The organism is Bacillus sp. FSL E2-8868 (genome assembly GCF_038005505.1).
GTDB classification, from domain to species: domain Bacteria; phylum Bacillota; class Bacilli; order Bacillales; family Bacillaceae_G; genus Bacillus_A; species Bacillus_A mycoides.
Window position 1 is genome coordinate 230,687 of record NZ_JBBOTI010000004.1, and the last position, 57,671, is coordinate 288,357.

A 57,671-nucleotide genomic window follows, 5' to 3' on the forward strand; every position below is an offset into this window, starting at 1 on the left:
GGACAACAGACTCATTTGGGCGGTATGTATCGCTTCTTACATAAGAAATACCCACATCAGATACGTTCTGTAATGGCTGAATTAACAACTAAATCAACTGCTACTGGATCTTCTTTGTTTAAAATTTGCAAATTAGAAAAAGGGAAAAAGAATAAAAAGCAGTATACAACACTGTATTTATCTGTACACCCTGATTTCCTGTGTAATAAGGAAGTAGGGGAAGAATATCGCGATCCATTTACACCAAGACTTACATATAAACGTAAAGCTAAGTTCATTGAAGAATCGTTAGTTGAAATGAATATTGCAGAATTTACAAAAGATATAAACCAATTTGTAAATGTCTTAAAACATTCTTGTCATCGTCAAATTCGCCAAGTGATTCGTGGATTACGCGAAATGATTGATAGACAAGAGGGTTTCCCTAAAAATCTTGTTTATACACTAAGCAAATTATTAAAGCAGTCTTCTCAATATCGCGTATTAGATACAGCTGCTAAAACAGGTATTTATTCTCTGATTACACATAATGTGCCGAGAGAGAAACAAGAAGATGCGGTATTTAAATTTGGTACTCACTTCGCTATATATTCATTACAAAATGTTAAGAAGTTATTCTGTAAAGCGCATGACCTTCTTCATGCTACATATGCGGTTCCTGTGACTGAAGAAGCATACCATCGTAATTATATGCAGTATCAAGAAGAAACACTATTTAGGAAGTATGCTTTTGAGCAAGGCGTAAATGTTAACGCATATATTGCATTAGAAATTAAAATTCGTGAATTATTAAAATCTCATGGCCATAAAGAACATCATATTCCAAGTGATATTCGCGAACTGTTCATTGAAAAAATAGATAGATTGCCTAAGGAAAAAATCCGCGTAATTGAAGTTCCTAAAGACTTTAATTTAATCGATTTTCTTCATTCCTTAGAAGCTTATTACCGTAAAAATAGTGAAACACCATGCACGGTAGATCAGCTGCTTCCTGCAATGTAAAATTACATGCTCTCCTTTTTTGAAAAATCAAAGACGGAGGGCTATTCGTGTTGAAATTAGAAATTATATTCGTACTATCCAAACATAAAAGAGAGAGATTCTTAAATTTGAGTTAGAATACCTCTCTTTTTTTATACACTTCTATACAAAATTCCTAAAATATAATCAGTAATTCACAATTTCACTTTACTTTTTTCTGAACATTCGTTCTCTTGCTGGCATTTAATCTACTAAAAATCGTAAATATATATATTAATTCAGTGGATATCTTAATAATATTGTCCGAATGTGTACAATAAAATAGCTCAAAGCTTTATTTATAAACGTTTTATATATAAATCTACTTAAAATCAGAATGTTTTTTGTTAATAATGTTGATTTACTGAATTATGTCTATAACTTACTTCTAAATGTTAATAAAATGTGGGTTATTTTATAGCGTATGTGGAAATCATGTTATTAATTTAAGCTAGACTACCATTAATCTTATATACACTTTTACGCATCAAAATGATGCTGATTATATGTAGGTTAAGTAATTCAACTTTATGATATTTTGTATATTTAGAGCGACGTAAAACGCAATAAATACATTTCCAATAAGTATTTTTTTCGATTTTTTATGGTTCTATAACTTTGCAGACACTGTTATTACTGAGTTTGTAAGCCGTTTTTCATAAGTATAATAGTTTTATCTTTATATTCTTTTTATATAAAAGATATATATTATATTAGGTTTTAACGTACTATCCGAAAGACTTCTCCTTATTTAAGCCTGTAAAAATTAATAATCTAACAATAGGTAAGAAATAAATTTTAGTTTAACATCACAAAAGAAAACCTTAAACTTGGACATACTGATAGTATTACTCTAGAAAAGGTGTGTGATCAGTATGAAAAGGAAAATTTGTTCAAATGGAAGCATTATCAGCCTAAACTAATCTTAGATAGAAATGTACAGAAAATTGCTATTCCATGTTTTAACTAAAATTTTTACACCAGAATCATTCCAAATTGAATTATATAAATAAGGGAATGCACTTAAAATTTATTAAACTGGAACCATTGTACACGATCTTCAAAACCCCATCTTGTGTAGCGATCGATATCAGGTGGCAATCTCAAAACAATTATGTACGCATCATTTTCAGAAAGGTATAATTGTAAAACAATTGTTGAGAAATATGCGTAATTGCTTAGGTTTTTGTAGTAATAGATAATTTATTACCGCTTGTTTGTTATAATCCATATATATGTATCTGAATTTTCTAACAAGATGTGTAAAGAGGTGTGGATATATGAGTGAGTGGGTTGAAAAGATGCAAGATCAAATGAATAAGACAAATAGATCATATGATAGTTTTGCAAGAGAACTTGACATGCCTAAATCAACATTAACAGATTTTTTTCGCTATCATAAAGAAATTTCAATGCTTAGTGTATATAAAATGGCTAATACGCTCTTTAATGAGGATAGAGTAATAAATGAGAAATGTTGTATAGAAGTTTTTTCGAAATATGAAAGAAATATAAAAATTAACATGAAGAGACTGTTTGTTTTATCGTATTTAAATGGATATAATTCAATTCTAGAATATTTAATCAACATGACGAGTAAGCATAAGGATAGTTATGTTAAAAAATATTCACCATTGATAAGTTTGTTTTATGAGAGATCAAAGGGAGGAAACCCTAAAAAACATATCCTAATGGTAGAAGAAATTCGGAAGAGCATTCCAGAAAAAGAAACTTTAGATATGGAGATCATTTCTGATATTCTCTATTTGTTGTCTGTTGGGGATATTGGAGACTTTGGAATGTTTGATACTTATAGAAACCGTATTTATCAGAACATTTCTGTACATAAAAACCAAGATTTAAAATGGCTATATAAATATTGGATAGATGACATATGGAGTTATTCCTTGTTAAGAAGGTTAAGAATTGATGAATTTAATGAGTATAATAGCCAGCTAAGGTCATATGGTTATTTGAAATATTTTCCTGTTATGGAGGCTACAATCGATTTACGTAAAGGAGAAAGTTTAATATTTACAGATTATAAGCAATCATATAAACATTCTTTAAGAGCAATGAATATATTTAAGAACCAGAGTGTTATAAAATATAAAATAGCATTAAACAATATTAATTTTTTAAAACTTGTAAATAAAGAAGCAGTTGAAACCATTGACTTAGATACACTCCATCCAGCAGAGTTAGCACTATATTTTATAATAAATAACGAGAAAAAGAGAGCAATTGATATCTTATTAGAAATTTTAGATGAAAATAAAAAGCTTAGTCCTATTCAATATTGTTACTTAGGACAAGCAAAGATGGATTTAAAAATGATTGCTGATTCCAAACAAATGTTTATTGAAAATGGCGATTACTTCTTTGCTCAATATGCAGCACGAGTATATTGTGAATATAAAGAAATGTTAGAATATGGAGGCGTGAAATGAAAAAAATAGCCATATTATGTATAACAACATTTATATTGTTTGCTGGAATTAGTTTATTAGACAATGAAGAGAAGGATATGTCATTGTCTAATAAAATTCAGTATCTTGTATCTGATCCTGGTGGCATGGGTTGAATCTTAAAAATATAAAAGTAACAAAAGACATCGTATAACGATGTCTTTTGTTACTTTATAAAGAGTTTTTTAAAAGGTTGAGCCGGATTTTAACGAACAAAGAAAAAATATAAAGGTGATGATTTAATGGATAAATGGGAAAATTTAATTATAGAAATCCTCTTAACTGTAGATGGAGATCTAGATGTTTTTAGTGATTTAATTGATATATATGAAGATGGAGTGTTATAAAAAGTTTTTATTTTTTATTTTGTGATTCCATCTCAATTTCTATTTGTAAAAGGTGTGCAATTCTTAAGATTTCTTTTTCTATTCGTGGCTTATGTTCTTCTGGAATATTTCTATATTTTTCAATTAGTATTTTAGCCATACGTTCTATAGGATCAGTACCAAAATCACTTTTCTCAAAAATCTCAGTATCGCTCATTGGATGGTGCAATAGTTGTGACTCACTCACATTGAAAAATTTAGCAATTGCCGGAATACGCTCGATTTTAGGAGTTTTTTCTCCACTTTCCCAACTAGAGACTGTACTGTATGGGGTGTTGATTGCATCAGCAAATTCTTTTCGACTGAGACCCTTTATTGCTCTTAGTTTTTTTATGTTTTTTCCAAATATATTATTCTCCACTTGTATTAGCCTCCTTCATCTATCTGTATAATTTTTATCACTTTAGTATCTTTTTGGTGAAATTTTTATCACTTCAGTGTAATAAATACCACTTTAGTGTTGATATTCTACTTCAAGGAGAATAGAATGTATCTAAGGGGGGGAGAAATTGTCAGCATTACGTAATGTTAGAGAAGCAAGAGGACTCACAATTCAAGAAGTTTCGCAGGCTTCTAAAATTCCAGTTAAAACGCTATATAACATTGAAACTGGAAAGAAAGGAATAATTGAGAAACGAGCCAGGATTCTTGCTGATTTATTTAATGAACCGATAGAAAAGATCTTTTTATCTACGTATTATCGAGCAAAATTAGAATGAAATATTTTTTGCAATACACAATTATACTCTTATATTGTAAATGAACAATGAGGAAAAGCTATAATTTTATTGTTATTTTTTAAGTTTTTAAATCAGAAAATTCTGATTTAAAAAGATCTTTGAAAACTGCATATCATTTGAGGGAGCTGTTAGTATGTTGAAACGATCGTATCAAACGTTACTCATTGGCATGAGTATGCTTCTAATTGTCTTGAATTTTGTATTTCCGCTGTGCTGAAGTCATTAATCGTGAGAAATACGAAATGAATTGGAGTTTTAGTCCCATGTAAGGAAAAGACCTACGGACAGAACTATTGAAGAATGCAAATGGACAAATTGCGTATTGTTTAACTTATGGGAAATTAAGTCCCAACGGTAATGACCTTCCAGAGATGGGGCGCACAGATGATATTGTGTACCGAGTTCTTCTAAATGGATATCCGCAAAAGAGTCCAGAAGAATTAGGGGTTTCTGACTGGAAAGAGGCGCATTATGCGACACAGCTTAGTGTTTGGGCAGCGTTAGGTCAAATTGACATTAACGAAGTTCAGCATCGAAATGGGAATGTTGCAAAAGCCAGGAAACACAAGACCTGTACATGAATGTAACACCAACAGACAATCAAGAAGCAAAGTTAAACGGTGAGTACTTTGAAACGACAGTGTATCAAATTGAAAGTAACGCTAAGAATGGTGTGTTTACAGTTCAACTAGCTAATGCACCAAATGGAACGAAAGTTGTTTCAACAAAAGGTGAAGCAAACAACAATTCAATTTAGGAGAACAATTCCGTATTTTGATACCGAAATCCTCTCAAACAGGTAACTTTTCCTTAAAAGTAACATCTAATCTTTCTAATTTGCAGGCAGTAGCTTATCAAGGAACTGATAAAGTCCAAAATGCGACAGTCCTTTTAAAAAAAATGAGGAAAAAGTGAGTGCCGATCTACAGGTAAACTGGAAATCCCTTGGAGGATTGAAAGTTGTAAAAGTGGGAGAACAAAAAGAATTGCTACAAGGTGCAGTATTTGAAGTCATGAACAGTGCAAATGAAAAAGTAGGCACAATGACTACAAATGAGCAAGGTTCAGCAAGCCTTTCTGATTTAGAAATCGGAACTTATACTCTTAAAGAGATGAAATCACCTACTGGCTATGTACTGAATGGGCAGCCACAACAGATTGAAGTTAAAACAGGCGAGGTTACAACAATTACAGTGCAAAATACTCAGGTAAAAGGAAACATCGAAATTAAGAAATTAAGTGACAGCGGAAAAACACTTCCAAAAGTAGAGTTCACAGTGTATACAGCAGAGGGAAAAGAAATCACAAAAACAACTACAAACGAGCAAGGGATCGCACAAGTGAAGGATATTCCGTATGGAAAGTATTATTTTGTTGAGACAAAAGGGGTAGAAGGATACCTTCTTAATCAAACAAAATATCCATTTGAGATTAAAGAACAAGGAAAAACGCTAACATTCACAGTCGAAAATAAAGAAGTAAAAGGAAACGTGCAACTTCTAAAAGTAGATGGAGAGAATCCAGATAAAAAATTAGAAGGTGCGGTGTTCATTCTTCAAGATAGTAAAGGGAAGAAAATTAGTGAACACAAAAGTGATAAAAACGGTTTGATTGAAGTAAAAGACTTACCATTTGGAGCATACTCATTTATTGAGAAGCAAGCACCAACTGGTTATGTTTTAACGAAAGAATCTATTCCTTTTAGTATCTCGGAACAAGGAAAGACAATCATGCTAACAGCGAAAAATAAGCAAATCACAGGAGAGTTGGAGATTAGCAAGGTAGATATTGCGGATGGCAACAATAAGCTTCCAAATGCTGAATTTACCATCTTTAACGAAAAAGGTGAAGAAGTTCTAAAAGGAAAAACGGATCAAAACGGCATAGCGAAATTTAAGCTTCCATATGGAAAGTACACATATAAAGAAACATTCGCACCAGAAGGATATTTACTAAATGAAGAAATATTCTCTTTTGAAATTAAAGAAGATGGTCAAATCATTAAACATACGGTGAAGGATCAGAAGAAACCGACACCACCAACACCAGAGAAACCACAACAGATTGTTATGAAACCACAACTAGAACAAACACCAAAGAAAATCGAAACTTATCTTCCAACAACAGGCGGTAAAGCCGAAAATCCATACATAAGATGGATGGGTCTTGTATGTGTCGCACTTGGCTTAATTGGAGCCGTATTTGTAGTAAGAAACCGTAAGAAAGTTCAATAAAGAAAGGACTAAGAGTATATGACAAAATACCAATCTCATTTTAGTAAAACAGATGAAAATCCGCTTGGTTTTGCTATTGGATTTCGTAATGCATGTATACTCGTAATTCCCATTTGGACAGTTGTTTTTTGGATAGGGAGCAAGATATAAGAAACCGAGAGGGAGATGAAATGAGATGTCAGGAGTCTACATCGGTAACACAAAGAAAAAACCTGTATTCAATAGTTTTCCAGAACAATTACCATATAAAAATGAAGTGATTGTAGGAAAAGCCGGAGGAGGAAAGATGCATAGAAAGGGTGCTTGGTTGTCTGAAGAATTGATGCAAGCAGTTTCAATCGCTCAAACTGTAATGAAACCATTAAAGCAACATGATTATTGGATAGAACCCGCTACAAAATTATTGGCAGGAAGTATTTTGTATCTGGATCAACGACATAAAAACCTATATTACCTAGATGTGAAAAAAGTAATTGAGTTCATGGAAAAAATATATGAGAGTGAAGCTAATTTGGTAGAAGTATTGGGTTCGCTTGAAAATGAGCATCCAGCATATCATATATTTCATGAGCTTGGTCTTTATTCAAAAGAAACAAGGGATGCGATAACTATTACATTGTTATACATTCTTGAAAAACATCAGCGTGAAAAGCAAGGGGAACAAAAAGAGTATTTTTGGTTTCAGTAGTAGTCATAAGAGGAAAATGAAATAGGAAGGAGTGCAACGCATGTTAGGCGTAGCTAAGAAGTATACAAAGGTGATTAGAGCGTTGAAAGAACTGAATGAATGGGATAAGGTTGCAGGTGTGATAAAGGCTCGTTTTGGAGCTTATAAAACGGTCATAGAAGGTGTGAAAGAAAACGCCAACGATTTTATTTTCATTTTTGATCCAAAAGGTATCTTTTATGAAGATACCCATCACGAAAAACGAAAACAGGGGTATCACATACTCAAACATGATTTACTGACTGGTTATGAAACGCTTCAAATGGATATAAAGCAAAAAGCGGTTGTGTATATCAGTGTAGAAACGGAAACAAGTACGTATCAAGATAGAGGAGAAGCATTATCAAGTTTTCTTCTGTATCTAACAGAATGCAAGAATATAAGACCGATTCACCTGGTATTTCATCAATATGATTTGTACCCGATCCCTCATATGGAGCAGTTTTTGAAAGAAAGCGCAACATACCACATTCAGCATTCAATCGTAGTTGAATCTCAATCCGCATTACAACACATATACGGAAAAGAAGCAGCGCAACGCATCATAACCTCGTATAACACAACAATCCTAGCATGATATGAAGCACTCGTTCACTATTTCATCCTATCTAGATGGCTAGAAAACTATACAAGGGAGAAGCGCTTTTCTCCCTTCTTTATCAAAAATAGGAGGCGTTCATATGAGAAAAGAACAAAGGCTCACATTCTATGATATTGCCGCATCACAAGCTCATAGTGTCAAAACTTTTGATGGAAAAACATACGAACTGAAAGGCACCATCGCAATTGAAAATAACACAGGAAGCATTGAAAATGTAGCTCAAATTTATTATCAAGTGCGTTCTGTCAGAGACGAACATCAAAACTTGATCGCAAAAAGGAAACATAAACAAGCGGAATTAGTAGCCGTAAGACAAAAGTGTAAATAAAAAAAGCGATTTTGAAGTGTGCTGAGAACATAGCACAAAGTAATTTGCTCTTTGACAATTTAGATATATATTGCGTATATCTTCCTTTCAGTAATGATGTAGAAGGATGATATACGGCTTTCAATATATATGCGTGCCTCCCTTGAAACGGTCACTAGAGGGGTTAGGTATACGATTATCGTTAGAAGAGTGCGTACGTAAAACTCATATCTGTGACCATTGGAAATGCATTGTATCAAAAATCTGTTTGCGCTAGTGATCGTGAGGAATATCCCATTTTGACATTCTGAAGAAGCGATGAACCATACAAACAGTAGATACATAAGGTTCTACGTTCACGCCAAAATACGTAGTGCGGTATTGGGCCTATAGAAGCTAGGTCGGGGTTAGTTTCTATACGCATACCAATACAGGGTTCGTCATTCCAGCCATAAATGATATTTCCATTTTCTATCCCACTTTCCTTTAAATGTTATAAAATAAAGACAGATGTTGAAGTTTAAACGTGTCTCATCACACTTCAAAATCGCTTATAAAAATATGACATAGGGAGGAACATGTATGAGTCGTAAAGGGTGGATCATTTCCGCTGTAGTTGGACTGTTAATTGCAATTGGTATTGGTTCAACATTTGTCTTTAGTTCGGGAAAAGGGGAAGTAATGGAACTTAATCCGTTAGAAATGAAGAAGTTCATGAGTGAGGATGGCACAGGTTTTGTTATGTTAAATTCCACTAAGAAAAAGAGAGAGGATTGGCTTCATGCTGTAAAAAAAATAGCGCAGCAAGAAAAGGTTCAGATACAAGAATTAGATGAAAAGCGTGAAGATGTACCAGGTTCAAGCAACCCTTATGATTGGGGCTTATCGCAAAAAAGAGATTCACTTGCATATTATGAAAAAGGAAAACTAAAAAAAGATATTAAAATTCCACAAATTAAACCATCAGAACTTGAAAATGAACTTAGTTTTTTTGTTAAAAATTGCAAAGAGCAATATCAGAAGTAATCACATAATCATTGAAAGGTGGTGATATAGTGGCGATTACACAAAGGGAATTAAAAAAAGAAAAAGATATGGTAGCAAACTTATTAAGAGCCAATGGTGAGGATTATAACCATTGGCTTCATTTACATCATCAGAAATACATTGAAGAAAATCAAGATTTAGTAATGAAAGCTTTACAAGCTTATAAAGCAACATCAACAGAAGTAAAAGAAGACAGCAAACCGAATGAAACAAGTCAGCTTAGTAACGTATAAGCATCTAAAAATGAAAAGGGAGTGAATGTATATGTCAATGTTGGAAACAGTAGCTCAAATGTTAGTGTTAGGTGATGCGATGGACGGTCTAATTAATACGGGTAATTCATTTATTACATGGATGCAAAGAGGAGCACAGGTTAGTACAGCAATTGTATTTTGCTGGGGCGCTTATCTCTTAATTTGGGGTGGTGAACGAGGAAGACATAAATGTGTTTGGTGGTTTATTGGTGGGGCAGCCGGACTCGTTATCGTAATGGGGTGCATGTACTTATCAGAGAGCGTAACGAGTAATGTTAAATTTGGTCAAATATTATTTCCATTTCTTTGGATGAAGTAGTCAATAAATATAAATAAGGCAATGAGGAAGCTATGCAAAGGGTATGGCTTTTTTTGTTGCCTTTTTTCATGGGATTTAAAGTAAATGTGAGAAAGGAGAAGCCATGTTTGTCATTTTTAAGAGTAGTAATGGAACAGAAATTGAGTCGGGTAAGCAATATTCGTTTCATGAAGCTTATATCTTAACTAAGCGATTAGAACGAGTTTATAGAGAGGCAGGGCGGCAAGAACATATTGATTTTGATTTGTTAGATGGTCATGCTAATGAAATTTATAACGGTACGTTATCACTTGGTTCGAGATATGCAAATCAAATTTTTGATCACATTTCTAAAAAAATGAATGTGATGCAATTAGATCCGGAACAAGAGGAGCAAAAAAAGGAGCTGTTAGAAACGTTAGAAAGGGAAATCAATGATTCTCCTTTTCATGAAGAATATGAATATCAAGAAGAATTACCAGTAAGAAAGGAAGAACCTTCTTATAGTCCATCGGATGAAATAGAACCACAAGTAAAGCCTGGAAAGGAAAATAGAAAAGGATTCAAGATTATTGCGAGTGTCATAGGAAGCGTGGTGTTAATTGGAGCTGGTGCCATATTTGCCTTTAAGTTATTCTCTTCCGAACCAGTTTCGAGTGCAAATGCTGGTTCGGAACAATATGTAGTAAAAGGATTACAACAGGCAGCCATTCAACAGTATGGAGAAGCTGTTAAATACTTCGATAAGGTCAATTACACAGAATTAGATAAAGATAGTCAGAAGGCAGTTTTATTTACTTATTTATTAAACGGAAAGGCAAATAAAGCATTACAATATGAGCCGAAATTTGCAGAAAGTGTGGTTGCTTATTTTATTGGGATAGACAACATGAATAAAATCAATGAAATTGATGTCAAAAATGATGTAATCGACTTTGAAAAGGCGGCGCTTAATAAGAAATATGAGGAGGTTATCAAACTTAAGGGGAAAGTCAATATGGACGGTAGACGTGAAAAACTCATTGTTGAAGCTTTTGTACATCTGAAAAAATATGAAGATTGTTATTCTTTTGCCAAAACGCAAGGAAATAAAAACGTAATGAAAGAGGTCAAAGAATTAGAGAAACGAGATATTCAACAATCTACGATAAGTGAAGAGGAAAAGAAAGCTAAGATTGAAAAAATTGATAAAGATCTACAGAACATCTAAGGGGGAGAGAATAACATGCCTTTAAATTATGAGAATCTGTACAAAAAAATGGGAATTGTTTTTCTTGGTGGTTCATTGATATTGAGTACGACAGGGTGCAGTTGGTTTGGAAGTAAGGAATCATCAAAAAGTAAATCAGCTATTACAAAAAAGATAGATAAAAATAAGCCGGAGGAAAAGAAAGAAAATCTGAACAAACAAGATTTCGAAGCAATTACAGAGAATGCAATTCAAAGTAAGGATAATGAAGTTGCTTATGTACTCGAAGAGCTGGATAAATCAAAAATTAACTTTAAAGAAAAATCTATTGTAAGTAATCTTCAAAATGGGGATGACACCACTTCTCGTGTTCTAGCACTCTTTGATAAAGAAACGACAGATAAATCAATTCAAGATACAGCAAAAGATAATGTGATTGCAGCTATTACGGATAATAAGCCACAAGTCACCGTAAACGGAGATCATTTTGCATTTGGCGATCAAAATATTGATTCTCAAGTAGCGAGTATAGGGGATATTCTTCCAACAGAGAAGAAACCAGACGCAATTGTGAACCCACCAATTACACCGGAAGGTGAGAATGGTAATACGGAAAATACAGGGACAGAAAAACCCAAACCACCTATAGAGCCACCAACAGAACCGGAGAAACCAACAAATACAGAGAAGCCAACAGAACCGGAGAAACCAACAAATCCAGAGAAGCCAACAGAACCGGAGAAACCAACAAATCCAGAGAAGCCAACAGAACCGGAGAAACCAACAAATCCAGAGAAGCCAACAGAACCGGAGAAACCAACAAATCCAGAGAAACCAACAGAACCGGAGAAACCAACAGATCCAGGTAAACCAACAGAACCGGAAAAACCAACAGATCCAGGTAAACCAACAGAACCGGAAAAACCAACAGATCCAGGTAAACCAACAGAACCGGAAAAACCAACAGAACCGGAAAAACCAACAGATCCAGGTAAACCAACAGAACCGGAAAAACCAACAGAACCGGAAAAACCAACAGAACCGGAAAAGCCAACAGATCCAGAGAAACCAACAGATCCAGAGAAACCAACAGATCCAGAGAAACCAACAGATCCAGAGAAGCCAACAGATCCAGAGAAGCCGACAGATCCAGAGAAGCCAACAGATCCAGAGAAGCCGACAGAACCGGAAAAGCCAACAGATCCAGAGAAACCAACAGATCCAGAGAAACCAACAGATCCAGAGAAACCAACAGATCCAGAGAAGCCAACAGATCCAGAGAAACCAACAGATCCAGAGAAACCAACAGATCCAGAGAAGCCGACAGAACCGGAAAAGCCAACAGATCCAGAGAAGCCGACAGAACCGGAAAAGCCAACAAATCCAGAGAAGCCAACAGAACCGGAAAAGCCAACAAATCCAGAGAAGCCAACAGAACCGGGAAAACCAACAGAACCAGAGAAACCAACGAATCAAGAAAAGCCAGTTCTGAAACAAAATGAAAAGATGGTAGCGAGTAAATAAAGAAAAAACCAACTGATATTGTCAAAAAGGTACTCATAAAAAGAGTACCTTTTTAATTTGATGAAAGGGGTCATATAGATGTTTGTTAATAGTGCAAATTTAATACAAATTTCAAGTCTAGATAAAAGTCTAATGGTGGTAGGTCGAGTGGGAACAGGGAAAACGAGGGAATTGAAGAAAATGGCTTTAAGTTTATCAAAAGTTTTAGTGTTAGATCCATTGAAGGAATACGAAGAATTAGAGAAGCAAACAGAGGGGCATGTGACTTTACAATATTTAGATTGTGAATCAAATGAGGGATATAGGAATTTTAAAATTACAGAAGATGTGATAAATATAGCTAAACAATTTGAATATGTAATTGTAGATGAAACCAATTATTTATGTCAGGAAGATTTTATATACTTTCTTCAACAAATGAAGGATTTCGATATAAAAGTAATAGCGAGTTTTCAACAAATGCCAACAGATGCTCAAATTACTAAGAAATTTCGATACATCATATCTTTAGATGTAACGAATGATTTTGACAAGATAACAGAGTATGAAAAATATAATTATGATTCGGGTTTTGGTTTTAAGAAGTAAAGAAAAAATTAACTAGTTGTTTAATTTCTATTTAGGGAGGAATATAGAGGTGGAAAAATGGATATCACATGGGGCTAAGGTAAGTTGGGGAATTTATATATTATTAGCAGCAATAGGTATTGGTCATATGATTTGGGGAATCAATGCTTTTGGTGATGCGTGGACAAAAAAGCATACGGTAATAGCGTTCATAGTTTTTGGTACATTTTATATCTTAATACTGATGCTTGAAATAGGAATTATGAATAAGAAATTGACTAAAAAAGCATTATTATTGGAAGTACCATTGTTGATTGTAATTACAATTGGTTTACTTGACATAATGATGCTTTTAGAAGAGCATCCCATACGAGGACTTACGTTTTTAGTAGCACTTTTGATGTCCACACCGTTTGTATTTATCTTTCTTCGAATGGGATACAAACAATGGGAATTTTATAACGAATTAGAGGTTTTATTAGAGAAAGGAGAGCAAAAATGACAGAACTACTTACACAATTGATGATCATAATTGGAATGATGGTTCTTGTTTTTATTGTGTATACAGTCTCTTTACAACAAGTTACACAAGATATTGTACGTGAACTACTAAATCAGAAAGAAATAGAAAGAAATAGAAAGAAAAAGTGTGGAAAATAATAAAAAAGATACCATTCAAATGAAAAGTTAGAGTGAACTGAGGTGATTTTCTGATATGTATAATGAAAAGATATCAATCAAATATAAATTAGCTGAAAAAGAAGTACTCATTCCATTGAGTGCTTTTTTGTTTGTTGGAATGTTTTTAATCGCTAATTTTTTACTTAACTTATCTTTAGAGCTGATAGAAACAACATTTAGTGATTTATTGCACCCCAAACCATTTCATATGGAGATAGGATTTCTTTTTCAAATGCCGATTGCAGAGCATCCAATTTACTACATGCTTGTTTTCCTTGTAGTGATTGGAACCATTGCAAGAACGGTGTACAAATTGAAATCTTCCTTTAAAAACTTAAATAATCATCAGAAAGGATCTAGTCGTTTTACAACAGTTGAAGAGTTGAAAAAGCAATACCGAGCTGTACCAGAACGAGAGGAATCATTTAAAGGTGGCGGTGGTGTTGTTATATCTCGATTAGGTGACAAGGTATTTATTGATGATAGCCCGGTAAACAATTTAATCATTGGTACAACACGGTCTGGTAAAGGGGAAACTTATGTATTTCCTACAATTGATGTCTATTCTAGAGCGGAACATAAACCATCCTTAATTTTTAACGATCCAAAAGGTGAGCTCTTCAGTGCATCGAAAGAAACACTGGAAGAACGAGGCTATCACATTGAAGTTTTGAATTTGTTAAACCCACTCGATTCTATGAGCTACAACTTGTTGCAGCTCGTCAAAGATGCCTATAAAGATGGGGATTATTCAACGGCACAGGCATTATGCAAAACACTCTCACACACTTTGTATTACAACCCAACTGTAAAAGATCCTTTTTGGCAACAGTGCGCTATGAGTTTGTGTAACGCCATGATTTTAGCAGTCACAGATAAATGTATTGCGGAAGGTACAGAAGAAAAAATCACAATGTATGCAGTTGCAAATATGTTATCAGAACTTGGTTCGAAAGAGGTAATCGTAGATCCGGAAGCAGATCCACAAAATGCATTAGATTTATACTTTGAAGGCTTACCAGCGGATAGTGTTGCGAAAATGCAATATGCAACCTCAAACTTCTCGAAAGGAACGACACGAGGCGGAATTTTCACCCAAACAATGAACGGACTTTCTATTTTTACATTTGATGAAATCGCTAAAATGACAGCGAAAAATAGTGTGGATTTAAAACGTGTAGGTTTTGGAAAAACGATAAAAGGAAAAGTCACACCTAGAAAACGAGTAGAAATTGTATTTCCAGATGGTTCAAAGGAGTCTATTAAAGCAGATATTAAAGGGCGTTTTGCATTAGATTTTAAGAAAGTAATAAAAATTGGCGATACCATTCAATGTAATGAAAAGGGAAATAAGAAAAAGAAAACATCTATTTCCATTACGAAAATAGATGAAAAGACGGGTCATACAGAATTTGAAGTAATAGAAGAAAATGAAGATATACAAGTAATAACAGTAGATTATTTCGATAAACCAATTGCTATTTTTATGATTACACCTGATTATGATACTTCAAATCATGTCATTGCTTCTATTTTTGTAAGACAGCTCTACTTCATATTAGCTAAGGGTGCATCCCTTGCTAGGGATAATGAGTGTCATCGTGAAGTAGTTTTTTTACTTGATGAATTTGGCAACATGCCGAGTATAGAGGGAATGGCAACGTTAGCAACGGTTTGTTTGGGAAGGAATATCCGTTTTAATCTTATCATTCAAGCATATTCACAACTGAAAAATAAATATGGTGAGGATGCAGATACCATTGATGGAAACTGTGGGAACACCATCTACATTCTAACAAACGATCAAGAAACAGCCGAAAAAGTGTCCAAAAAACTGGGGAATAAAACAATTAACCTACCTTCCCGAAGTGGAAAAGGTCTTTCTACTGATAAAAATAAAACGGAAGGTCTAGATCAACGACCATTGTTAACACCGAATGAACTAATGAGTTTTAAAGAAGGGGAAAGTGCCGTTATTCGTGTGATAAAACGTCAAGATAATGAGCGGAAACGAATTAGACCACGACCAATTTATAATACAGAAGAAACAGCCTTAAAATATAGATGGGAATATCTCGGAGTAGAATTTGATACAGGTAAGTCCATTTTAGACATAGATATTGACTCCCTACATGATGATGTAGAACCTAAAGAACTCATTGTTGATTTTCTTGGAGAAAGAAAGGAAGAACAAAGTGAGAAAGAAACATCAGAACAAGAACAAGAAGTTTTTTCACCAGTAGAGACACCGCAGCCAGTAGAAGAACCAACAATGATGGGAATTGATGAAGATATTTCGGAAGAGGCATTTCAGCAGGTAGATAGCCCGTTTGATTCCCTCTCCATTGAAAATTGGAAAGAAAAAACGGTTAATGAATTTTTCGAATCTGATTTAGCGGTTTTGAAACTGGTTGATAAGTTCTTTTTAGCACAGTTAGGGAAATCAATAGATGAGGTTGGAAATCAAGAAATGGGCGAGTTTTACAGTGAATTTCAAATGTTAGCTCACAATGACCACATCGACAAAAGTGTTTATCAAGCAGTCGAAAACAAGATTAATCGAATCTTACGTGATTTAGAAGAAAAAGAACAAGTGACGAGTTAGAAAAGCACTCAAATGATTGAGTGCTTTTTTGAATCCAAACTAAAGGAGGAAGAGGGAATGTGCGTACCGACAATAACGGATAAAATGCAAATGATTTTAGATAGTTACTCGCCGTTTGTAACAGAAGAGAATGAGGTCATTCTTGGTCTAGAAGATGCGGTTCTTTTCCTTTCAGTAGATCGGGAACAAAAAGGGAAATTGATTATTCGTATCGACAGACTAAATGAAAGGGTGAATTGGACAGCAAAGGAAGTATTAGGGCAGTAGCAAGCATGAGAGGAGGGTAAATAGTGAAAGATGAAGAGATTTTAAAAACTATAGAAGCGTTCTCGGATTATCTTCAAGTAGGAGACATCGTTAATTATGTATTCCGTTGGATAGGATGGTTTCTAATTGTAGGCTTATCTTTAGTTGTAGATGCTTTAGAAGGTGTGACCGATGCCATACTGGGGATTAAAGGATTCTTTAATTCACCAGAAATACAAAATTTTGTTGATATGTTATATCCATTGTTTGTCGTTCTTTTAGCCATATCGTTTTTATATATTGGCTACATGTTCATTATGAACAAACAAATGAACCGTTCTCAAATTATCATCAATATTTTTGTAACACTGAGTGTACTTTGTTTATTAAGTACTGGTATGACAAAGGTTGATAAGTTCACCGATGATGCCATAGCAGTTGTAAAATCAGAACAAAAAGGTTCTTTAAGTGATGAAATTATTAAGAAGAACATAACAGATATAGCAGTAATAGATGAAAATAAATGGAAAAAGAAAGAAGACATGAATCCAAAAAATCATATTCCAGAAAAAAACATTAGACAGATTGATATTACAGAAAAGATTGATTCGGATTTTGAGTTTGCAAAAGATAAAAAGTTAACAGATGATGGACAGGAAATCTTAAAAAATAAAAGAGTAATGGATGGGTTAGGAGTTGCATCTTTAGCAGAATTGAAAGATGGTTGGTTTGATTTCTTCCCCGAAAAGTATTATCGCTGGCATTGGAATTTTTGGAATATATTCTTTACCTTACTGATAACAGGTGCAACGTTGTTATTGGTAAGTATTAAGTTAGCTAGATTATTTTATGAATTGGCATTTAACTATTTGTTAGCGAACATATTAGCACCAGCCGATGTTGCGAATGGTCAAAAGTTAAAAGCTGTATTATCCAATATCCTCAATATATTTATAGCAACAATTATGATATTCCTATCATTAAAGCTATATATAATGGGAACGGCGTTTCTCCATGACAAATTAAATGGTGTACCGTATCTGATTGCATTAGCCGCATTTAGTATGGCAGTTCTAGATGGCCCGGCAGTCGTAGAAAGGCTATTTGGAATAGATATTGGATTAAAGAGCAGTTGGGGCATGTTAGCAGGTGGTTTCGCACTGGGGAAAGGAATTGGCGCTCTTGCAAATTCAAAACCAATGAAGGGTCTAGGAAATATGATTGGAAAAGGAGCGAAAGGTGCAGCGGAAGGAACTGGTGTTGCGGCAGCTAAAACAGCAAGTGCGGCAGCAATGGCAACAGGTGGCATGGCTGGTCTTATAAGTGGCTTGAAAAAAGGGAATGAGTCCGAAAATAAAGAGTCCTTGCAAGATCAAATGAAAAAAGCAGATCAGAAAAAAGCAAATGGAAATGATTTAGCAAATAAAGAAAAAGAAAAAGGTAACTTAAATAAGGAAGAAGATAAAAAGAATGGTGGTACGCCATCTATTCAAGAAGATATGAAAAAAGAAGGGAATGAAAACCCTGGGGTAGCAAATGGGCAAGAATCGGGAACAACAAGCCTTCAAGATGAAATGAAAGAATCTGGAAAAGAAAATGGAGCGAGTGAAGGAAATCAAACAGCAGGAGGAGTAAGACGAGGAGCAAGTGAAGGAAGCCAAACACCAGGAACAGTAAGACAAGGGGCGAGTGAAGGAAATCAAACACCAGGAACAGTAAGACAAGGAACAAGTGAAGGAAGTCAAACACCAGGAACAGTAAGGCAAGGAGCAAGTGAAGGAAGTCAAACACCAGGAACAGTAAGACAAGGAGCAAGTGAAGGAAATCAAACACCAGGAACAGTAAGACAAGGAGCAAGTGAAGGAAATCAAACACCAGGTTCAGTAAGGCAAGGAGCAAATGAAGGAAGTCAAACACCAGGAACAGTAAGACAAGGAACAAATGAAGGAAGTCAAACACCAGGAACAGTAAGACAAGGAACAAGTGAAGGAAGTCAAACACCAGGAACAGTAAGACAAGGAACAAGTGAAGGAAGTCAAACACCAGGAACAGTAAGACAAGGAACAAGTGAAGGAAGCCCGGCACCAATGGAAACATCAAGACCAGTACCAAGTGGAAGTAGCCCGGCACCAGTAGAAGCATCAAGACCAGTACCAAGTGGAAGTAGCCCGGCACCAGTAGAAGCATCAAGACCAGTACCAAGTGGAAGTAGCCCGGCACCGATGGAAACATCAAGACCAGTACCAAGTGGAGGAAGCCCGGTACCAGTGGAAACACCAAGACCAGTACCAAGTGGAGGAAGCCCGGCATCAGCCGACATCGTAACGGTGACACATAGTAGCCCGATTATTCCTTATGAAAGTGATAAAGAAGTGGCAGCAAGTAGAAGTCAAGAAACACGGACATTAGGACAATATACAACCGATAAAGTTAAACATACGACATCATCCATGAAACAAAAAGTAAAAGGAGTGCAAGAACGAATTAATAATACTGAAACGGTACAAAATACAAAACGTTTTTATCAAATGGGTCAAAATACGGGTAAAAGTTGGAGAGATATCGTGAACAAAAATAAAAATAATACGGATAAAAAATAAGCGTAATCGTACGCTTATTTTTTATTGTCGAAAAGGAGGGAATCCCGATGAGAAGCTATCGGATTCCGAAGGAAATCAGTACAGAATTACGGATTAATAAAGTGCTTTATTTAATAGATTTCTTTTTATTAATTGGTTTATTAGTTGTAACGATGATTCTTAGGAACTTCGTACATGATTCTTTTCAATTACCATTTCTTATTTTCATGGCAGCTATTGCAATTATCATGATATGGCGACCAAGTACGAATCCTCAAAAACGAATGTATGAAGTGTTGATTATTACATTGCTAAGAAGAAAAGGCGCATATTGTGCCATTGATAACGATCAATAAGGGAGGGATCACATATGGCGTTATTCAGTGAAAAAGATGTAGAGAAAGAAAAGCCGAAACAAATAGAAAGACCGAAAAAAAAGGCATTTCTTTTTAACGAAAAAAATGTAAAGGAATCAATTTCTGAACCAAAAGAAATTGTTAAGGTAGTGCCCAACGAAAAGAAAGAGGAAGAAAAACCAAAAGTAGAAACAAAAGTAAAAAAACAGAAAAAGGAAAAGCCGAAGAAAGATGTTTTGAAAAAGAAAAACCCAAAACTTTTAGGCTTTTTCTCTAGAAAAAAGAAAGAAGTATCACCAAAGGTAAAGAAAAATATTGCGGAAATTATGCAAATCGTAGACATGACGGAGGATGGAATATTTGAGCTAAAAAATGAGGGGTTTTTAGAAATTCTTCAAGTCGAAGGTGACGATATGTTCTCTAAGAATAGCGACGAACAAGCATTTGTTATTTTCTCACATGCTTATTTTTATCAAGCCTACAAACAGTCAATTAAACTTGTTTTTTTAAACTTCCCATGTCAAACAACCGAACAACAACGATATATAGAGAAGAAAATTAAAGAATGTACCAGTCCTTTGTATGAACGAATTTTAAATCAGAAGTTAAAAGAACTTCAGTTTTTAGAATGGGGAAGAACAAATCGGGAAGCCTTCTTATTTATTTACGGAGAAACGGAATTGATCGTAAAAGAACGTGTGGATGCAGCAAAACGATATATCAAGCGCTCTACCGAACTATTAGAGGTGGATGAAGAGAAGAAGTTAGAGCTTATGTTTAAATTGTTTAATCAAAACGCAAAATTGGGAACGAAAAATATATGGTAGTGAGGGGGAAACAATATGTTTGCGTTCAAAAGTAAAAAGTCGAAAAAAGAAAAACAAGAAGAACTAAAAAAGAAAAAAGGTTACAACCCTTATTTAGTAGCTAGAGTTCAGCCACAAGGGGGAATCAGTTTTAAAGAAAGTTATGTGCAAACAGGTGATGGATTTGCTACTTGTATTCATATCTATGATTATCCAACAGAGGTAAATGATTTCTGGCTAGAGCAAATTATGAATATGCCAAATGTGATCACAACATTAGATGTAATGAGTGATGATCGAAAAGAAGTCGTTGAATCGATTAATAAATCCATGAGTGAACAAAGTGTAAGGCATGATACAGCAAAGGATAATATAGATCGGATTGATGCAAAAAATGAATTTTTAGAGCTGGAAGCTCTCTATACGGATTTGAAACAAGGTGAGGTCATGAAACGTATTCATATCCGTATCTATGTTTCCGCTAGAACTTTAGATGAGCTAGAAAAACAAGTAAAAGAAATCATGGAAACATTAGAGTCTTATAACTTTCGAGGAGCTGTCTTTTTAAATGAACAAGAGTATGAATGGGATGCACTTGTAACGAGCTTTGATACACAAAAAAATTATGTGAACCGAAGAAAAGGAAAAGAAATTCCGGCAGTCAGTTTGGCTGGTGGATGTCCATTTCACTATTCTTATTTGAACGATCCATACGGTACGTATTATGGGACAACGAAAACAAAAGGAAATGTTATTTTTGATATTTTTCATAAAGACAAACAAAGAAAGAGTTATAACGGTGTAATGGTTGGAAAGCCTGGTGCTGGAAAATCAACCTTACTGAAAAAGAAAGCTGTGGATTATGCAAGTAAAGGACATTTTATCCGTATTTTTGATATTGTAGGTGAATTTGAGGAAACAGTACGTGACTTGAATGGGAAAACAATTGCATTAGACGGATCACAAGGTCAAATTAACCCACTTCAAGTATATAAGACAGCAGAAAGTGAGGAAGTTAGTTTCATTCAGCATTTATCCAAAGTGACAACTTTTTATCGTTTTATTGCGCCAGAAGCAAAAGATGATGAAATTAAAGAGTATGAAAATTTACTTCGAAAATTATATATTCGTATGGGATTATGGAATGATAAAAAGGGAGCAACAAATGAAATTACAACAAGAAAACCGAAAGAATATCCGATTTTCTCTGACTTTTTAATGTTTGTTCGCAAAGAATTATATCATGATGTAGAAAGTAAAAAACACCATGAAAATTTAGGAGACAGTAGAATCCATCGCTTAGAATTAATTGAATTAAATCTTATGAACCTAGTAGAAGTGTATGCGCAATTATTCGATGGACATTCTACAATTGAAGATTTCAAGAAAGAACAAGTTGTATCTTTTTCCTTACGGAATATATCCAGTTCTAAACCAGAAGTATTTCAAGCGCAAATCTTTAATGTGTTAAATCTCCTTTGGGATGAAATGATTTCAAATGGTGCTCCTCAATTAAGAGCCTTTAACAAAAAGCAAATTGCTTTTGAAGATGTTGTACGATACTTCATTATTATCGATGAGGCACATCATATAATTAACACTCGAAAAGAAAGTGCTCACGCCTTGCAATTTTTAATTAAATTTAGTCGAGAAGATCGAAAATATTTTGCAGGTCTTTTATATGCAAGTCATACAATTCGAGATTTTGTACCGGAAGGATCTTCACAAGAAATGATTGATGAAATTAAAAAGCTCTTTGAACTTACACAGTACAAATTTATTATGCAGCAAGATAATAACAGTTTAGATATGTTACGAAAAGTATTTGCAGGACAGTTAAGTGAAAGTGAAATTGCAGCGATTCCGCATTTGCCAACAGGGGATGTCATCTTAAGTATTGGGGCTGTAAAAAACATTCACTTCCATGTAGAAGTAACGGACGAAGAATTGATGTTATTCGGAGGAGGTGCTTAATACCATGCATCTAGTTTTAAAGATTATACCAAAGAAATGGCTCATCACTTTAGCACTAATTGTGATGGGTCTTTTTTCTTTTCTCTTACTTGGAGTTATGAGTATTTTTATTGCGGCAATGGGCGGAGAGAGTGGAACAGACACGGGTGATATTACGTATACAGGTGAAGGGCAAGTCATGAACGTTTCGCCCGAAGTTTTGAAATGGGAACCTACGATTCGGAAGCATGCAAAAGCCTTTGGCGTGGAACCGTTTGTCGCTTTAATGCTTGCTCAAATGATGCAAGAGAGCGGAGGACGTGGTAGTGATCCGATGCAATCATCAGAGGGTGCATTTAATACGAAATATTGTAAATCACCAAACTGTATTACTGATCCCGATTACAGCATATGGGCTGGCGTACAGGAGTTTAAACATGCGATAGAAAGAGCTGGTGTAACGAGTCCTGGTGACATGGATCATATCAAAACAGCCCTCCAAGCGTACAACTTCGGAACAGGATTTTTTGATTTTGTTGGTGCAAATGGTGGTAAATATACGAAAGAAATAGCAATCAAATTTTCACAACAACAGTATCAAAAAGTAAAACATACTGGCATGTATCATTGCCTTAGACCAGAAGCTGTACCGTATCAAGCGTGTTATGGCGATATCCTGTACGTCGATGCGGTTTTGAAATATTATCAACCGGGGTCTGTCGTTTCTGGTGGTGGAGGAAATCCAGGAAGTGGAGGAAGTAGCGGTTCAAAAGTTGCCGATGTAGGTCGTCAATGGATAGGGCGTTCTACATATGTATTTGGTGGTGGACGTAACACAAATGACATTGCAAGAGGGATTTTTGATTGTAGTAGTTTTGTACGCTGGGCATTCGAACAAGTAGGGATGTATACCAGTCCAATAGGAGCTGTAAGTACGGAAACATTAAATAAAATCGGTACAAAAGTATCAGCAAATGATATGAAACCGGGTGATGTTATTTTCTTTGATACCTATAAACATGACGGGCATGTTGGCATTGTAATTGATAAAAACACATTCATTGGATGCCAAACAAATAAAGGTGTTTCCATTGAAGATTTAAATAATCCGTATTGGCAAAAAGTCTTTTCTGGTCATGTAAGAAGGTTCTAAAAATATGAAAAAGTAAAGGGGAAATTACAATGAAATTAATAGAAGCACCAGTTAAGGGATTTGAAAATGCAGTTATAAAACCATCGAATTATTTGATTGAAAAAGATGGTGATAATTTTCTATTACATCGGGAATTGAAAGCAAACGAGATAGCACACTTTATAGAGCACAATATATTTGACTATGAAGGGAAAACATATTTATGGGTGGTAGCAAATTTCCCTTCAGAAGAAGCGGCTAAAACAGGAATACAATCCTACTGGAATGCTACTAAACAACTAAACGATATTACGAAGTAAAGGAGGAATGGATATGAAAGATAAACGAAAATCTTTGTTTATTGTGTTTGTCATTTTAGTTGTAGGTGTGACAGCTTTTAATATCTATTTGAGCAAAAAATCAATGAGTGATGGAAAGGAAAAACAGTTAAAACTTTCAAATGAATTACTAACAAAACAAAATGAAGATTTAAAAAAACGACTGGATAAGGTGCTTCCATCCGCACAAGAACAACAGAGAAGAGCGTACTTATCGACAGCCGAAACGTTTATTCAATTATCATTTCATCGAGAAAAAGAAGGCTACAATGAGCGAAAAGAAAAAGCAAAATCCATTATGAGTGAAGAACTATTACAACAATTTTATCCAACTGATAAATACGAATTAGGAGATACGTATAAAACGAAACCAATAGAAATGAAGTTTTATTTACAAGAAAATGAACCCGATAAAGAGGAGATAAATGTGTTAGCTGAATTTATAAATGTCACGACAGATTCAACGCAAAATCGAGAAGAAAAAGTAAACAATGTGTTGCGAATCATCATAAAAAAAGAAAAGGAAACATGGCGAGTTACGAGTGTAGAAGAACTCAATATGAAAGTTTTATAACGAAAAAAGGTGGGGTGAGAGTGTGATAGGTGCAATTAGTAAGAAGAGTGAAAGAATCAATCTAAGAAAAAATAAGTCGTGGATCTACTTAGCAATTATCAGCTTTCTATTTTTGGGTTTTTTCGCTTTCTTGACATCTAAATTTTACATGCCGAACGATGAAAGATTGTTCCATACGGAAACAAATAAAGTAATTAAGTTGTCGGGAATGGGGAAATTGATTGTAGAACAAAGGGAATACAATCCACACAAAAACTTTATACAAATTCGCTTTCGGATAGAACGATATGAGGAAACAGGATTTATATTTAAGGCACAGCAAAAAGCAAATCCAGGTGTTCAGTTACCTGTCAAAGTATTGTATGAAGAGAACGGAAATTACGTAGTAGAAGTAAAGGAATTATCTCCGAATTGGGGAGCGCTAGCTTTTGATATTTATAATAAAAACAGTGAAAACGAACAAATGGATATTCGTAAATTCACACAAGATGTTAACGAATATGAAGAAGAAAATGCATCAACAAAAAGTCCGAATAAACTTGTTCAGTCGATTTTTACCGATCAAAGAAAAACAAAAGCAAATGATGAATTGTTAGCTGAAGACAAAAAAACATATGAGTTAGATTTTATAGAAAGAGACAAAAAAGATATTGAAACAAAGATCAAAAATTATGGAAAAGCAATCAAACTGGAAGAAGAAAATGCCAAGACAGTTTATGAAAAAGTAAAAGAACTAAAAGATGAAATGAAGTATCAAACCGATGCGGAAAAAACGGAAACGCAATCGAAAATAGCATCCTTAGAATCAAAAATAAAATCATCAGATAAGAACGTGGAATTGTTTAAAGGAGAACAAAAAATTGCACGAGATAAGATCAAAAAATTAGAGCAAAAGGCACAAGAAATTAATAAAAAGTAAAAATAGTCATGTCATCAGTGAGTACTCACCAGTGAAATTTGAGTACTCATTGAGTGCTCATCTGTTGGTTTTTATATCATCAGTGAGTACTCATCAGTTTAATTTGTGTCATCAGTGAGTACTCACCTAGAGGATTTTCTTGCCCCCATCGTTTCGCTAGGCTCCGCCTAGCCCCACACCCTCGGTGGGGGCAGAAACCCCTTATGCTCTTCTCACTATTTTTTGAACTCTACCCAGAATTACAGAAAGGAGCGGAAATTGTGAATCTAAAAATAAGAGATATAGATCCAGTTGCCTTAAAGAAAATAGATGAAATCGCAAAAAGGAAAGGAGTATCCAGACAAAAATTTTTGAAAGCTCAAATTGAAATGTTGGCATTTTTTCAGCAACAAAATAAAAGGGAAATGGAATTAGAAAATCTCATTGAAAAGAATATCCATATGATGAGTGATTGTTATAGCGCGATGGAAAAAATGAATGAGTTTATTCAAATGATGATGCAGGATGTTGAAAATGAATAATGCCGTTCCTGTTCAGTCTTCCGTCACACCAGGTGTTGTTTTAAAAACGAAATTTGTGTTGCCAAGTTCGGATGCATTTCAGAACTATATTGATTATGTAGATCGGGAGGAAGCGAAAAGTGAAGTGAAGCTGAATCCGAAAATGTTCGAAACGTATCAAGACTATATGGGGAATTCAGAAAAGACATCGGCACTATTTACGGAACACGCAAATCGTTTAACAGAAAGTGAAAAAAAGTCCTTAAAGGAAATGTTTAAAACCGCCCATGAGAATGGAAGTATCATGTGGCAAGATGTCATTTCTTTTCATAATCCCTGGCTAGAGAAACAAGGAATTTATGATGAGAAAACAAAAACATTGGATGAAAAAAAGTTAATGGATGTAACACGGCTTGCGATGAAGGAAATGCAAAAAAAAGAGGGGTTGGAAAAAAGCTCTATCTGGTCGGCAGCCATTCACTTTAATACGGATAATATTCATATTCATGTAGCAACTGTTGAACCTTTTCCAACGAGAGAACGTGGCAAAAGAAAACCCAAAACATTGGATGCGATGAAGGGGAAAGTCGTAAATAATTTGTTAGATCGAAAGCAGGAACAAAAACAAATTAATGATCTGATTCGAAACAATATGGTGGGAAAGAAAAAAGAGGATTCCGTTTTTGATTGGCGCAATCAACATTTGAAACCGTTGTTTTTACGAATTTATAAACAGTTACCAAGTGATAAAAGACAGTGGCAATATAGCTACAATACAATTCAACCATTGAAGCCGGAAATTGATGAATTAAGCAGTCGATATATTCAACATCATCATAAAAAAGATTACGATCAGTTTCTCCAAAAATTAGATAAAGAAGTGCAAGTTTTTAAAGAAGCATATGGGGAAGGAAAGTATGATAAGAAGCAATATGAAAATTATAAAACGAATAAAATCAATGACCTATATAAAAGAATGGGGAACGCCTTTTTACAAGAAATGAAGGCATATGATAAAGAACAAAAGAGAATCCATCACATGAAAAAGTCAAAGCCGTTTCAAAAATTTCAACAGAATGTATCTATTCAGTATTCTATGAGGAAAGTGGAACGTGCTTTTAAAAGTGAATATGAAAGCTGGAAGAACCAAAAGTATTATGAGCGTTTGCAAAAAGAAAGTGCATACCAAAATGAGAGGGGTTATTAAATGAGTACAATTAGAAGACAGGTAACGATGGATCAAGAGACAGAGGATTATTTAAAGGATTACATGGAGGAACACGGAATTCGATATACAGGGGAAGCAATGGGAAGAATTTGCAAGGAACATGAAGCAGCCAAAAATACAGAATGGTCATTAAATTATATAACGGAAGTGGTATCGAATAACTTACACGATGTGTTAAAAAGTGAGCTAACAAAAATTCGTCTTGGTGCCAATAGTGCGGATAGAAATACGCAAATTTTAATTGAGTTATTAAACGGTTATTTCTTTTTAGAGGGCGTAGACAGCATTATTACGACTGATAAACAGGAGATGGAAAGTGTGAAGATGGCAAAGAAAACTGTGGAAGAACGAATTAGTCATGCAAGGCAAAAACGTTTAGATCATGAGGCATCAAAGAACAATGTAACGTAAGCTACATTGTTTCTTTTTATAAAAAAACAGGAGGTTATTTAGATGTTATTATTTCGTGAAGATATCGCATTAGGAGTCATTAAAGAAATTGGAGAAGATGAAATTGTGTTACTTGTAAAAGAGGAAGAACTAACAATTAAAATTACAAGAGAACAAGTGAGAGAACTAGCAATCCATGTCATGAATCAAGAAAATATGTTAGTGCCGGTTAATGTAAAAACTCATGAGCTTTTCTTTGATACAGCTGAGAGATGGAATGAAGAAGAAATGGAGGAATTGCAAAAAGCGAGTGAAAGAGCAGGAGAAGATCATGAGTAAAAGTTATAAGAAAAAGTATCAAACGAAATCACCAGAAGAAAAGAAAGAAGCGGTGCAAGCTTTAACAAAAAAGATGGAAAAAAGCGTAGAAGGTTATTTCCGTACACCGGGAGATTTAAAAGAATATTTAACGTTTATGGCAAAGTTTTATCACTATTCACCATCTAATATTTCATTAATACAGAGTCAATTCGAGGGAGCCAGGGCAGTGGGTTCCTTTTCTTTTTGGAAAGAAAAAGAATTTCCGGTTAAGAAGGGTGAGAAAGGAATTAAAATCCTTGTTCCAAACCGAACTGTAGCAAAGTTCAAAGACAAAGAAGGCACTTGGAAAACAGTAACTAAAGCAAGTGAGGAAGAGAAAAAACAAATCGAATCTAAAAGCGTAGAAGTGATACCTGGTCGCTTATATTTTGCTATTGGTCATGTGTTTGATGTGTCGCAAACAAGCGCAACAGCAAAAGATCTACCTCGTATTTTTCCGAATCGTTGGCTAGAAGGAAGTGTTACAGATTATAAGAGTTTGTATAAAGGAATGGAAGCCATTGCGGAAAAAAACGGTATAAAAATTATTGAGCCGAAGCAAGAACTTGGGGTCGCAAAGGGAGTTAGTTACACCTTAACAAAAGAGGTTGCTTTGAATCCACGAAACAGTGAATTACAAAATGTAAAAACACTTCTTCACGAATTAGCACATGCCAAACTTCATACAGCAGAGACACATATGAATTACACAGCACCAGAAAAAGAGTTTCAAGCAGAAATGACAGCTTACGCTGTTTCTTCTTATTTTGGGATTGATACAAGCGAATATTCGTTAGGATATTTAGCGAGCTGGACACAAGGAAAAGAAATGAAAGATAAAACTAAGTTGTTGAAAGAAGTACATGAAACTTCGATTGAATTTATTGAAACAATTGAAAATACGTTAGAAAAGGAAAAAGAAAAAACGAATGAAAAGGGAGTAGATAATATGTCAAAACAAGTGTCTGAATATGAAAGAGATAATTTTGAAATTTTGACAGGTATTCAACAAGATGTGCAGCGCAATATTAATGAAAAGTTAGGATTAAATTTCGAAAGACAATGGGAAAACTACGAAATTCAATTGTCAGAAGATGGACGGATAATTGAAGGGATTTATCCTAATATGCGATTAACTGTAGGAGAAATGCATGCAATTGTTAATCAATATGGGACTGAAACAGAGAAACAAAGTATAAATAAAATTACAAAGAATTTGGAGTTTTTTCACGAAATGGATGAGTATGAATATCCGGAGTTGGTAAATAAAGAAGTATTAAAAACTCCAATTGCGAAAGTTACTTCTAACTCAAGAGGGGATATGAACGTAGAGTGCCTTTCTGGGCGTATAGAAGATAAACGTGGGTTATTTAAATTTGATAATGCTATAAGTCAAACGGTGAATCAAATCAACCATTCTATTTCAGAATCACATAACGATATTATGACAACTAGAAATGAAAAACAGGATGAAAAAAATATTTTATTGGTGGAATACATGAGTTTAAGTAACACGACACAAGAACTCGTTTCCGTTAACCAGTTAAGGGAGCAAGCAGATAGAAATCGAGCGTTTGAACCTGTAAAAGATGCAGAAAAATTGAGTGATAAAGAATTTATATATGCATTTAACGAGGCAAATCAAGAAAAGTATGCAGCACTAAATCAGAATGAAATTAATCGACCAACTATGCTAGTTCAATGGAGCGACAACGAAAATTTTAAGAGTAATCAACTGATCCCATTTGGAGAAGCCAATGAAAAAATGGCTGAAGTCATTTCAAGTATTGAAAAAGCAAGAGAAGAAGCTAGAGAAAGAGGTCAAACCATCCCTTACGATCAAGCTCGTTATCATATTGCCATTCCAAAAGAAGTCGATAGGGATTTTGGGAGAATGGAGCTTATGAGTATGGATCGTATGAATATGGGGGATGGGGACTACAAGACACCATATGAGCAAGTATTAAACGAGAAAAGGTATCTATCAGATGAAGTGAAACAAGCGTTACGAGATGAAGTAGTGAATTATAGAAATAATAAAGAAATACCGATGGAGAAAACACAAGAAAATACATTAGAAAGCTTGAAAGATGCACCTACTCATTTAGTTACAATTGAAGTGTTGGCGAAGGATATGCAAGATGAAGAAGTTGCAAGAATCCACATGATGGATGGCGTTACGAAAGATATTAATTATTTATCGGTATGGAACGGAGATAAAACAAATCCAGAAGATTTATATGTTTCCTTAATGGAGAAAAATGGAGAACGAGAAAATGTCTATTTGGATAATATTTTGAAATCAGATTTATATGAAAAAGTTCAAGACTCTATTTTTGATGGAAAAGGGAATCAATCATTTGTAATTCATGAAAAGGATGCGAATATGAGCCTGGATGAAATCGTAAAAGATGAACGATATGGAATTTTAGTTGATAAGGCAGAGGAACAAAAAGATCCTTCATTTAGTGAAAAAGAAGTGGAATTGTATAAAGAAATGAAGAAAGAGGGCTATGCACCTATTGCCTCTTTAGATCAACAAATTCAGCCTTCAAAAGAAAAAGAGTCAACTACGTTAGATAAGGACTTAAGCCGAAAATTCGAAGCATACAGACGTTCACAATATGAAGAAACACCAGATGATATTGATAGTATTGTCACTCGTGTAAAAGCTGAAGAGCGGTATTATACAACAAAGTATGTTTCGATTGATAATGAGCTGGTAAGCCAGGAACACGTTGTGAAATTAGAAAACCAGGTGAATGAGAAGCTTGGGAAAGAAGGTATAACGGTGAATCAGTCTACAACTTCAAAGGAAATGGATGTAGATAAAAAATTTCAGCCATTAAACGGAAAACAAACGAATAGTAAAGAAAAAGACAAAGACAAGGAGCCAGAGCCTGGTAATGTAGAGCAGTCGAAGGCTACAAAGAAATCAAGTAGAAAAAAAGAAACAATGGAAATGGAACGATGAAAAATTTTATAACAGGAACACCAGATTAAATCATTTTTTGTTACTCAATTGAGAAAACGGAAAGTGATTTTTTTATATCTAAAAATGAAAGAGGGTAAAAGGAAAAGCCCTCTTTCTTGTTTGTAGAACGAAAGGAGTGAACGTCATGAATGTATGGCTGTTTGGGGGCTGTATGTTCCTTGTAGCTGTCTTTTTGAACATGTTGTTATTATTTGGTCACAGAATGATAAAAAAGCGGAGAAACAAGAAATGGAAGCGTGAAACTGAAATTACAGATTAATAGGAGGTATTACGTATGGGGAAAACATTGTTTATTGCAGAAAAGCCGAAAGTAGCTGTTGAATTATTAAAATCACCTAGATTTAGAAACTCACAAAAGCATCCAGGAAGCAAGCCATATTATGGCTACTATGAAAATGAAAATTACATTATTAGTTGGTGCCGAGGGCATTTATTAGAACTAAAATATCCGGAGGAAATGGATGAAAGATACAAAGAATTTAATTTTAATCACTTGCCAATTATTTTAGAGCCGGAATATAAAGCGAAATCAGATAGTCTTGAACAAATTGAAATACTGGTTAAGTTGTTAAATCGTCCCGATGTAGATCATGTGGCAAACGCTTGTGACGCGGATAAGGAAGGTGAGCTTATCTATCGTGAAATAGTTGAATATGCAGGTGTGAACAAGCGAGAATCTCGCCTTTTTATCTCTTCCTATGAGGCCGCAGAGTTAGAGGGAGCATTGAACCGATTAGAACCAGGAAAAGACTATGAAGCACTTGCTCAATCGGCTAAAGCAAGGCAATACCTGGACTATATTTTAGGAATTAATGTTACGAGAGGCTGTACATCAAAACTAGCAAAAAACCAATTCTTATTGGCTTCTGGTCGTGTTCAAATGTGTATCTTGAATGAAATCCGTCAAAGGGAAATTGCAATTCAAAACTATAAAGAACAAACCTATTACAATTTGAAGCTACTAACCGAAAATGGTTTATCACCAGTAATGAAAACAGAAGAACAACTGATAGATCCATCGCCACTACAAAAGCTTGGAGATAGCTTGAAAGGAACGGATGCAATCGTAACGGAATTTAAAGAAAGTACGAGAAAAAAGAAACCAAAATTATTGTATAACTTAACTGACATTTACAAAGATGCTCACGCCAAACTGAAGATAAATGCGGAAACAGCAAAGAAACATATTCAGAGTTTGTATGAAGAAGGTTTTATTACTTACCCTCGCTCTTCATCTAGGCATTTACCTACTGAACAAGTGGAACGAGTTAAGGAAGTAATGGCAGCGTTAGAAAAAAGCTCCTATGCAAATCTTGTACAACAAGTAATCCCATCTTCTATTACGAAAAAACACTCTACATTTAATGATGAATTAGTCAGTAGTCACTTTGCCATCATCCCAACAACAAAATTATATGTCGGGACCAACCGAAATCCATTAGAAAAACAGTTATATGACTTGATTGTAAAACGATTTATCGGGAATTTTATGAAACCAGCAATCTATCTGGTGAGAGAAGTACATTTTATAGATCAAGAGGGCAACACATACAGTACAAAAGAAAAGATCCTACAAGAGAAAGGGTTTCTAAGTGTGTTTCAAGAGGATATAGAAGAGGGATCAGTTGAAGCATTTCAGATACCTATTTTACGAGAAGGAGATTCTTTCAGAATCGTTCAGTATGACTTGATTGAGTCTCGAACCAAGAAACCAGCCTTTCATACGGAAAGTTCCATTTTAACCTTTATGGAGACAGCAGGGCGTAAATTAGATGATGAACATTTGAAAGAACTTATGAAAGGAAAACGGATTGGGACAGTCGCAACGGAAGAAACGTTTATTCCGAAATTGTTAGAGCGAAGCTATATTGATGTTACCAACAGTCAGATTCGAACCACTAATATTGGTCGTGCGTTTATAGATGCTTTTCCGGTAGATGAAATCAAAAATCCAGCTTATACGGCTGAAATGGAAGGGATGATCTACATGATCGAAAAGAAAGAAATGAAATATGAGGAATTCGTAGAGCAAACAAATACGTTTGTAAAAGACACGGTGGAACAATTAGGCGCAATGGATGATAAGGTGTCGGATAGCATTATTAATACTTGGAATCAACAAATTGAAGTGTGTAAATGCCCTTGTAGAAAAGGAAAAATCCTTCATAAAGGCAATTTTTACGGGTGCAGTAATTATCCGGAATGTGGAATCTCCTTACCGAAAAAAATTAAAGAAAAAGCGATTCCGGAAGCGCAAGCGAAAAAGCTGTTCGAAGATAAGAAAACAGATCTTTTAAAAGGATTTAAGTCCAATGAGAAAGAGTTTGCCGCTTATTTAGTGTTACATGAAGGAAAAGTAAAATTTCAGTTCCCAACACAAGAGGAGCTGTCATTTGGTAAATGTCCAAAATGTAAAAAAGGGGATATGCTTCATCGTAAAACATTTTATGGATGTACGGAGCATAAAAATGGATGTGATTTTATGTTACCAGCCAAGATGAAAGGGAAAACAATCCCTGGTAATCAGATGAAAAAGCTAATTCAGTATAAAACAACCGATTTTATAAACGGCTTTCAAGGAGAAAAGGGAGAATTTACAGCAGCTATCTATATGGAAGCGGACGGAAGTTTGAAATTCCGTTTTCCAACGACTGAAGATCGTACCATTGGTAAATGTCCATTGTGTAAGAGTAGGGTTCTTGTAGGGAAAAGTAACTACTTATGTGAGAAATACAAAAAAGGCTGTGACTTCATTATTTTTGGTACATTCTCTGGGAAAAATTTAAGTAGTAACCATGTGAAAAAGTTATTAGAAAAGAATGTAACGGATCAGATTAAAGGGTTTATCTCGAACAAAAACGGGAAGAAATTTGACGCTCGTTTATCATACAGCGTACAGGAGAAGCGATTAAAATTCTTATTCGGCAAATAAAAATGAAATGTATCAACTATAAGTAGCAAAAGAGGACTAGGAAACGGAATAGTCCTCTTTTTTATTTCATTTTATAGAGTAAAGGGGGGATTCCGTAATGGCACATGTCAGTACGGAGGATGCGATGAAAGCAAGAAATATTGACTTGATTTCATATCTGGAAGCAAAGGGAGAAACGTTTAAGAAAGAGGGAAACTATTACCGTCATACGGAACATGACAGTCTCATCGTTAAAGGGAATCAATACGCCTGGAATAGTCGTGGCGAAAAGGGCTATGGAGCGATTAGCTTTGCGATGATGTACTATGAAATGACATTTCCGCAAGCTGTATTAGACATCAATAAAGGGGATTACAAAGAGTTTGATCGTTCAAAAGCTGAAGAGGAACGCAAAAAAGGGCAGCAGCCTTTTAGTTATCCAAAACACTTAGAGGTGCCGAAACAAACAGAAATCAAGCAATACTTAATTGATGAGCGGAAAATAGATCCTCGCCTGGTGAACTGGCTGATTAAAAAGGATCTTATCGTCCAGGATAAGAAAAACAATGTCGTGTTCAAATGGAGAGAAGAAGGTGGCAAAGGGCAAGTAATTGGAATGAACCGTCAAGGCACTGTAAAAATGGAGAATAAAAGAGGCAGCTTTAAACAAATCGTCCCGAATTATGAAAAAATCAATGCAGGTTTTACGGTTGATGTGGGTAAGCCGGATAAGATCTATTTTTATGAAGATCCAATCGACATGTTATCTCATTGGAGCATTAAACAAAATAATATCCAAAACGCTCGCCTGGTTTCTATGCATGGATTGAAGTCAAAAACAGTGATTCAATCTTTAATGGATGCGAAAAAAGAAGGGCACGATATTAAAGAGGTCATAATGGCAGTTGATAATGATAAGGCTGGGAAAGACTTCATTCAGACAATGAAATGCTTTGTAGATCTTAAAGAGGATATTCCAACGAATGAAAAAGATTGGAACGATGTCCGGAAGAAACAAGTGAGTGAGCAACAGGCAAAAGAAACAGCCCAACCAAAGAAAATGAAACCAATTAAAGAGGTGGAGCGAAGTGTCTAATCTACCAGAAATGCCAAACATATTACAAATTTTGATGTATGGTTTTATCCTTTATGTTCTTTTTCGTATTTGTAAATTTATGTACCGGAAGATCCAAGGGCGAAGAATATTAAAGCGAATGGCTAAGTCTGGTATTCGCTATATAGACAAAATGGATGGACGTCAATTCGAAGTGTATCTGAAGGCTCTCTTTCGAGAACTTGGGTACTCACCGATGGTTACAAAGCAGTCAAATGATTTCGGAGCGGATCTGGTATTGAAGGGGAAAAATCGTATTGTCATCCAGGCAAAACGCTACGGGATGAAAAATAGAGTCGGCATTAGTGCCGTACAAGAGATATATGCAGCACAAGCCTATTACAAAGCAAATGAGGGTTGGGTTGTAACAAACAGTGTGTATACAAGACAGGCGAAAGAATTAGCGGAAGCTTGCAATGTAAAACTAATAGATCGTGTAGAACTTCAGAAATTAATTAATAAAATCAATCCCGAATATTCGGCTGAAGATGTGTATCAAGGGGTAACACCTGCAGAACGGAAATGTCCAACATGTAAACATGATTTAGTTATTCGAAATTCGAATAAAACAGGAAATAAGTTTTTTGGCTGTTCTCAATATCCCACATGTACACATACAGAACCAATTAATACATGAGCTGTGATGAAAATCCGGCTCTTTTGTTATTTTTAGGAATTAATTATAAAAATCATACTCTCATCAAAAAACGGCTTCTCAGATTTCGTTTTAACAAATATTTATTTAGAAGTGAATGACATAAGACCTAAACAACAAGAAATGTGTTAAAAGCGAAAAGAAGCGGTTTAAAGCGAGTTAAGGATGTTATTAAGAATTTTTTATAAAATATCTGGAAAAAACAACAAATAACCTTGTAAGGTTGTTTTGTTTTACTATATAATAGCCTTACAAGGTTATTTTATAACGATAAGGAGTGAGAATATTGGAGAATACAGTAAAAGAAATCATTGATGATTTAGAGTATCTGTTCAGGAATGGAGAAATTGGCATGGAAGTAAGTAATCCGACTTACTATCAGAGGTTTTGCAAAGTATTGGATGCAACAGAAATGCGCTATGATTTACACATTCACGAATATGATGAGGATTCTCTAGTTGTTAAATTAGTGTAAAATACAAATGTTTAAGGGGTTTATTTTCTTGAAGTATAAAAAGGGGATGAGGAGGAAAAAGATATGAAAATTGGTACATCTGAATGGCTTTCTCTTAGTAAGGATATTAAGCTGAAGTTGATCCGTTTGGCTGTCATAGATAGTAAATTTAAGCAAGCAAAATAAAAACCCTTCATTTGCTTAACAGCAAACAAAGGGCTTGGTTAATGAGTGACTGAAGAAGAAGGAAATCTAGTCCATTTCCTTCTTTATTTATTGTAACATAAGAGGAAAAGCACAAACAAAGGAGAATTCCCATGAAAGAAATTAATAAATACATGACACCATCTGAAGCAGCTTTTTATTGGGGGATTCCTCGTGAGACAATTAAGAATAAATATAGCCCCTCCCTAATGAACGAGAAGCAAATAAATGATTTAGAGCGCATGTTACAAGAAGGTTTAGTGAAGTACTTTTTGCATCCTGAAGGGAAGCGTAAGGAATGGATTATAAGCCGACAGGCAATGTATGAATGGTTTGGAGAACCAAAAGACAAGTAAGAAAGGATGATAATAATGCAAGAGGAAACATTTTCTCTGTGGAGAGGATTCAAGAGTGCATTTAGTTTGATTATTTGGTTTTGGATCATTATGTTTCTCGTGTATGGAGAAAGCCTGTTACAATAGTAAAGAATAACTTGGGTACAAATTGATAATGAAATGGGGAAATATGCTGGATGAAAGCAACCGGAGTAACTAGAAAAGTGGATGAATTAGGGCGTATAGTAATTCCAAAGGAACTTAGAAATACGCTTGGGATTAAAGAAAAATCACCATTAGAGATTTTTGTAGAAGGGGAAGACATCATTTTACAGAAGTATCAGCCTGGTCATGTTTGTGCATTAACAGGAGAAGTGTCAAATCGTAACATAGCATTAGCAAATGGCAAGATAACATTAAGTCTAGAAGGTGCAGAACTATTACTAAAAGAAGTAGAACAATATCTTGTAAAATAAGTGCTCCTTTCAAGGGGCTTTTTTGCAAGGGGAATATATAATTTCACGTACCGTAATGTTTAATAAAAAACAAACTACATAAACAATAGTCTACATTTAATTTTTGTGCCTAATTAATCTGCTTAATGAATTCCGTCTCGTCTGTTTTGGATACTATTTTATGTGAAATGGAGATATTATTTTTATTTCGTATAGATTTCTTGCGAAATATGTACCTAGAGCAGTATTTCGATTTAAATGTGATACGATAGTGATATATTCTTTTTGCTAGTAAAAGGGGATGAGTGTCGATGAAAAACCACATAAAAGTAAATGGAAAAATCCTTCAAACAAATAAAAAATGGTCACATCTCAAGCAAAGACAAAGACAACATATTTCTAATTGGTTACGTAGAGAATATACACAGTTTGTAAAAACACATTATAGAAAACCTAAAAAGTATGAACATGATGAGATTCTTCATGAAGTGATGAATCAAATACAGGAACGTGAAATTTGGATTCCTAATGGTGAAGTAAAAAGATATTATCTAAGCAAAATAGGAAAATGGTTTAGAAAAATAGAAAGTGAATGGGAATCACAAATATCCAACAGTGAAAAGCAGCAGGTATTAGAAGAAAAGTAAATACAAAGAAACCAGGGGGCGCATTTCATGTTTAATTTACAAGAAGATATGTATGAACAATTGAAAGAGAAAAAAGAGGCAGTTACAGTATTTTTAAAGAATGGCGTTCCAGTACGTGGGAAGATCCTTGCAATGGATAAATTCACCGTTCTTATGATTGCTCATGGTAAACAACAACTAGTCTACAAGCAGGCAATTTCCACAATTCTTAAGTAATTCTTTTTCCTTTTTTCAAGGGAAGAGGAAAAAACAAAAAAAAATAGAAGATTGAGATCAATCTTCTTCAAAAAAAGGAACAGATGACAGATTACAGATTACTACTCCAACTCTTAATCAATTATATATAAGCGTATAGGAATATTTAATTCGTTCTGAATTTTCTCAACATATTTGTCTTATTTTTAAATTATAATAGGCGTACCGCCCGCATTTTAACAAAAATATACGCTAAGCAAAGCATTTAATCTCAAAAACATAGGTATTTGAGACAAAGTAACTTCAACTTAAAATAGCTTGAATAGTGTCTTAAAACTCATCTTTATATCAAAATCTCAATTCAAATTGTGTTATTGAGTTTTGAAAATCCCTTAGAGTATAAAAACGCTATTTTAGTTTAGCTGTAGTAATTGACAAAAAAGGACCCGCTATAAATAGCAGGTCCTTTCCTAAAATGGCAAAGAGTAACTCTTACCTTACTCTTCTCTGAATATAATATAATATTTTAATTAATAATGCAATATATTGATATAAAAAAATATATGTATTTTTAAAAATGAGAATACGCCCTAGTGCGGCGCATGACTAGGGCATAAAAGTTAGTTGGTAAATATCTTCATAATTAATACTAACACATTATTTATATGTAATGTATCCAAATTATAATATTCGAATTCTTTTCTAAATGGGATGATTTAGTATATATTGGGACGTCTACACAAGGGGCAATTGAAGGAAAGCAATTTACCCAAGAAGAAATGATGCAATTTGCAGTGTATATGCGAGAAAAAAGAGAGAAGTCATCATTGCATTAATCAAAAGAAATGCTATTATAGGGTGTTTTTGCCCATCCCCTCGAAAAGGGGGAATAAGATAAATGGCATTAAAACCTATTTACTGTTTGTTTTTATTCAGATGCCCCTCTCTACACTTTAAATATACCAGTGTATGGACAAAAGAAAAGACACCCTAAGGTGCCTTCCTCCGACTTGAACCACGTTTATTTAATATAAATTTATCCGTATTATCCCTTTGTTATACATGTAAACACATCCTATAAAACAGAATCGTCTATATACATCAGATTGTTAGTACACAAAATACAAGAGATTTGAGATCAATATTTGAGTGACGCCACATCTTATGTAATCTGGAATAGATTCACTGTATACTGTGAGGGTGACAGTAGGGTATTAATCATAGCGCCACACCTTGTTCATATTTCTTTACATCTTCCATAGTTTTAAATATTAACACATCAAAAACTCCTTTTTCATTCCCACATACGACAACAAACCCATCTGTTGCTTCCAGAACTCTACCAACGCCACCATCTGTAAGCGTAATGCTGGTAAGATGTTTTACGTTCAGTTTTTCTTCTTTTCGAATATAAGTAGTTATGGGTGTCCCTACAGGAAATGCGCTTGTGATATCTTCTGTTGTATATGTGCCATCTATCGATTGAGTTTGAGCTGCGATGGAATCATTTTGAGTGGCACATCCTGTTGAGCATATTAAAAGAATTCCAGTAATAATACTTACACAAGCTTTTTTTACCATTCACAAAATCCTCCTATAACTGTTCGTATTGTTAACCCATTTAGGATAACAAATTGTATATACGAAGTTTGTTGGTTTATGTGAGTCGTAAATCAACAAAGATACAAGTATTTTGGCAGAATGTGTTTCAAACAAAAGAAAAGACACCCTAAGGTGCCTTCCTCCGACTTGATAACCACTTTAATTTTAATAATATGTATTGGACTCTCATCCAAATGATATTTTATCATACTTTCCGGAAAACGAAAACGGATTCATTAACCTACTTAATAGTTTTATCCATAACCTCTTTATACTTATTAAACTCTTCATCTTTCATATCACCATTCATTTGCACAAGGAAATTCCCCTTAGCGTATGTATGTGAGAATAACATTGGAGCAGAGTTACTTAAATCATCATAGTACTTCTTAGTTTTCTCTAAGTCTTCTTTCTTACTAAATTCAAACACACGGCCGCCTTTATCTTCACCTAATTTTGGTGTAAGGATACGCTTCCCGTCTTTGCGCATGTTACCAAATTCCTTTTGTGGTAGATCCGTAGCATTTTCAGCTTCTATGCCAGCTTTCTTGAACTCACTAATAAGTGAAGTTGTAGTAACTGGTTCTGGCTTCTTAGCTTCTTGCTTAGGTTTAGATTCAGTTGCAGTTTTCTCATTAGAACCACAAGCAGCCAATCCCATAAGTAATGCGCTACATGCTAATACTGTAAGTAATTTGCGTTTCATTGTGTTACCCCCAGTATGTATTAGTTATATAAGCTAAAATCTTTTTTCTTATTCCCCCTTTTCGAGGGGATGGGAAAAAACACCCTATTATAAGGATTCTTTTTTTGTATCAAAAATCTACAAAGAAAAAAGATAAGATTGGGAACACAATCTTATCTTTAGCACAAGGAGTAAACAAAAGGATAACTATCATATTGTTATTATAATTTATTTTTTGTTAATTTCGAATATTAAAACCACAATTAACAAGTATATCTATATTGAGAAATTTATTACAAAATTAGCTATAAATGATTCAAAAAGCGAATGTAAACTTTTACCCAAAAGTTTACATTCATTTCCCTATAAACATTGACTTTTATCCATTTTAATTGATATTATAAAAAAAGACAAAAAAGTATACATTCAAATCATTGAAAATAAAGGGATTGAAAAACAGATGGATAAAAAGCAACATTTAATTGATGTACAACCAATTCGGAGCATAGAACAGCTTAATGATATGAAATGGTCGCTCAAACGTCATTGTTCAGATCGTGATTACATTTTATTTCTAATTGGTATTAATACGGGGTTACGTGTAAGTGATTTACTTAAAATGGAAACGAGTGAAATTTTAAAACTGAAGCGAAAAAAACGAAAAGAATTTAAAGTAAAAGAAGGAAAGACAAAAAAGGAACGTATCATAAATATTACATCTATTTTTGAGGAAGTATTGCCATACGCTGAAGATCTAAAAAGTACCTGGTTATTTCCTTCTCGAAAAGGTGATAAACCTATTAGTAAAATTCAAGCCTATCGACAGTTACAAAAAGCCGGAGATTTTTCCGGAGTCGAATCTTTAGGCACTCATACAATGCGTAAAACGTTTGGGTATTGGTTTTACAAGCAGACAAAGGATATTGCTATGTTACAAGAAATACTGAATCATAGTACGCCACAAATCACATTAAGATACATTGGGATTAACAAAGAAGAGAAAGATAATATTCTTGATACATTTCGCATCTAATCTGATAAAAAAGCGAATACATTTTAAAAAATAATTAATTAAAATGGACTCGCTTTTTTAAATGGGGTCCCGCCAACCAAATGACATAAAACCCACGTTAAGACACTTTGAATTGTCTTTAAAATAAAGCTATAAGATATCCACGGAAATTCCATCCTGCATACAAAATCCCACACATTATAAAAGGGGCAACAATGGGCCTTAATTTATTTGGTATGTACTGTGAAATCACTAAAAGTGCTGCATAAACAGCCAGTAATAAAGCGAATACTTTTATTGCTGGATATAGTAACCCCGCTACTTGTGATTGTATTTCTGGTGTATTAAAATTCATATTATCCCCCCTTCCGAATTTAAATCTTTATATAAATATAATACATTATATATTTTATAAAGAAAAGACACCTAAGGTGCCCCTCCGACTTGTGCCATCTTAATTTTAATAATGGGTTTCTTTGATCATCCCCTGAAAAAGGAGGGAATACAAAATATTTTATATAAATTGTAGACAAAGTTTATATTAGTCGCGAAATGCCGTCAGGTCCCGTGTAGAGAAGGATAAGTCAACAAAGTAGAGGGTAATATACAAAAAATAGAAATTGGAGGATGTATTATGTCAAAAAAAATAAGGAAGTTAAAACCTAAGTTAATCAAAGAGTTGAAAGAACTACAAAAAAACAGAGGAGAGATGCAACACTTTTTAACTAATTTTGTTCTTAATTTATGCCACCGTAGTGAATCTATGGTTTTTTTGAGAGAGAACTATAAGCCTACGGATAACGGAAAGCTTAAAGATTCTAAACCGTTTCAAGTATCTGTTGGTCTATATGTTAGTTCTTTAGTAACTTGTTGGGAAACTTTGTTTCGGGATTTGTTCGTATTTATAGTTAATAATGATAACGATATATATAATAGAATTCATTCTTTTTTGCAAGAAAAAAATATTGAGTTAGATACCGTTGATGCTATGGATATAAGTGTAAGCGAATATATGTCCAAGCAATTTAATTTTCAAGATTTAGCACAAACATGTGAAGCTTTTAATTTCCTCTTTGATAGAACTGAAGAACAAATAACAGATTATTTTGATGATGCAATTAACACTATCGGTGCATTTCAATGTAGTCGACCTAATTATATATTGCATTGGCTGCAACAAGGCAATATAGCTTTAGTTAAGAAAGAAATATTTGATACGCTTGAAGAAGCATTTAATATCCGACATAAAGTTATTCATGATGGGAATTTTTATATGGAAGTAATCCCAGAACAAATGGCGAGAATTGAATCATGTTTTATGATTTTCCCTCAATTCATAACAGCTTGGTTGGCTATTAAATATAATCAAAAGAGGATGGTAGCTTTTGAAAAAAATGGAGGAACCGTAATGGTGTTAACTACTGATTTTATAGAGAATTCGGCAATTAAAATTCTTGATGTATCTGATTTTAGTGCAAAAGATTACATAGTAGTTCCTGATGCAAAATAATGGAGATAGTTAACAAATATCTATTTTATAGTTGATATGTGAACATAACTACACTTTTGTTTTTTATTTATAAATTATTACTGAATATAGATATACGCTGTTCTATAAGAATGCACCATTCTTCTTCATTTACCTATATTTATACTTTCACTAATTTATTATGTTATAGATATTGATTTATAGCATTTTGTGCAAAATGAATAATTGGGATTTCCAAGAATTAAAACCTGATAACCCCTCTTGTTTTCTCGAATCACGCAATTCCCAAAAATAAATACTTATATTTATAGTATTTGTTATATAATGGAATGAATACTTAATAAATATGGTTCCCTCGTTATGAATAATGAGATAATTTGTATGTCCCGTGTATTCGCTTTAACCTAAAAAGAACTTGTAGTGATTCTTACAAGTTCTTTTTTTTTTTTTTTAAAATTCAAATAAATGAAAATCCATGATAAGTCTCCTCATTTGACCCTTAACTAGAAAAAACATCTATTAATCTAACTAGTTGACTTTCTAAACATATGCTATTTATCAATTAGCAAACTAATTGGGAGCAAATTTCTTAAACCAGGGATACTCTGGATAGTTTTATCTAATTCCTTCAATTTTTCCTCCCTCTCATTAGGAGATACCTGCAAACCACCAACTATACTTTTCCCTTTAAATACAATAGAATCAGTATTCCCTTGTTTCAATTCAATTAATTTAAATTCATTTTTTGACATCATATAGTGATTATTATTTATTGTAAGAGGGGATACAAGCATTCTATTTTTATCTTTATCTAACATAACAAACTCTTTCCCCTGATATTGTACAATTGTATAATCTTCTTTTTTCTCAGCTTTTGTATATCCATATTGAAAGAAAATCCATGATGAACCTATACCAATTGTAATGATTATAATCCCTCTTATTCCCCAGTTACATTGCTTCCAAATATAAGCCAATGGGTTTCTTCTATAAATAGCAACAATCCCTCTTAAACATAGCTTTAAAAGTCCATTTTTAATTGTTCCTGACTTCAATTTTTTTAGGGAAAGTACAATAAATAAAAATAGTAACATTACTAGTAAAATGAAAAAAAGTGCCCATACTCTAATACTTAATAGATTAGCTACATTAAAATTATATGAATCCTTTAATACTAAAAATGGTAGATAGCCAAGGACTAGCATAAGAAAAATTCCATTTGTAATTGCATTTATAGGAGCAAACTCTTTCCTATCATAGATTGTTCCTACCACTTCCTTAAAACTACCCACTTTATTTAAATCTGTTTCAATAATTGAATTTGAAAACGCACCTATTTTTGAATAGAAGCTTCTTAATTTCACTCTTATAAAAGTATTTTTTTTAGGAGCATTTTGCCTTGCATCCAGTATATTCATTATAAAACTTGCACACCAAATTAACATTCTTGAAATAAAATATAAAATACATACCCTGAGTATCAAAGAAGAAACATCATATACAGAACTAACAATTAAAGGTACATCTAGATCACTTAAACTTATATCATCTATACCATAGTAATCTCTAATTCCCTTTTGAAAAGAATAAGAGAAAAAGTAGATGGCTCCTGTGAGAACTGTGATAATCCATGCAGTATCTTGTAAATAAGATAATCTATCCTTTTGTATTTGCTCACCTTCTTTTTCCATTTGATAACTTTTTCTTTTTATTCTCTTTCTCACCAATACACACCCTATCTAACTAATTCTTGTAAACACTTCTAATACCTAATAACAGCTTTACCAATATAACCCTATCTTTCAATAACATTCTACCATTAGTTTTACTGTAGAAATAAAAGTTTCTGTAAAATCCTGTGCTTAAAATAAAAAAGATCCAATATCTAGCATCTACTCCTATTATTTTTTATAGGGGTATCGTCACCATATATGTACCAAACAGCAACTTACATATAGGTTTTCTTTATGAACGATAGTTCCTATTTATGACTCGTTTTTGCATTTATTTTGTCTAAAACCTTTTTTTATTGTACCTTCTATAATTTAAGGATTAGAATTGTAATAGTACATAATACAAATAGGGGGATTAAGATGAGAGACATAAAAGGAGCACGTTGGTATAAAACAGATTTACATCTACATACACCTGAAAGTCGGTGTTTTATTGAACAAGAGGTTACACCAGCACAGTGGGTTACTAGATGCATAGAACAAGGGCTAGATTGTGTTGCTGTTACAGATCATAATACAGGTGGGTATATAGATAAAATAAAAGAAGCTGCTAAGGGGACTAGCCTAACAGTGTTTCCAGGAGTAGAAGTAACTTGTAGTGATGCTAAAGTTCATATACTTGTATTATTTGATGTAGATAAGGGTACACAGGATGTTAATCATTTCCTTGCAAGATTAAAACTCGCTATGGAAATGTATGGTCATCAAAATGCTAAAGTTACTATGAGCGTTTTGGATGTTATCAAAGAAGCCCAGGAAGTGGGAGCTATAGCTATACCAGCTCATATAGATCAATACAGTGGACTTTGCGAAACAGATTTCGGAACGCAAAGTAGCGTGTTTAAGAATGAGAATGTACTGGGAGTCCAGGCTGTACATGAATTTTTCTATAACAATGAATTAGATTCACAATCAGAATTAAAATTATTACAAGACCTATACGGTGAAACTAACATAGCAGCAGAGAGAGCATTGAATTGGAAAAACACTTTAACTAATGCAAAAAAGCATCCAGTGTCTATTCTTACATTTTCAGATAATCCAGCAAGTGAGAAGGCCTCTAAACATGGTCTTTGGGGGATAGGTCAAAGATACACATGGATAAAAATGAGTGAAGATATTAATTTAGAAAGTTTGCGTCAAGCACTACTACTACCTGAAAGCAGAATAAGAAATGACTTTGAATCTAAAACAGCCCCTTACGAATTACCTAATGAATGGATAAATAGTATAAAAATTACAAACACTGAGATTAACAAGTCTGAAAATACATTTTCTTTTAGTCCTCAAATGACCACAATAATTGGTGGACGTGGGACAGGAAAATCGAGCATTCTTAGATTTATTAGAGGGTGTTTTAAATGTAATGAGGATTTAAAAGAACATAATGAAATTGCTAGTGAACAAGAAAAGTTTTATAGTGTATATAGTAAAAATGATGATTCTGGCGTTTTAAAAAACGATTCTGAGATAGAGGTAATTTATAATCGATACAATACTACCTATAAAATTATTGCATCTGATTTTAACGGCACCTCTCAAAAAAATACTTTTAAAAAGTGGGATCCTGAAACGGAACAATATGAAGAAATTACACAAGAAGAGCATGATTCTTTATTAAATTTATTTAAGTTTGATGTATATTCACAGAAACAAGTTTATGAAATTGCTAAAAAACCTAATGCTTTAAGAGATAAGATGGATAGTTCAATTGATGGAATGTATGAGCTCCAAGAAAATCTAAAAACAACTAAAATTGAGTACTTAACTAAATCATCAAAAATCAGATCAATTACTTCTCAATTAGAGGGGAAATCAAAATTATTAGCTGATATTGAAGACAAGCAAAATCAATTAAGAACGTATAAGGAAAGTGATTTTGAAGAGCTTTTTAATAAGTCCAATCAATTCTCTGAAGAAATAGATGAGATAAAAGTGTTCGGACAGGCAGTTATCAAAAGCTATCAACAGATTCAATCACTTGGTGAAACATTAGAACTATCAGAAATTAACTATAATAATATTTCTCACGATTATAAAGCGGAAATTAAAGATATTGAAGACCCTATAAAAGAAAAGTATGATAAAATCCATGCTCATATTTTGGACTTAAGCACTCAGATGATGAAACTAAGTGAAGAATTTAAAATTAGTTTGAAAGAGTCTAATTGGTTCTCCGCCTATAAAAAGAATACAAATGAATTTAAAAAAATAAAAGAAGATTTACAATCACAAGGTATTCAAACTCTTCATGACTTTGAGAAACTTAATGAAGAGCTTACAAAGAAGAACGAACAGCTAAATGTAATAAAAGCACAAGAAGAATTAAGAGAAACAGAAATACAAGAATTAGCAGGATTAAAGACTGAATACCTAAAAAAGAGGGAAGAAATTACAACAGCTAGAAAGAGCTTTATTCAAGAAGTACTAGGAGATAGTGATAACTTAAAAATCGAAATAAAAAGTTTTAGAGATAAAAAATTCTTTGAATATAACTTTAGAAAAATTATTCAAAAAGAAGACACCTTTAACGAAGATATACATAAAATTATTGAATTCTGCTTTAAAGGAAAAGTAGAAGTTAATATTCCAAATCTCCTAAATATTTTTAGGGATATAAGATCTGGTAAAAGTAATGAGCTTTTTTCAGGAAGGTTTATCCGTGTAATAAAAGAGTTAAATAAAGAACAAATGGATGAATTAACGCTTCTATATCCAGAAGATGAAGTTCAAGTTAAATATAAAGCTGCTAATTCTAATGAATATAAACCCTTATCTAATGCATCGGCAGGTCAAAAAACATCAGCCATATTGACTTTTCTATTGTCTTATGGAGAAGTGCCATTAATATTAGATCAACCTGAGGATGATTTAGATAATTCACTAATATACGAACTAATTGTTGAGAGATTAAAAACCTGTAAATCTAAAAGACAAGTAATTGTAGTAACACACAATGCGAATATTCCGGTGAACGGAGACTCAGAGTTAATTTTAGCTATGGATTCTAATAAAAGCGGATTAAATTTGTTAGCTTCTGGAAGTATTGAAGATGCCACGGTTAGAAACCAAATTTGTAAAGTGATGGAGGGCGGAGAAGCGGCATTTAAATTACGTGCCAAGCGTTATAAACTCTCTTAATAATAAGGATATGATGAAATTTGAGGTATAAGCCGGTACTTCAAAAAACTTTTTTAATTTTAATACTTACAAAAGAAGAATCATATTGAGGATTCTTCTTTTTATATATTCGTAAATGTGTAATTTTACAAATATTCTTTACTTTAATACATCTAGAAATAAAAAGAATCGATGATACCTCTATAAAAGTGTTTCGAAAGGTACACCTTTTGGGACTATCAAAATTACATAATATATTAGTTCCAAAACCTCACAAATTCATTTTTGAAATGCTTCTTAAAAACTGACACCTTTTGAAACAGGTTTGCTCGTTTCAAAAAAAATCAACCTGTTAATAAAGGTAAACCTTTGAGGATGTAACTCGCATCCTTATAAAATCAAGGATTATCACGTTTATAAATATGTTCTAAAACATTTTTAAACGTATATTAAATACCGATGACATTTACAAACTCCTTAGCGTACAATTTACTCGGCTGTTCCCTATAAGAGGACGAGTAAATAGAAGAAAAAAAAGCGACCAATTTCAATTAGTTTCTTTTTTGTCTTTATTGTTCCACCAATCCTTATTCTTCAATTCGATTGCGCCAGTGTAAAATAATCCTATTTTATCATCAGTATGTTTTGTTTCAACTTTCAAACTATAAATGCTAGGAGCTACAATCTGTCTACATATCAAAATCTTTATATTTGTTAACTGATAATTTTGAATGATATCAAATTTTTTTGTTGTTAGATTAATAGAGATGCGGTGTTATTCCTATTAAATGATTTTTACTGCAAAACCGGACTTGAAATATATTTTTCCGAAAAAACAGAAAAATAATGATAAATAGAAGGAACAATTAATTATAGATATAGTTTTTCAGTGAGTGAAATATAATTTTGTGTTATCAAATATTTGCATAGGAGGCAATTATATGAATTAAAATCCCCGCGTAAGTTTTATTAAAAAATAAAATAATAGTTACTATTCTATTTGTTATAGAAAGGACGAAGAGAATGTCAATAGTTCAGCGTTATACAACGACTACAAATGGTGCGATGACGTTTACAGGTAATACACTAGGATTTGGTTCGAATAATCCTAGCTATAATGACATTGGAGCATTCATTACGTTGGATCTTACCCAACAAGTTCCAAGTTATCCAATAGGTAGTACGTTAAATTGGAAATTGAATGCTTCTCAAGCAGTTCTGAAATTTCCTGTAGCTAGTGAAGTGCTGTATGCAGAGTTGATTTGGGGAGGTACCTCAAAATTTAACGCAGTGGATGTTACAGGAGATATTAACGTTCCCATTTCCTTAACTAACCCACAAGGTTCAATACAAACAATATCTCCTGATGCTACAACGGCCCAAGTAGTAGTACATGAAAATCACACATTTTATATTCGTACAGCTGATGTTACTAAACTAATAAAGGCGAGTGGAGCAGGTTCTTATACTGTAAGTGGGGTACCTGCCACAATCCAACGGCCAAGTAAAAGTAATGCAGCAGGATGGACGCTTGCTGTTATATATAAAAATCCTTCTTTACCTTCACGAAATATCAACTTATATGTTGGTGTGGCATCAGTTGAAAGAGGGAATGTAGTGGATCAAAAAGTTATGGGTTTTGGGACACCTGAATCCAAACCGTTTCAGGCAAGAGCTTTATTGACTGCTATCGAAGGCGACAGTTTCATTTCTAAGGATCAATTTTTATTTGGTCCATCCCCAAGCCAATTACAAGCCATTTCTGGACCGAATAACTTAGTGGATAACTTTTTCGCTTCACAGATTAATGATGATGGTGGAAATTTAGATACTAGTGGGACAGCGGGAAATAGTAATGTAACCCCAGGGCAAAAACAGTCTACACAGCGCTATGGCTGGGATATTACGAATGTGGATATTTCAAACGCCATGGAAATCTCACAAACTGAAGCGATTGCTCGGTTCAAAACAGATATGGACGGATTCATCCTTTCTGGATTAGGGATTCAAATTGATGTGAATAGTCCGGAACTCAAGATAGACAAACAAGTGGATAAAGATATAGCAATAGTCGGAGACGAGTTAACTTACACAATTTTAGTAGAAAATAGTGGACTAGTAGAAGCACAGAATTCCATTTTTAAAGATATTCTTCCAGATGAGTTAGAATTTGTGCAGAACAGCTTAACTATCGATGGGCAAGCCAAACCCGGAGAAAATCCAGCTAAAGGAGTTCATATCGGATCTGTAAGCATAGAAGGGCCAGTCGAGATCATATTTAAAGTGAAAGTGATTGCAGTCCCTACAGATGGAAAGGTGACTAATACGGGTAAGCTGGATTACGAGTTCCAAAGTGCAGCGGGTTTACCTCTCACATCAGGATCTAGTAGCTCAAATGAAGTAAATACTATCATTAAGCATGTACAAGTCGATCTCGTGAAAAGTGAAGATCGTTCGGTTTACGATAAAAAGGGAGATATTATCACCTACACGCTCGATATTACCAATAATGGAGATACTTCAGTAAATGCACTTTCTATTAAAGATGTCATACCTACAGGAACGGTACTCGTTCCAGGGAGTTTAAAAGTAAATGGTGCACCGGTGCTTGATGATTTAACAACAGGAATTCCTCTTGGTACATTAATTCCTGGCCAAACAGCTGTGATTACATTTCAAGTAGCGTTACAAAGTCCGTTGCCAGTGAAAGTAGATAACCAAGCAGAGGCAATTTATCAATTTCAGCTGAAACCAGGTAGCAATGTGCGTGAGGAAATAGTAACAAGTAACCTAATTACGGCATGGTTGGAGACCGATTGTCAAAAAGCACAAAATCAGATTTTTGAATCAGTAGCACAACAAGAGCTTGGTTTGATGAAAATCCTTCAAGCAGAAAGTGTAAAGGTACAAGAAGCGGTAAAGGCATTTGAAGAAGAGAGAATCTCTGCCCAAGAACTTGCTAGGATTAATCAGAGTGTCGAAAAAGTAGTCCAAAAAGCTACACAGTTGGAGAAATTATTAAAAGATAAATTAGAAATTGCTAAGCAGATTTGTTGTTGGTAGATTAGTGAGAAAGAAGCACAAGAATTTTTAGCTTTATTTAGATTGAAAAGGGGGAAGAATATGCCATTTATTCATCGTTTCACCCAAACAACCAATGGTGCGATTACATTTACAGGAAATACATTAGGTTATGCAGATGGAAGTACAGATATCGGGGCTTTTTTGACAACAGATAGCTCTAAACAAGTGTCAGGATATCCAGCTGGAAGTACATTGAACTGGCAAGAAAATTCCTCTTTGGCTATGCTGAAAATCCCTGCAGACAGTGAAATATTGTATGCCGAGTTGATCTGGGGTGGATCGACTAAAGATCAATATACTGATGTTCGTTCAGCTATCAATACTTCGATTTCTTTTACCACCCCAGCTGCTACTGTATCCATCGCACCAGATGCCTTCACTGCACGAGAAGAGTCCGTCTTTGGCGGTCAAGTTTTCTATGTTCGCTCTGCGAATGTAACTGAATTTGTACAAAAAGGTGGAGCTGGAACTTATATAGTAGGTGGTATTGCCGGAACGGTAAGAGATTGTACTTTTTTTCTAGCTTCTACCAATACAGTGGGATGGACGTTGGCTGTCGCTTATAAACATCCATTACTTAAAATTCGAAATATGAATATTTATGTTGGGTCTCAAGTGATTTCTATGTCTAATCCTCCAGTGGATGAGTTGATTTATAATTTTAAAACCCCAGAAGGTGGGGATATCCAGGGACGTGTCATGCTTACCGCACTGGAAGGAAACTCTAATCTTCCTGGCGATCGCTTTGAATTTGGTCCCGATCGTTCGTCGCTTTCGGTGATATCTGGGCCGAATAATCCTGGAAATAATTTTTTTGCGTCGCAGATTAACGATGATCTAGGAAATTTAGATACTAGTGGAACTGCTGGAACGCTCAATAAGCCTCTTGGATCAGACGGATTTGGCGTACGATCTGGTTGGGATATCACGAATGTAGATATTTCTCACACGTTGCATCATAGTCAAACCGAGGCGATCGCCCGTATTGCGACGGCGCAAGATACCTATTTGGTGAGTGGATATGGAGTACAGATTGACGCCAATAGCCCAATCGTAAAAATGAATAAGTCGGGGGATAAAAAACAAGCTGTAGTAGGTGAAATAGTAACTTACACTTTGGAAGTAAAAAATGATGGCTATGTAGATGCGACTAATGTGATTTTTCAGGACTACTTAGATCCAGAACTTGAATATTTACCAGATAGTTTACGAATCAGAGGTGTGGCATGGCCAGGACAAGATATTGCTAAGGGTGTAAACATTGGTACTTTGGCTGTAGGAGAAACAGTCCTCATCACGTATCAAGCGAAAATCATGAAAGAGCCTGATGATAAAGTGGTGCATAATCAAGCATCGATGATCTTTGATTTTCAGAGTAGACCAGATTTACCTATTTCGACAGCGACGAGTATTAGTAACAAACCTGGGATTGAAGTGATTGAGCCACCTACCTGTGAAGAAGGGAAAAATCAGATTATCCAAACGATTGCTGAGGCGGAACAAAGCATTGCTAGGATTATGCGGGCAGAAGCAGAAAAAATTGAAGTAGCTGCTCGTGCGTTTGGAGATAAGAAAATAGAAGTCCAAGATCTCATCGCTGTCAATGAAAGTGTGGAGGATATGTTAGACAGCCTAATCGTACTAGAATCAGTGCTTAAAGATAAACTCGCTGTTACCCAAGAAATTTGTGATTTTTGCTCATAACATCCATATATAATTTGATTCGATGATGGAAAGGGTGATGAAATATGTCTCAAAGTCGGGGGTATGTAAATATGAAAACTGAGGCGAATAGATTAATGGAGGATAGTCTGAAGATGGAAATAAATAAAAAAGTAAACAAAAATGAGGCAAAAGTAAAAGATATTTTGACTTATACCGTTCTTGTAACAAATATGGATCCGGTTGACGCACAAAACACTATCTTGAAAGATATCCTTCCAAAAGAGTTGAAGTTTGTTCCAGGTAGTGTCTTTGTGGATGGTGTGCCTCAACCTAGTGTGAATGTAAATAATGGGATTAAGCTAGGAATGGTAGGAACAGGAGAACTGATTGAAGTGACATTTCAAGCGAAAGTAATCAATATTCCTCCAGATGAGCTAGTGAAAAATAAAGCCACCTTAAATTATGAATTTGAAAGTGCTTCTGGATCGCCTATCAAAAAAGGAGAAGCAGCCAGTAATATAACAGAGACAAAAGTGATTGTGCGTCCTCCTACTAACTGTGAGAACAATCAAAGTACCATTGAATTTTCAATTAAACAGGAAGAGAAGGCCATTCAGGAGTTACTGGATGCAGAAGCAGAAAAAATAAGGACGGCAAATCAAGCCTTTAATAGTGGCAAGATTACAAAAAATGAACAGAATTTGATTATTCAGAGTGAAAATAGTGTTTCTCAAACATTATCTACATTGAAACAAGAACTACAGAACAAGAGAAATACGATTCAGGATTTATGTAGTGGTTGCAAGTAGAGAAGAAGAGGATGTCTTACTTTTCCTCAGATGCTTTTGAAAAATAGGGAATCTGATTCATCACTAATAAGGTATGAATTACAGAAAAGAAAGGGAGAGGCACATGTCTAATTTTCCGAAAGTGAGTATAGAAAAGGAAGTAGACAAAATTGATGCGGTGGTAGGAGATATTCTAACATATACGTTTACCATTTCCAATGATAGTCTAATTGATGTTACTAATTGTCATTTTAAGGATTTTCTATCAGAAGAGGTGCAGTTTGTCCCGAATAGTGTGGAAATTGACGGTGAATCAAAACCTGGTGAAGATCCAATGAAAACGATTGTACTTGATAGACTATCCATTGAAGGGCCTATCATCATTACATTTAAAGTTGAAGTGATTAAACCTCATTCTAGTGGAGTGATTAGGAATAAAGCTTACATGGGCTCTCAGTATTCAGGTGGTTATGTAGATGCGGTCAGTAACGAAGTACAAACCAATGTGCCAGCAGGACGAACAACCTGTGAATGGTCACGTGACTTAATCATTCATTCCATCGCACAAGAGGAAAAAGGCCTAGCCACGATTCTTTACATGGAAGGCGAAAAGATTCAAGCAGCGATTAATTCATTCCGAGGTGGCCGGATTAAAGTGACGGATTTGCTAGCAATTAACAAGAGTGCAAAGAAAGCAGTTCAGCAAATTGCTAATCTGGAAAAAGAGTTGAAGAAAAAGTTAGATCAAGTTAAAGACCTATGTTGTGGTTGTAAGTAGGGATAGAAATAGATAAATAGAGAAAGGGTGAGAATCATGGCGTTTATTCAGCGATATTCAACCACGACTAACGGAGCGGTTACTTTTACTGGCAACACACTGGGTCTAAGTAATACCAATATCAGTTATACAGATATTGGTGCATTTATCACATTAGATTTGTCTAAGCAGGTACCAGGATATCCTGCAGGTACCACACTGGATTGGAAAGAAAATGCTTCTGCTGCACAGCTTCGCTTACCAACGGGAAGCATAGTATTATATGCAGAGCTAATTTGGGGTGGATCAACAAAAACGAGTACCGAGGATGTGACGAGTGAAATAGATCGGGCCATAACGTTAATCTCGCCAAAAGGGAGCACCCTCATTACGCCAGATCCGACTACGAGTCAGCAAGTAGCTCAGGCGAACCAAATATTTTATGTTCGCTCTGCCAATGTTACTAGTTTTATAGATGCAGGTGGGGCTGGTAATTATACTGTCAGTGGTGTACCAGCGACAGTACAAAGATATAAAGGGAACAATGTGGGGGGATGGACTTTATCTGTGGTTTATAAAGATCCTACACTGCCTCTTCGAAATATGAACATTCATGTCGGAACTGCATCGATTGAGAAAACGGGATCAGTAAGCCAGAAAATTTCTGGCTTCTCTACGCCTGAACTTGGTGATGTCAAAGCAAGATTGTTGCTAACCGCAATGGAAGGAGATTCAAAGATTCCAGGAGATCAGTTGCTTTTTGGAAAAGATGCCTCTTCTTTAAAGCCCATTTCAGGTCCCAATAATCCGATTGACAACTTCTTTGCTTCACAAATTAATGATGATGCAGGGAATCTAGATACGAGTGGTACCTATGGGAATGTAAATGTCACACCAGGAAGTGCCGGACCAGCAGTTCGTTATAATTGGGATATTACCAATGTGGACGCTTCTACAGCTATGGAGAATTCACAAACGGAGGCATTAGTTCAACTGACTTCGAAATCAGATGGTTATATAGTGACAGGTCTGGGTGTCCAAATTGATGTGAATAGTCCAGAAATCAAAATTAATAAAGAAGTAGATAAAGAAGCAGCTATCGTGGGTGAAATCCTTACTTACACTCTATTAATTGAAAACAGTGGAATGACCGAAGCACAAAAAACTATTTTAAAAGACACTCTTCCACCAGAATTAAAGTTTGTTGAAGGCAGCTTACAGATCGATGGCGTTCCTATACCTGGTGGAGATCCGAAAAAAGGAGTAGACATTGGTTCCATATCTATCGAAGGCCCGACGGAAGTTACCTTTCAAGCCTTAGTATTAAAAGTGCCATCAGACAATAGAGCGGTGAATAAAGCTACTGTCGTGTATGATTTCCAAAGTGCCCCAGGTTTACCGGTCTCTTCAGGTACAGCAGATAGTAATGAAGCCATTACGGTCATTCGAAAAGTAGAGGTAGAGGTAGTTAAACGGCAAGACATGTCGGTTTATGTCAAAGCAGGTAACGTTATAACCTATACCATTGAAGTTGCTAATACAGGTGATACACCACTGACCGATGTCGTAATTGAGGATCAAGTTCCAAATGGAACGAAGTTGGTTCCAGGTAGTTTACAGATAGATGGGCGTCCTCTCTCAGGCAATATAGAAAGTGGCGTGAATATTGGTACGGTAGAGCCCGGGACGACGACCAGAGTCACATTCCAAGTGTTGATTGATAACCCAGTGCCTAAGAAAGTGGCAAACAAAGCAAAAGTTGATTATAAATATAGGCTTATTCCTGATGGGCAAATTTATCGTAAAGAAGAAATGACGAATGAAGTGACAGCTATTCACGAAAGCAATTGTAAAGAAGCACAGAAGAAAATCGTGACAGGTATTGGAGAAGCTGAGTTAGCGGCTGCAGGAGTAATCGTAGCAGAAAAATTAAAAATACAAGATGCAATTCGGGCCTTCAACGAAGGGAAGCAGAGTGCAGAAGAATTACTCAATGAGAATGAACAGTTGACCCACAAACTAACAAAAATAATTTTAGACGAAAAATTGCAGCAAAATACATTGCAAAAAGCAAAAATACTTTGTTGCGATGGTATTGACGGGCTTGACTACAGTGGTGTCTATATCATCAAAAATAAGGGAAGTCAAAAAGTATTAGATATATCTAGCGCCTCAAAGGATAATGGTGTAAACGTGCAACAATGGGAGTATAACGGCGGAGATCAGCAAAAATGGGAACTAGAGAAGCTGGCAGATGGGTATTATAAAATCAAAGCAGTTCATAGTGGGAAATTGCTTACTGTGTCCGGAGCTTCAAACAGTGATGGTGCGAATGTAGAACAATGGGAAGACATTGGTGGAGACAATCAAAAATGGAAAATCGAAAAAAGTTCGGATGGAACGCTTAAATTGATAGCTAAGCATAGCGGCCAATTACTTGATCTGAAGAGTAGTTTACAAAACAATGGTGCTAATATTCAACAATGGCCAGACAATGGTACAGATGCTCAATGTTGGGAATTGACAAAATTAAAATAATACTTTTTATAAAATAAAGTATGTGTTGCGATATAGTAGCACAAAGTAGAAGTATTTGCTTTTAATAAAAACGGTAGAATTAACTTTAATAAGAAAAAACATGAGTCATTGAGAAGTATAGACTCATGTCTTTTTTGTGTTATGGTGTAAAAAATTATTTAATAGAGACATAGAGCCAAAACAATCTGTTCAATTGTTACTTTGAAATAACGTTAGGATGTTTGTAAACATTATGTTCTCTTTTGTGGAAAAGGACCGGCAAGCTGAGGAGATTGCTCTCGCCCAAAAACAGGGGGAAACGTTTAGGACGTCCTCTAGTTGAAATTACAAGAGAATATAGTGAACTACTCGCCACTTAGCAAAGCTTGAAGTGGGAGCTTCTCAGTTCCACGACGAAAGTAACCTTCCGTCTCCCTGTCGGCATCCGCCCTAGAATAATTGTCTTTACACCAGATGGCACTCGTGCCTATGTTACAAATCAAGCTAGCAATACTGTTTCTGTTATTGATACTGTTACTGATACAGTTATTACTACAATTAATGTAGGTATCGAGCCTGTTGGTATAGCTATTACACCGGTTGGAACTCGGATTTACGTTGTGAATAAAGTTAATAATACTGTTTCAGTGATAAGTACGTTGACAAACACTGTAATTGGTATCATTCCTGTTGCACTATCCCCTGATCAAGTAACCATCATACCAGATGGTACTCGTGCCTATGTTACAAATCAAGATAGTAATATTGTTTCTGTTATTGATATTGCTACAAATACCGTTATCGCTACTGTCCCAGTAGGTGTTGCGCCAACTGGTATAGCAACCGGAACTATTTGCGAATAGTATAAAGAGCAGAGAGACACTAATCACGTTTCTCTGTTTTTTTATTTCTTTTTACATATCAATCCTAGGAAGTGATGACTCTTTTATTACTGACAAAAGAGAGGGGAAACCTCTCTTTTTTTGGGTGGAAATGCTAAGACAAGAGGTACTCACCCATCGCTATAAAGCTAAGGTTCTAGTGCAAAAAGATAATAATTTGAAAATGGAAATAAATCTTTTGTTTCCTTGTTTTGCTGTGCCAGCAAAACTATATCCAGTAGTATTTGAAAAGCTAGTTTGTAAACCATCCACTCTTTTAACCATAAAGAAGATTTAACGTTAGCGGACAGGAATACATTAAGAATGTATAAAGAGTAAATTAT

General features: G+C 34.6%; 53 protein-coding genes and 4 pseudogenes (1 of these 57 cut by a window edge). 50 read left to right on the forward strand and 7 right to left on the reverse strand.

Features of this window, described 5'->3' with window-relative positions; translation table 11 throughout:
• A protein-coding gene (locus NSS74_RS26195) for a hypothetical protein (RefSeq protein ID WP_078203804.1) crosses the window boundary here: on the forward strand, nucleotides 1-1,002 show its 3' portion. Its footprint begins 690 nt before the window's first position; 1,002 of the gene's 1,692 nt are visible here — the last part of the coding sequence; the start codon falls outside the window, past its left edge; its stop codon occupies nucleotides 1,000-1,002.
• Between the two features lie 1,047 nt (nucleotides 1,003-2,049).
• On the opposite strand, the pseudogene NSS74_RS26200 reads toward NSS74_RS26195, so the two are convergent.
• A pseudogene (locus NSS74_RS26200) lies at nucleotides 2,050-2,163 on the reverse strand (Replicase RepFR55); the annotation flags it as partial.
• 137 nt (nucleotides 2,164-2,300) lie between these two features.
• On the opposite strand from NSS74_RS26200, the gene NSS74_RS26205 reads away from it, so the two are divergent.
• A complete protein-coding gene (locus NSS74_RS26205; RefSeq protein ID WP_016093884.1) occupies nucleotides 2,301-3,470 on the forward strand; it encodes an AimR family lysis-lysogeny pheromone receptor in 1,170 nt (389 codons plus the stop codon).
• The gene (locus NSS74_RS26210) at nucleotides 3,467-3,604 is read left to right on the forward strand and encodes a hypothetical protein (protein ID WP_002090818.1); all 138 of its coding nucleotides are present in this window, start codon (nucleotides 3,467-3,469) and stop codon (nucleotides 3,602-3,604) included. The genes NSS74_RS26205 and NSS74_RS26210 overlap by 4 nt, the downstream gene beginning before the upstream one ends.
• A 238-nt stretch (nucleotides 3,605-3,842) precedes the next feature.
• Here the strand turns inward: NSS74_RS26210 and NSS74_RS26215 are convergent, their stop codons facing one another.
• Nucleotides 3,843-4,235, reverse strand: coding sequence for a helix-turn-helix domain-containing protein (locus NSS74_RS26215; RefSeq protein ID WP_002090821.1), 393 nt, complete (start codon nucleotides 4,233-4,235; stop codon nucleotides 3,843-3,845).
• A 148-nt stretch (nucleotides 4,236-4,383) separates the two neighbouring features.
• Between NSS74_RS26215 and NSS74_RS26220 the strand changes: the two genes are divergently transcribed.
• From NSS74_RS26220 to hfq, 38 genes and pseudogenes are all read left to right on the forward strand, one after another.
• Nucleotides 4,384-4,593, forward strand: a complete 210-nt coding sequence (locus NSS74_RS26220) for a helix-turn-helix transcriptional regulator (RefSeq protein ID WP_002090822.1) — start codon at nucleotides 4,384-4,386, stop codon at nucleotides 4,591-4,593.
• Nucleotides 4,594-4,747: 154 nt separating this feature from the next.
• Nucleotides 4,748-6,848, forward strand: a pseudogene (locus NSS74_RS26225) (SpaA isopeptide-forming pilin-related protein).
• Nucleotides 6,849-6,866: 18 nt separating this feature from the next.
• Nucleotides 6,867-6,998: a hypothetical protein gene (locus tag NSS74_RS26230; protein ID WP_002191985.1), complete on the forward strand. Its 132-nt coding sequence runs from the start codon at nucleotides 6,867-6,869 to the stop codon at nucleotides 6,996-6,998.
• 136 nt (nucleotides 6,999-7,134) lie between these two features.
• Nucleotides 7,135-7,536, forward strand: a complete 402-nt coding sequence (locus NSS74_RS26235) for a TRAG family protein (RefSeq protein ID WP_235706422.1) — start codon at nucleotides 7,135-7,137, stop codon at nucleotides 7,534-7,536.
• A 40-nt stretch (nucleotides 7,537-7,576) separates the two neighbouring features.
• Nucleotides 7,577-8,152: a hypothetical protein gene (locus NSS74_RS26240; RefSeq protein ID WP_340814596.1), complete on the forward strand. Its 576-nt coding sequence runs from the start codon at nucleotides 7,577-7,579 to the stop codon at nucleotides 8,150-8,152.
• A gap of 103 nt (nucleotides 8,153-8,255) precedes the next feature.
• Nucleotides 8,256-8,504 (forward strand): hypothetical protein, encoded by a 249-nt coding sequence (locus NSS74_RS26245; protein WP_088266097.1) that lies wholly within the window; start codon nucleotides 8,256-8,258, stop codon nucleotides 8,502-8,504.
• Nucleotides 8,505-9,065: 561 nt separating this feature from the next.
• Entirely contained in the window at nucleotides 9,066-9,509 is a 444-nt protein-coding gene (locus tag NSS74_RS26250) for a hypothetical protein (RefSeq protein ID WP_215571679.1), read from the forward strand.
• A 29-nt stretch (nucleotides 9,510-9,538) separates the two neighbouring features.
• Complete coding sequence (locus NSS74_RS26255; RefSeq protein ID WP_215571678.1) at nucleotides 9,539-9,763, forward strand: hypothetical protein; 225 nt, start codon at nucleotides 9,539-9,541, stop codon at nucleotides 9,761-9,763.
• Nucleotides 9,764-9,794: 31 nt separating this feature from the next.
• Entirely contained in the window at nucleotides 9,795-10,103 is a 309-nt protein-coding gene (locus tag NSS74_RS26260) for a hypothetical protein (protein WP_002090834.1), read from the forward strand.
• 103 nt (nucleotides 10,104-10,206) lie between these two features.
• Nucleotides 10,207-11,292 (forward strand): hypothetical protein, encoded by a 1,086-nt coding sequence (locus NSS74_RS26265; protein WP_215598679.1) that lies wholly within the window; start codon nucleotides 10,207-10,209, stop codon nucleotides 11,290-11,292.
• A gap of 15 nt (nucleotides 11,293-11,307) precedes the next feature.
• The gene (locus NSS74_RS26270) at nucleotides 11,308-12,795 is read left to right on the forward strand and encodes a hypothetical protein (protein WP_340814601.1); all 1,488 of its coding nucleotides are present in this window, start codon (nucleotides 11,308-11,310) and stop codon (nucleotides 12,793-12,795) included.
• Nucleotides 12,796-12,873: 78 nt separating this feature from the next.
• The gene (locus NSS74_RS26275) at nucleotides 12,874-13,383 is read left to right on the forward strand and encodes a hypothetical protein (protein ID WP_016093897.1); all 510 of its coding nucleotides are present in this window, start codon (nucleotides 12,874-12,876) and stop codon (nucleotides 13,381-13,383) included.
• Between the two features lie 49 nt (nucleotides 13,384-13,432).
• Nucleotides 13,433-13,864, forward strand: a complete 432-nt coding sequence (locus NSS74_RS26280) for a hypothetical protein (protein WP_340814602.1) — start codon at nucleotides 13,433-13,435, stop codon at nucleotides 13,862-13,864.
• A complete protein-coding gene (locus tag NSS74_RS26285) occupies nucleotides 13,861-14,022 on the forward strand; it encodes a hypothetical protein (protein ID WP_340814603.1) in 162 nt (53 codons plus the stop codon). The genes NSS74_RS26280 and NSS74_RS26285 overlap by 4 nt, the downstream gene beginning before the upstream one ends.
• Before the next feature lie 55 nt (nucleotides 14,023-14,077).
• On the forward strand, nucleotides 14,078-16,648 hold the full coding sequence (locus NSS74_RS26290) for a VirD4-like conjugal transfer protein, CD1115 family (protein WP_201035040.1): 2,571 nt from the start codon (nucleotides 14,078-14,080) through the stop codon (nucleotides 16,646-16,648).
• A gap of 57 nt (nucleotides 16,649-16,705) precedes the next feature.
• Entirely contained in the window at nucleotides 16,706-16,915 is a 210-nt protein-coding gene (locus tag NSS74_RS26295) for a hypothetical protein (protein ID WP_002090849.1), read from the forward strand.
• Between the two features lie 23 nt (nucleotides 16,916-16,938).
• Complete coding sequence (locus NSS74_RS26300) at nucleotides 16,939-19,494, forward strand: pLS20_p028 family conjugation system transmembrane protein (protein ID WP_340814605.1); 2,556 nt, start codon at nucleotides 16,939-16,941, stop codon at nucleotides 19,492-19,494.
• 47 nt (nucleotides 19,495-19,541) lie between these two features.
• On the forward strand, nucleotides 19,542-19,829 hold the full coding sequence (locus NSS74_RS26305) for a DUF5592 family protein (RefSeq protein ID WP_002090859.1): 288 nt from the start codon (nucleotides 19,542-19,544) through the stop codon (nucleotides 19,827-19,829).
• Nucleotides 19,830-19,843: 14 nt separating this feature from the next.
• Nucleotides 19,844-20,656, forward strand: a complete 813-nt coding sequence (locus NSS74_RS26310; RefSeq protein ID WP_340814607.1) for a hypothetical protein — start codon at nucleotides 19,844-19,846, stop codon at nucleotides 20,654-20,656.
• Between the two features lie 15 nt (nucleotides 20,657-20,671).
• On the forward strand, nucleotides 20,672-22,609 hold the full coding sequence (locus NSS74_RS26315) for a VirB4 family type IV secretion system protein (RefSeq protein ID WP_085313573.1): 1,938 nt from the start codon (nucleotides 20,672-20,674) through the stop codon (nucleotides 22,607-22,609).
• A gap of 4 nt (nucleotides 22,610-22,613) precedes the next feature.
• A complete protein-coding gene (locus NSS74_RS26320) occupies nucleotides 22,614-23,741 on the forward strand; it encodes a bifunctional lytic transglycosylase/C40 family peptidase (protein WP_085313574.1) in 1,128 nt (375 codons plus the stop codon).
• Nucleotides 23,742-23,770: 29 nt separating this feature from the next.
• Nucleotides 23,771-24,040: a hypothetical protein gene (locus tag NSS74_RS26325; RefSeq protein ID WP_044440889.1), complete on the forward strand. Its 270-nt coding sequence runs from the start codon at nucleotides 23,771-23,773 to the stop codon at nucleotides 24,038-24,040.
• A 13-nt stretch (nucleotides 24,041-24,053) separates the two neighbouring features.
• Nucleotides 24,054-24,632 (forward strand): MerR family transcriptional regulator, encoded by a 579-nt coding sequence (locus NSS74_RS26330; RefSeq protein ID WP_078214260.1) that lies wholly within the window; start codon nucleotides 24,054-24,056, stop codon nucleotides 24,630-24,632.
• 22 nt (nucleotides 24,633-24,654) lie between these two features.
• On the forward strand, nucleotides 24,655-25,551 hold the full coding sequence (locus tag NSS74_RS26335) for a hypothetical protein (RefSeq protein ID WP_201035047.1): 897 nt from the start codon (nucleotides 24,655-24,657) through the stop codon (nucleotides 25,549-25,551).
• A 260-nt stretch (nucleotides 25,552-25,811) separates the two neighbouring features.
• Entirely contained in the window at nucleotides 25,812-26,072 is a 261-nt protein-coding gene (locus NSS74_RS26340) for a hypothetical protein (RefSeq protein WP_002094785.1), read from the forward strand.
• Nucleotides 26,065-27,258 (forward strand): MobP2 family relaxase, encoded by a 1,194-nt coding sequence (gene mobP2 / locus NSS74_RS26345; RefSeq protein ID WP_061674695.1) that lies wholly within the window; start codon nucleotides 26,065-26,067, stop codon nucleotides 27,256-27,258. The genes NSS74_RS26340 and mobP2 overlap by 8 nt, the downstream gene beginning before the upstream one ends.
• Nucleotides 27,259-27,690 (forward strand): hypothetical protein, encoded by a 432-nt coding sequence (locus NSS74_RS26350; RefSeq protein ID WP_340814611.1) that lies wholly within the window; start codon nucleotides 27,259-27,261, stop codon nucleotides 27,688-27,690.
• 42 nt (nucleotides 27,691-27,732) lie between these two features.
• Nucleotides 27,733-28,008, forward strand: coding sequence for a hypothetical protein (locus NSS74_RS26355; protein ID WP_340814613.1), 276 nt, complete (start codon nucleotides 27,733-27,735; stop codon nucleotides 28,006-28,008).
• Nucleotides 28,001-31,003 carry an LPD25 domain-containing protein gene (locus tag NSS74_RS26360; RefSeq protein ID WP_340814614.1) on the forward strand — a complete coding sequence of 1,001 codons (3,003 nt, stop codon included), beginning with the start codon at nucleotides 28,001-28,003 and terminating at the stop codon, nucleotides 31,001-31,003. Before NSS74_RS26355 ends, NSS74_RS26360 begins: the two co-directional genes overlap by 8 nt.
• 145 nt (nucleotides 31,004-31,148) lie before the next feature.
• Nucleotides 31,149-31,283 carry a hypothetical protein gene (locus tag NSS74_RS26365; protein ID WP_340814615.1) on the forward strand — a complete coding sequence of 45 codons (135 nt, stop codon included), beginning with the start codon at nucleotides 31,149-31,151 and terminating at the stop codon, nucleotides 31,281-31,283.
• 15 nt (nucleotides 31,284-31,298) lie between these two features.
• Entirely contained in the window at nucleotides 31,299-33,956 is a 2,658-nt protein-coding gene (locus NSS74_RS26370) for a type IA DNA topoisomerase (RefSeq protein ID WP_340814616.1), read from the forward strand.
• Between the two features lie 97 nt (nucleotides 33,957-34,053).
• A complete protein-coding gene (locus NSS74_RS26375; RefSeq protein WP_340814617.1) occupies nucleotides 34,054-35,031 on the forward strand; it encodes a DUF3991 and TOPRIM domain-containing protein in 978 nt (325 codons plus the stop codon).
• Entirely contained in the window at nucleotides 35,024-35,686 is a 663-nt protein-coding gene (locus NSS74_RS26380; RefSeq protein ID WP_340814619.1) for a restriction endonuclease, read from the forward strand. Before NSS74_RS26375 ends, NSS74_RS26380 begins: the two co-directional genes overlap by 8 nt.
• 304 nt (nucleotides 35,687-35,990) lie before the next feature.
• A complete protein-coding gene (locus NSS74_RS26385; protein ID WP_002130399.1) occupies nucleotides 35,991-36,179 on the forward strand; it encodes a hypothetical protein in 189 nt (62 codons plus the stop codon).
• 296 nt (nucleotides 36,180-36,475) lie between these two features.
• A complete protein-coding gene (locus tag NSS74_RS26390) occupies nucleotides 36,476-36,718 on the forward strand; it encodes a hypothetical protein (protein ID WP_002130397.1) in 243 nt (80 codons plus the stop codon).
• A 176-nt stretch (nucleotides 36,719-36,894) separates the two neighbouring features.
• Complete coding sequence (locus tag NSS74_RS26395) at nucleotides 36,895-37,173, forward strand: AbrB/MazE/SpoVT family DNA-binding domain-containing protein (RefSeq protein ID WP_061664313.1); 279 nt, start codon at nucleotides 36,895-36,897, stop codon at nucleotides 37,171-37,173.
• Nucleotides 37,174-37,463: 290 nt separating this feature from the next.
• Nucleotides 37,464-37,799: a hypothetical protein gene (locus tag NSS74_RS26400; protein ID WP_002130394.1), complete on the forward strand. Its 336-nt coding sequence runs from the start codon at nucleotides 37,464-37,466 to the stop codon at nucleotides 37,797-37,799.
• 27 nt (nucleotides 37,800-37,826) lie between these two features.
• A complete protein-coding gene (hfq, locus tag NSS74_RS26405) occupies nucleotides 37,827-38,015 on the forward strand; it encodes an RNA chaperone Hfq (RefSeq protein ID WP_002193624.1) in 189 nt (62 codons plus the stop codon).
• Nucleotides 38,016-39,212: 1,197 nt separating this feature from the next.
• Here the strand turns inward: hfq and NSS74_RS26410 are convergent.
• Nucleotides 39,213-39,575 (reverse strand): hypothetical protein, encoded by a 363-nt coding sequence (locus tag NSS74_RS26410; RefSeq protein WP_002193625.1) that lies wholly within the window; start codon nucleotides 39,573-39,575, stop codon nucleotides 39,213-39,215.
• Nucleotides 39,576-39,837: 262 nt separating this feature from the next.
• Nucleotides 39,838-40,302, reverse strand: coding sequence for a stress protein (locus tag NSS74_RS26415; RefSeq protein WP_340814622.1), 465 nt, complete (start codon nucleotides 40,300-40,302; stop codon nucleotides 39,838-39,840).
• A 439-nt stretch (nucleotides 40,303-40,741) separates the two neighbouring features.
• Here NSS74_RS26415 and NSS74_RS26420 point away from each other — a divergent pair, with 439 nt between their 5' ends.
• Nucleotides 40,742-41,314 carry a tyrosine-type recombinase/integrase gene (locus tag NSS74_RS26420; protein WP_340814623.1) on the forward strand — a complete coding sequence of 191 codons (573 nt, stop codon included), beginning with the start codon at nucleotides 40,742-40,744 and terminating at the stop codon, nucleotides 41,312-41,314.
• Nucleotides 41,315-41,432: 118 nt separating this feature from the next.
• Here the strand turns inward: NSS74_RS26420 and NSS74_RS26425 are convergent, their stop codons facing one another.
• Nucleotides 41,433-41,648, reverse strand: a complete 216-nt coding sequence (locus NSS74_RS26425) for a hypothetical protein (RefSeq protein ID WP_137058689.1) — start codon at nucleotides 41,646-41,648, stop codon at nucleotides 41,433-41,435.
• Nucleotides 41,649-41,927: 279 nt separating this feature from the next.
• On the opposite strand from NSS74_RS26425, the gene NSS74_RS26430 reads away from it, so the two are divergent.
• Nucleotides 41,928-42,803, forward strand: coding sequence for a hypothetical protein (locus NSS74_RS26430; protein ID WP_137058690.1), 876 nt, complete (start codon nucleotides 41,928-41,930; stop codon nucleotides 42,801-42,803).
• Between the two features lie 530 nt (nucleotides 42,804-43,333).
• Here NSS74_RS26430 and NSS74_RS26435 read toward each other — a convergent pair.
• Complete coding sequence (locus NSS74_RS26435; protein WP_340814624.1) at nucleotides 43,334-44,506, reverse strand: hypothetical protein; 1,173 nt, start codon at nucleotides 44,504-44,506, stop codon at nucleotides 43,334-43,336.
• Nucleotides 44,507-44,875: 369 nt separating this feature from the next.
• Between NSS74_RS26435 and NSS74_RS26440 the strand changes: the two genes are divergently transcribed.
• From NSS74_RS26440 to NSS74_RS26470, 7 genes and pseudogenes are all read left to right on the forward strand, one after another.
• Nucleotides 44,876-47,656 carry a TrlF family AAA-like ATPase gene (locus NSS74_RS26440; protein WP_340814626.1) on the forward strand — a complete coding sequence of 927 codons (2,781 nt, stop codon included), beginning with the start codon at nucleotides 44,876-44,878 and terminating at the stop codon, nucleotides 47,654-47,656.
• Between the two features lie 1,002 nt (nucleotides 47,657-48,658).
• Entirely contained in the window at nucleotides 48,659-50,698 is a 2,040-nt protein-coding gene (locus tag NSS74_RS26445; RefSeq protein ID WP_340814627.1) for a DUF11 domain-containing protein, read from the forward strand.
• 60 nt (nucleotides 50,699-50,758) lie between these two features.
• Nucleotides 50,759-52,423 (forward strand): DUF7507 domain-containing protein, encoded by a 1,665-nt coding sequence (locus NSS74_RS26450; protein WP_340814629.1) that lies wholly within the window; start codon nucleotides 50,759-50,761, stop codon nucleotides 52,421-52,423.
• A 44-nt stretch (nucleotides 52,424-52,467) separates the two neighbouring features.
• Nucleotides 52,468-53,193, forward strand: a complete 726-nt coding sequence (locus tag NSS74_RS26455) for a DUF11 domain-containing protein (RefSeq protein WP_340814630.1) — start codon at nucleotides 52,468-52,470, stop codon at nucleotides 53,191-53,193.
• Between the two features lie 103 nt (nucleotides 53,194-53,296).
• Nucleotides 53,297-53,950, forward strand: coding sequence for a DUF11 domain-containing protein (locus tag NSS74_RS26460; protein ID WP_340814631.1), 654 nt, complete (start codon nucleotides 53,297-53,299; stop codon nucleotides 53,948-53,950).
• A gap of 36 nt (nucleotides 53,951-53,986) precedes the next feature.
• Nucleotides 53,987-56,467 carry an RICIN domain-containing protein gene (locus tag NSS74_RS26465; RefSeq protein WP_340814632.1) on the forward strand — a complete coding sequence of 827 codons (2,481 nt, stop codon included), beginning with the start codon at nucleotides 53,987-53,989 and terminating at the stop codon, nucleotides 56,465-56,467.
• Between the two features lie 416 nt (nucleotides 56,468-56,883).
• A pseudogene (locus NSS74_RS26470) lies at nucleotides 56,884-57,309 on the forward strand (YncE family protein); the annotation flags it as partial.
• A gap of 201 nt (nucleotides 57,310-57,510) precedes the next feature.
• On the opposite strand, the pseudogene NSS74_RS26475 reads toward NSS74_RS26470, so the two are convergent.
• Nucleotides 57,511-57,606: pseudogene (locus NSS74_RS26475) on the reverse strand (D-alanyl-D-alanine carboxypeptidase); the annotation flags it as partial.
• Between the last annotated feature and the right edge of the window lie 65 nt (nucleotides 57,607-57,671).

What these genes read in the sequence shown, in the direction of transcription:
- NSS74_RS26425 (WP_137058689.1), bottom strand. Translation starts at nt 41,648, where the DNA reads ATGAATTTTAATACACCAGAAATACAATCACAAGTAGCGGGGTTACTA.
- NSS74_RS26455 (WP_340814630.1), top strand. Translation starts at nt 52,468, where the DNA reads ATGTCTCAAAGTCGGGGGTATGTAAATATGAAAACTGAGGCGAATAGA.
- NSS74_RS26440 (WP_340814626.1), top strand. Translation starts at nt 44,876, where the DNA reads ATGAGAGACATAAAAGGAGCACGTTGGTATAAAACAGATTTACATCTA.
- hfq (WP_002193624.1), top strand. Translation starts at nt 37,827, where the DNA reads ATGTTTAATTTACAAGAAGATATGTATGAACAATTGAAAGAGAAAAAA.
- NSS74_RS26270 (WP_340814601.1), top strand. Translation starts at nt 11,308, where the DNA reads ATGCCTTTAAATTATGAGAATCTGTACAAAAAAATGGGAATTGTTTTT.
- NSS74_RS26320 (WP_085313574.1), top strand. Translation starts at nt 22,614, where the DNA reads ATGCATCTAGTTTTAAAGATTATACCAAAGAAATGGCTCATCACTTTA.
- NSS74_RS26210 (WP_002090818.1), top strand. Translation starts at nt 3,467, where the DNA reads ATGAAAAAAATAGCCATATTATGTATAACAACATTTATATTGTTTGCT.
- NSS74_RS26450 (WP_340814629.1), top strand. Translation starts at nt 50,759, where the DNA reads ATGCCATTTATTCATCGTTTCACCCAAACAACCAATGGTGCGATTACA.
- NSS74_RS26465 (WP_340814632.1), top strand. Translation starts at nt 53,987, where the DNA reads ATGGCGTTTATTCAGCGATATTCAACCACGACTAACGGAGCGGTTACT.
- NSS74_RS26315 (WP_085313573.1), top strand. Translation starts at nt 20,672, where the DNA reads ATGTTTGCGTTCAAAAGTAAAAAGTCGAAAAAAGAAAAACAAGAAGAA.
- NSS74_RS26230 (WP_002191985.1), top strand. Translation starts at nt 6,867, where the DNA reads ATGACAAAATACCAATCTCATTTTAGTAAAACAGATGAAAATCCGCTT.
- NSS74_RS26360 (WP_340814614.1), top strand. Translation starts at nt 28,001, where the DNA reads ATGAGTAAAAGTTATAAGAAAAAGTATCAAACGAAATCACCAGAAGAA.
- NSS74_RS26290 (WP_201035040.1), top strand. Translation starts at nt 14,078, where the DNA reads ATGTATAATGAAAAGATATCAATCAAATATAAATTAGCTGAAAAAGAA.
- NSS74_RS26415 (WP_340814622.1), bottom strand. Translation starts at nt 40,302, where the DNA reads ATGAAACGCAAATTACTTACAGTATTAGCATGTAGCGCATTACTTATG.
- NSS74_RS26265 (WP_215598679.1), top strand. Translation starts at nt 10,207, where the DNA reads ATGTTTGTCATTTTTAAGAGTAGTAATGGAACAGAAATTGAGTCGGGT.
- mobP2 (WP_061674695.1), top strand. Translation starts at nt 26,065, where the DNA reads ATGAATAATGCCGTTCCTGTTCAGTCTTCCGTCACACCAGGTGTTGTT.
- NSS74_RS26310 (WP_340814607.1), top strand. Translation starts at nt 19,844, where the DNA reads ATGGCGTTATTCAGTGAAAAAGATGTAGAGAAAGAAAAGCCGAAACAA.
- NSS74_RS26390 (WP_002130397.1), top strand. Translation starts at nt 36,476, where the DNA reads ATGAAAGAAATTAATAAATACATGACACCATCTGAAGCAGCTTTTTAT.
- NSS74_RS26365 (WP_340814615.1), top strand. Translation starts at nt 31,149, where the DNA reads ATGAATGTATGGCTGTTTGGGGGCTGTATGTTCCTTGTAGCTGTCTTT.
- NSS74_RS26305 (WP_002090859.1), top strand. Translation starts at nt 19,542, where the DNA reads ATGAGAAGCTATCGGATTCCGAAGGAAATCAGTACAGAATTACGGATT.
- NSS74_RS26350 (WP_340814611.1), top strand. Translation starts at nt 27,259, where the DNA reads ATGAGTACAATTAGAAGACAGGTAACGATGGATCAAGAGACAGAGGAT.
- NSS74_RS26295 (WP_002090849.1), top strand. Translation starts at nt 16,706, where the DNA reads ATGTGCGTACCGACAATAACGGATAAAATGCAAATGATTTTAGATAGT.
- NSS74_RS26285 (WP_340814603.1), top strand. Translation starts at nt 13,861, where the DNA reads ATGACAGAACTACTTACACAATTGATGATCATAATTGGAATGATGGTT.
- NSS74_RS26375 (WP_340814617.1), top strand. Translation starts at nt 34,054, where the DNA reads ATGGCACATGTCAGTACGGAGGATGCGATGAAAGCAAGAAATATTGAC.
- NSS74_RS26430 (WP_137058690.1), top strand. Translation starts at nt 41,928, where the DNA reads ATGTCAAAAAAAATAAGGAAGTTAAAACCTAAGTTAATCAAAGAGTTG.
- NSS74_RS26355 (WP_340814613.1), top strand. Translation starts at nt 27,733, where the DNA reads ATGTTATTATTTCGTGAAGATATCGCATTAGGAGTCATTAAAGAAATT.
- NSS74_RS26245 (WP_088266097.1), top strand. Translation starts at nt 8,256, where the DNA reads ATGAGAAAAGAACAAAGGCTCACATTCTATGATATTGCCGCATCACAA.
- NSS74_RS26250 (WP_215571679.1), top strand. Translation starts at nt 9,066, where the DNA reads ATGAGTCGTAAAGGGTGGATCATTTCCGCTGTAGTTGGACTGTTAATT.
- NSS74_RS26370 (WP_340814616.1), top strand. Translation starts at nt 31,299, where the DNA reads ATGGGGAAAACATTGTTTATTGCAGAAAAGCCGAAAGTAGCTGTTGAA.
- NSS74_RS26325 (WP_044440889.1), top strand. Translation starts at nt 23,771, where the DNA reads ATGAAATTAATAGAAGCACCAGTTAAGGGATTTGAAAATGCAGTTATA.
- NSS74_RS26240 (WP_340814596.1), top strand. Translation starts at nt 7,577, where the DNA reads ATGTTAGGCGTAGCTAAGAAGTATACAAAGGTGATTAGAGCGTTGAAA.
- NSS74_RS26420 (WP_340814623.1), top strand. Translation starts at nt 40,742, where the DNA reads ATGGATAAAAAGCAACATTTAATTGATGTACAACCAATTCGGAGCATA.
- NSS74_RS26260 (WP_002090834.1), top strand. Translation starts at nt 9,795, where the DNA reads ATGTCAATGTTGGAAACAGTAGCTCAAATGTTAGTGTTAGGTGATGCG.
- NSS74_RS26445 (WP_340814627.1), top strand. Translation starts at nt 48,659, where the DNA reads ATGTCAATAGTTCAGCGTTATACAACGACTACAAATGGTGCGATGACG.
- NSS74_RS26275 (WP_016093897.1), top strand. Translation starts at nt 12,874, where the DNA reads ATGTTTGTTAATAGTGCAAATTTAATACAAATTTCAAGTCTAGATAAA.
- NSS74_RS26235 (WP_235706422.1), top strand. Translation starts at nt 7,135, where the DNA reads ATGCATAGAAAGGGTGCTTGGTTGTCTGAAGAATTGATGCAAGCAGTT.
- NSS74_RS26395 (WP_061664313.1), top strand. Translation starts at nt 36,895, where the DNA reads ATGAAAGCAACCGGAGTAACTAGAAAAGTGGATGAATTAGGGCGTATA.
- NSS74_RS26205 (WP_016093884.1), top strand. Translation starts at nt 2,301, where the DNA reads ATGAGTGAGTGGGTTGAAAAGATGCAAGATCAAATGAATAAGACAAAT.
- NSS74_RS26460 (WP_340814631.1), top strand. Translation starts at nt 53,297, where the DNA reads ATGTCTAATTTTCCGAAAGTGAGTATAGAAAAGGAAGTAGACAAAATT.
- NSS74_RS26330 (WP_078214260.1), top strand. Translation starts at nt 24,054, where the DNA reads ATGAAAGATAAACGAAAATCTTTGTTTATTGTGTTTGTCATTTTAGTT.
- NSS74_RS26410 (WP_002193625.1), bottom strand. Translation starts at nt 39,575, where the DNA reads ATGGTAAAAAAAGCTTGTGTAAGTATTATTACTGGAATTCTTTTAATA.
- NSS74_RS26400 (WP_002130394.1), top strand. Translation starts at nt 37,464, where the DNA reads ATGAAAAACCACATAAAAGTAAATGGAAAAATCCTTCAAACAAATAAA.